This window comes from Idiomarina sp. 28-8, assembly GCF_000320945.2.
Lineage (GTDB): Bacteria > Pseudomonadota > Gammaproteobacteria > Enterobacterales > Alteromonadaceae > Idiomarina > Idiomarina loihiensis.
Genome location: NZ_DF266792.1, coordinates 1 through 57,671 on the forward strand (window position 1 = coordinate 1; position 57,671 = coordinate 57,671).

Sequence of the window (57,671 nt, forward strand, 5' to 3'; positions counted from 1 at the left end):
GCTGGTGTTCGGGTTGTCATGCCAATGGCATTGCCCGGTAGCTACGTTCGGAATCGATAACCGCTGAAAGCATCTAAGCGGGAAGCGAGCCTCAAGATAAGCTGTCACTAGCACTTAGAGTGCTCTGAAGGGTTGTTGGAGACTACAACGTTGATAGGCGGGGTGTGGAAGCGTAGTAATGCGTTGAGCTAACCCGTACTAATTGCCCGTGAGACTTAACCATACAACACCCAAGGTGTTTGGGACGTTACGCACAAGCGAGCGACTTTACCGAATAAGTAGCCTGATGTTCACATCAGGTGAGATAGTGAATTCAACAGAGTGGCTTTTACTTAAAAAAGCAGTCAGTTTTTACATGTTGTGACAGTTTATGTCTGGCGGCCATAGCGGTGTGGCACCACCTGAATCCATTCCGAACTCAGAAGTGAAACACACCAGCGCCGATGGTAGTGTGGGGTCTCCCCATGCGAGAGTAGGACACCGCCAGACTTTTATTCTAAGAAGCCCTCAGCTCACGCTGGGGGATTTTTTTATGCCTGTTCGGTAGCCTGACGTTCACGTCAGGTGAGATGCATGAGGCTATACTCCTTAACTCCTTTTAAAGCTGAAGCCGCAGCGCATTTACCCCGGTACCCAGCTCACCAACCGGCCTTTCGACGAATATCCCCCGGGATTAATCCCCAACCGCCCCACCTGATGCCGGAGCATCAGGCTACTATAACGTTTGCTTATACCTAATTGCTTTCCAGACTGAACCAAACTGTCAATTTACTGCTATATTCACTGTAATAATTATAAGGGAGAGCAGTATGAAACGTTTCAATGCTATTACGCTTGCTTTGGCGAGCTCATTTTTCATTACGCCAGTTGCGTCAGCGCAACAAGATTCTGCGCAAGACGTGGAAGAAGTGATTCAGGTTGTAGGTTCCAGACTTTCAATGAGAACGGCGACCGATGGCGCGGCGCCAGTAGATATTATTAGCGCTGAAGATTTAGCTGCCACAGGCATGACTGATACAGCAAAAGCTTTACAGTATGCAGTGCCGAGCTTTAATTTTCCTTCTTCATCCATTACCGACGGTAGCGACGCGGTTAGACCTGCCTCTTTAAGAGGTTTATCTCCGGACCACACACTGGTTCTTGTTAATGGTAAGCGTCGTCATAGCTCAGCTCTGGTTCACCTTAATGGAACAACTGGTAGGGGCAGCTCAAACGTAGATTTGAACGCAATACCTATGGCGGCGATTAAGCGTATTGAGGTTCTTAGAGACGGCGCTGCTGCACTTTACGGCTCTGACGCAATAGCTGGTGTTATTAATATCGTTCTAAAGGATAACGCACAGGGCGGTAGTGCCAGTTTACAGCTTGGACAAACACATAAAGGCGACGGTGAACAGTGGCGCGCATCCGCTAGTACTGGTTTTGCCGTTGGTGAAGACGGAGCTTTGACCGTTTCTGGAGAGCTTCACCATAAAAACCGCACCAATAGAGCGGGACCAGATACTCGTCAGCAATATCCATCACTTCCTGATGGTAGCGATGATCCAAGAGAAGAAACCTTTGATAGGCAAAGTTTTCATATTGGCGCAGCTGAATACGAAAATGCTTCTTTATTTGCCAACTTTGACATGACTTTAGGCGATGGACGTCTGTATGCTTTTGGCGGCATGAGTGATCGTAAATCCGAATCTGGTGCGTTTTATAGAAGGGCAATTCAAAATGGAGCGTATGGTGATGCCCCTGGACAAACTTTACCAGAAATCTATCCTGAAGGTTTTTTACCGATTTTAGCCCCTGACGTAAAAGATTACTCGGCCTACGCGGGTTATGAGTGGTATTTGGGGGAGTGGACTCTAGATTTTAGTGGTGGCTATGGACGTAGCGAATTCCAATACAACGTTGAGAATTCTTTAAATGCATCATTAGGCCCAGAGATGACTCCTACGTCATTTGATGCAGGAACTCTCAAAAATGAAGAGACTAGCATCACATTTGATGCGCAGCGCTTTGTTCCTTTTGTAAATAACTCAGACTTATCAATAGCATTCGGTGTTAGTTACAGAGATAACACTTACGAAATTGAAGCTGGCCAAGAGGAGTCTTACATAAAAGGCAATTATGAAGCAGGCTATGCTATAAATGGTTTTGCAGGAGGGAGCCAAGGCTTTACAGGTTTTAGACCCGACGCTGAAGTAGATCAAAGTCGTGATAATGTCGGAGTTTACCTAGAAACTGAAAACCAGTTGACGACTGACTTTATGTGGGGCGCTGCGGTGCGTTACGAAGACTACTCTGACTTTGGTAATAATACTAGCTGGAAAGTTTCTGGGCGTTATGACATAACCGATCGAATTGCCGTTCGGGGTGCGTTGAATACTGGTTTCCGAGCACCTAGCCCACAGCAGTTGTATTTTACCACTATCTCTACACTGACGAATGAGGTTAATGGTGAGACGATACTTCAGCAATCCGGGACCTTTAACTCGTTAAGCCCAATCACAGAGGCTCTTAGTATACCCGACTTGCAGTCAGAAGAATCAGAAAGTGTTAGTGCGGGCATAGTATGGAATGGTTATGATGGCTTAGCTATTACCTTGGATTACTTTCAAATCAATATTGATGATCGAATTATTTTATCTAATCAGGTTGTAGCGGAAGATTCTCCTCAGGTTGCGCAAGCATTAAGTACAGTGTCGGCTGAGAACGCCAGATTCTTCATTAATGCTGTTGATACAAAAACGGAAGGCTTAGATATTGTCGCCAGCAAAACATTTAACTTAAACGCCTTTGGCGAGTTAAAAGCGCAGCTAGCATATGGCTTCAACAATACTGAAATAGAGTCAATTAATCTGCCCCCACTATTTGACGGTATTGAGTCGGTATTGTTTGACTATGATGAAAAAGTACGTATGACTGATTCTACGCCTGATCACAGTGGATCTATTGGTTTTACTCATTCATTAGGTAACTGGAGAACAGATGTACGGTTCAACTATTTTGGAACTTACATTATTGGTGATTACGATTCTGGCGAAACCGCAGAAGAAGCTAACGAGTCGTATGGTCCGAATTGGATAACGGATATTTCGGTTAGATATGCATTCTCTGATCAGTTGAGCCTTGTTGTCGGTGGCCAAAACATCTTTAGCGAATACCCGGAAGAGCAACCTGTACAAAGTGCATTTGATACGATATTTAAGTATCCAAATACCAACTCACCTATCGGGTTCAATGGTGGCTATTTCTACTCGGAAGTTGAATATAAATTCTAATTTCCTCCGAGAGCTAATATTAGTAAAAACCGCCAATAATTGGCGGTTTTTTTATTTCAGGTTAAGGTTTTAAATTTTAACCAGTTGAAAAATATAAGGTAAATAGTTGGCACGGTAGTTGTAACTAGAAAAGTAAGTATAGTTAAATTGCTCACTATTGGAGTTCTTGTCATGTCGAATCGTAGCTTTGGCTGGTTATTAGTTTTATCTGTTATTGGTTTATTCTTTTTCGCTGAAGAGATATTTTCAGTTTTCGGAATGGCTCTTGGCTCGGTGATTGAGTTGTCAGTTACTTTATTGATCAGCTTATTCTTTGTTGGCTTAGTATTTTTTGTGGTGGTCACGGTATTCGGTAGCGTGCTTTTAGGCGCTGGGGCCGCATTTATCGCCCTAATATTAAGTGGAATCGGCTTTTTCTGGCCGCTGATTCTCTGCGTCTTGGTTCTTTACTTTATATTTCGCAAACCAAAGGTTTCTAGAACGGGTTAATCACGTGTAATATAAAGCCTAAGTTAAATCCAATAAGGCTTAGGCTATGTTTAAAACAATAATTGCTGTATTGAGTTTGTTACCGGTTATAGTCGCCGCCGAGACATTAAAAATTGACGATGCCTGGGCTCGTGCGACTATCCCGGGAACCGAAAATGGCGCGGCTTATGCCACACTTGAAAACCTGAAAGATACCCCTGTCGAAATTACCCGCATTAGCTCAGACGTTAGTAAAGTAGCCGAAGTACATCGACACACAATGTCTGGCGATGTAATGAAAATGGAAGAGGTTAAATCGCTGTCTATTGCTCCGGGTGAAACAATTAAGTTTCAACCAGGAGGGTATCACTTTATGTTGTTTGGCTTGAAATCTCCGCTTGAAGCCAAAGAAAGCTTTTCTCTGACCTTACATTTTCAGTCAGGCTCCAAACAAACCATTCAATTTCTAGTGAAGAAATAAAGAATCCGACATCTAATAGGAAGAGTTATGTATAAAAAAACATTAGTGTTAGCCGTTGCGTTAGCGGTTGCTCCTGCCAGCGCTTTAGCTGATACAGTTTTTGGTGTTTATGCCGGCGGACAATTCTGGGATGCCGATACTGAAGGCGAGTATGCTTTTGCTTCTAATTTAATAGAACCTAATTTCGAGAATGAAAACCAAAGCAGTTACTACATTGCATTGGAGCACCCGGTTCCATTTATCCCAAATATTAAAGTACGGGAAAATAGTTTGGAAGTTACCAGCGATTACGGAAAAAATGACTTTAGTCATAGAGATTACATTTTTTACTACGAAATTTTCGATAATGATTTAGTTTCATTTGATGTTGGCGTCAATGCTATGGATTTCGACGGCAGTTTGTGGGTGCTAGGCAGCGATACTATTGGCCGCCAGGACTTTTCCGTTGTTGTGCCTACAGCCTATGTAGCAGCGCGAGTTGGAATACCAGCTACCGACTGGACCTTCTTTGCTGATGCCAGTGCGCTTAGCGCGAAAGACAGTAAAGTTCAGGATGCGCAAATTGGCATCGAATATCGTTTAGTTGATAACTTAGCTGTCGATGTAAGCCTTAATGCAGGTTATCGCCATTCGGTGATAGAGCTTGATGATGTCGATGATATTTATTCAGATGTGACCTTTAAAGGCCCGTTTGTTGGAGTCGAAGTTCACTTCTAATCGATTAATTAGACCATTCAAAGCTTGCAGGTCGTTCAGCATATAAGCTAAATTGTTATATGTTTGTAACTTCTTATAAATGGATGGCCTCAACGCATGGTCAGTAGTCAAGATGAACCACTGTTTCTTCACGACGACGATGAAGTAACTCCGGCAGAGTACAGTAAAGGTTTCTGGAAAATTCTGATTGTCGATGATGATCAGGAAATTCATGCGGTCACTAAAATGGCGCTTGCTGATGTTATTATTAGTGGCCGTCAGCTGGAGTTCTTACATGCATATAGCGGCAGCGAGGCGTTGGATCGTCTGACTGACCATGATGACATTGCCATGGTACTCCTTGATGTTGTTATGGAGACCGATGATGCGGGCTTGAAAGTGGCCCGGACTATCCGCGAGCAGTTAGGTAACGATGAAATTCGAATCGTGCTAAGGACTGGGCAACCGGGTTATGCTCCCGAAGAAAGTGTCGTAAAAAACTATGATATTAATGATTATAAGACAAAAACGGAACTCACAAGAAGCCGCCTTTTAACTACCGTATTTTCTGCTATTCGCTCTTATCAGCAACTTTGCACTATTAATGAAAACCGCCGGGGGTTGCGTAAAATCATTCACTCCGCTTCTAACCTTATGGAAAAGCATTCTATCGTAAACTTTTCTGAAGGGGTGGTTACGCAAATTGCTTCCTTGCTTGGCTTAAACGCCGAAGGGATTGTCGGTGCCAGAGCGCCTCATAAAGATAATGATATTCTGGTACTCGGAGCTGCCGGACATTTCGCGAATAGTATTAATAAAAGCCTATCCACTCTTAACTCTGACGAAATAGAGAAAAATGTCAGAAAATGCCTGAATGAACAACGTCATATTCATACCGACACCGCGACGGTCTTCTTTATTGATGGCCAGGCGCATCAGGCGGCGGCCTACATAGAAACAAAAAACGCTGTCGCTGAGTATGACCAGGAGTTGCTGGAAGTCTTTTTAGCCAATATTGCGGTCGGCTTCGAGAATGCGAATTTATTCGAAGAACTGCGGACTGCAGCGTATCTTGATCCTTTAACTGGCATCCCGAATCGGGCAGAGTTTACACGGTGTATTCAAGTTCTGTCTGAAAAACCGGACAAAGACAAAATGATTGCTGTCATCGACATAGACCACTTCTCTGATGTTAACGATGGATTGGGTCAGGATGTCGGAAATTTATTGTTGCGTGCTGTGGCGCTTCGTCTGACAGACCAACTTGGCGATAAAGTCTTTGTTTCGCGGATTTCTGCCGACGTATTCGGCGTTTACGGTCCTGCGAATATTGTCACGCCTAATGCTTTCAGTGAGCTTTTTGCCTTACCTTTTAGAGCCGGGGAACATTACATACCATTGCGGGTAACTTGTGGCTTTGCCTCAGCCACAAACCCTGAGAGTGTTAATGGCAAAGGATTGCTGAAGCAAGTTTATATCGCTCTAAAAAATGCTAAAAATAACTCTTTTGACCGTTATAACTATTATGAGCCGTCGATGGAACAAGACACTCAACGACGGCTTCATCTGGTTCGTAGGTTGCGCGCTGATTTTGCCAATAGAAAACTGCAAGTTTGGTATCAGCCGCAAGTTGAGCTGAAAACAAAAAAAGTTGTAGGTGTAGAAGCACTTCTGCGCTGGCCTCAAAGCGACGGTTCTTTTATTTCTCCTGCAGAGTTCATTCCTTTGGCTGAATACTCGGGGCTGATTGTAGAAATAGGCTCCTGGGTTATTGAAGAAGCTTGTCGTCAAATTAATGCCTTTGATGAAATTGGTCTGCACCATCAGCTTCGGGTCGCGGTAAATGTTTCAGTACCACAATTTAGAAAGCGGGACTTCCCCGAGCTAGTAGAAAAGCAAATAGAACAATGGGGAATTGACCCGAAGCGAATTGAGCTGGAAATCACCGAAAGTATTGTGATGGAAGATCCCGATTTAGTCGCCGATATTTTGAGGCGCTTAAAGCAGCAAGGAATTCAGGTGGCAATTGATGATTTCGGTGTCGGCTTTTCATCACTCAGTTACTTACAAAAATTGCCGTTAGATAGAATTAAAATAGACAAAACCTTCGTCAACAATTCAGACGAGAAAAGCGGTAAGATCATCATAGAAACTATTGTCGATATGGCTCGTCGTTTAGGTTTAAAAGTGTTGGCCGAAGGTATTGAAGAGCAGTCACAACTGGATTACTTTTTAGGGTTGGAATGCACTGAGGGGCAAGGTTTTTTCTTTGCTAAACCAATGCCCGCTGACCAGTTAATTCGCTTGTTACAAAAGCAAATGAGTTACTCTTAGTTATAGACTTCTACGCTGTCGGCTTCCATCTGATAGCCTACAACTGCAAGGTCACCTTCTTTGCGTTCTACCTTAATGGTGCCTTCTATCCAAACGGCATCATAAGTGTTTTCGTAGGGTACGCCTTCGGCGTATTCAACGTGAATAATTTGGTTGGGTGGTGGTGGCGGCACATGAATGCAGGCGCCAAAATAAGGTACCAGTAAAAATTCGGTGACGTTATCGGCGTCCCCTTCCAGTTGCACAACATAGCCGGGAATACGCACTTTTTTTCCGTCCAGGGCTTCAACTACCGGTGCATCCAGATTGGTCTGACGGTCCTCTTCGGGGTTCGCGTCATAGTATGACTGGGGTTTTACCGGAGGTGGGGTAAACCCTTCAGGGATGAGATCCTTCCAGCCAATTTTTTCAGCAGCCGCGAATGCGGGAAGGGTTAGCATTAAAAGTGCAACCGCAAATAACTTCTTCATATTTTCACCGTAAGTCCGTCTGCAAGAGATTGGCGATACGCACGCCATGCGGGAATTAAACTTAACATAAAGCCGGCACTAATCACGAGTACTATGCGCCACCACTCACTAATGCTGGGCCATGAGCTGGTGAAGATTAACCCAGTCTGTGACTGAATAACGCCGGCCAACGACCATTGCAGGCCATATAACAGGAGCAAGCCAGAGAACGCACCGACCACGGTCAGTAGCAGTGCTTCACTGAGTAACAAGCCGAATATTGTTCCGGGACCTGCGCCTACGGCTCTTAAGACCGCCATTTCGCGACGTCGTTCTCGTAAACTGGCAAGCATAATGGTCAGCATACCCAGTAGACCAATCAGCACCACCATAGCTGAGATGGCGGTTAACGCCTGCTCGAACACTCTTAAGGTTTTCCATAATTCCTGCAGTGTCATCCCCGGCAGCAGGGCAGTTAAGGGCTCTTTTTTATAGGTGTTGATTTGACGTTGTAAGCGCAAAGCCAGAGGCTTGGCCTTTAAGCCAAGTAATGCGGCACTGATGCTTTCAGCCGGGGCTTCGCCATGATGCTCGTGCTCGTCGGCATGAGCACCGTTATGTTCGTGTTCATGGCTGTGGTCATGTTCTTCGTCGTGCCCGGCTCCACCGCTGTGAATCATCTCCAGGCTGTGCAAGGTTACCAGCACCGCTTGATCAACCGGGGTTCCTGTCCGTTGCAAGACTCCAGTAACCGTCAATGGGTGCTCATCGTGTTCGCTAAAGCTAATGCCGCCACTGCCATGGGCAATAATAATATCGTCACCAATGGCTTTTGACAGCTTCTCGGCTGCATCAGCTCCTAATACAACGTCTTCATCTGAGGCAAAAGGTTGGCCTTGCGAAAACGCTAAAGGCTGCTTATCAGCATATTTAAAGTGCTCAAAATACGCATTGGTTGTCGCTACAACTGGTAACCCCTGAACGCTGTCACCCAGCGAAATTGGCACGGCCCAACTGACTTCAGGGCGGCTGCTAATATCGGCAAAGCTTTTCCAGCTCATGTTGTTGGTCATGCTGCCAATATGAAAGACAGAAGACAGCAACAACTGAGTCTGTCCGGTTCTGGCACCAATAATTAAGTCAGTACCAGAAACCGTATTGGCAAAATGACTTTGTACCTGGTCACGGACACGCTCTACTGCCAGTAATAGGGTGACACTGACAGCAATCGCTATAACCGTTAAAAGCACACTCGCGCGTCGGTTCAGTAAGCTTTTCAGGGCAAGGGGGATCATGATTTAGCCCCCCGCCTGATTAAGTTCGTTAAGCTCGACGTGTTTATCAAAATAAGAAGACAAAGCGGCGTCATGAGTCACAAAAATAACCGTGGTGTTATTTTGACTACTGAGCTCAAGTAATAATTGAATAAAGGTATCCCGGTGCTCAGCATCCAGTGCCGAGGTTGGTTCATCCGCTATCAGCAGTTTAGGGGCTCCCAGTAAAGCTCTGGCCGCTGCTACGCGTTGCTGTTGACCAACGCTGAGGGTATGAGCCTGTTGCTGAATTTGTTCTGAGGATAAACCTAAGCGTTTGAGCATTTCCAGTGCGGTCGCTTCTGCTGAGGTTCCCTGCTCTGCTAAACGTTGTCTGCGCTTTTTCGAGAACTGACAGGCGAGTAAAGCGTTGTCTAAGGCGGACAAATAGGGCAGCAGATTAAATTGCTGAAATATATAGCCAATATTGTCGGCGCGATAACGGTCTCGTTGTCTGCCTGAAAGACTGGAGAATGCAGTATCAAACAGGTCTAACCGACCCTGTTCCGGTGTATTAATGCCGGCCAACAGCGATAGCAGTGTTGATTTACCACTACCGCTGGGGCCTCGAAGTAGCACCGTTTCACCTTGTTGTACCTGCCAGGCAGGAATATCCAGGGTTGGTTTTTGTCCCGCCCAGGAAAAACTCAGTTTTTCTATATTGACGGCATTCATGACGGCACTACTCCGGATACAGAATTAAGACTTTTTCGCACGCTCAAAAGAAGACACAATTTCTTCTTTTGCTGCAGCGGCATCACCCCAACCGTCAACTTTAACCCACTTACCTTTTTCCAGCTCTTTGTAACGCTCGAAGAAGTGAGTGATTTGTGCTTTTAACAATTCAGGCAGGTCATCAACGTCATTGATGTGATCGTATTCTTTGGTCAGTTTACTAACCGGAACCGCTATAACTTTCGCATCTTCACCTGACTCGTCAGTCATTTTTAATACGCCAACCGGGCGGCATTTAATAACAGAGCCAGCTTGCAGCGGATACGGAGTCGGGACGAGTACGTCAACCGGGTCACCATCTAAAGACAGTGTCTGGTTAACAAAACCGTAGTTGGCCGGATAAAACATAGCGGTCGCCATAAAACGGTCAACCCACAATGTACCGGTGTCTTTATCAACTTCGTATTTAATCGGATCGGCGTTTGCCGGAATCTCGATGATGACGTTAACTTCTTCTGGCATGTTCGCGCCAGCCGTTACGTTTCCTAAGCTCATAGTACTTCCTGCTGTAGTAATAAAATAATAAAAGGTACTGCGCGATTATAGCGGCTCGGGCTACTCACGCAATAGCCGCGCACTATCGACATCAGTCTAATAAGGTTTTGGATGTTGCTTATGGTAATCCATACACACATCTACCTCATTGGCAGATCCCATAACCACTGAGACGCGCTGGTGAATATGCTCGGGTACAATTTCCATTAAACGGCTGTAACCGTCGGTGGCTTTCCCGCCGGCTTTTTCCACCAGCATAGCCATAGGCGCAGCTTCGTATAAAAGACGCAGCTTAAAGGGTTTTTTCGGCTTACGAGCATCCCAGGGGTAAGTAAATAAACCACCACGCGAAATAACCCGGTGCACATCAGAGACCATCGCGGCATTCCAGCGCATATTAAAGTTCTTGCCGCGCGGACCTTCTTCGCCTTCCAGCAAGTCGCTAATGTAAGCGCGGATTGGGTCAGCCCAGTGACGACGGTTCGACATATTAATGGCAAACTCTTTGGTATCTTTCGGGATTTCCGCTTTCTCGTGGGTCAATAAGAATTCACCAACGGTCTGATCCAGAGTGTAAATTCGCACCGCTTTACCGGTTGTCATAACCAGCATAGTTGCAGGACCATACAAGACATAACCGGCAGCAACCTGAGCTTTACCAGGTTGCAGGAACATGTTCTCGCTGGTCTCTTCGCCTTCAGGCTTACGCAGAATAGAGAAAATAGTACCCACACCACCGTTTATGTCGATGTTAGAGCTACCGTCCAGTGGGTCAAATGCTACCAGGTAATGGCCTGAATTCGGGCTCTCAACAATGGAATCTTCTTCTTCAGAAGCAACAGCATGGACGTTAGGTGACTCAAGCAACAGAGTTTTTAACAGCTGATTGGCGACAACATCGAGCTTCTTTTGCGTTTCGCCCTGAATGTTTTCGTCCAGAGTTGAGCCTAATACACCGGCTAATGCGCCCTGATGCAGACGGAAAGAAATTTCCTTGGCTGCAATTTGAATGGTGTTAATAACAGAGATAAGCGATTCACTGGTTTGATCCGCTCTCAGTGTTGGTAATAAACGTTTCATGAAAGTTCCTGCAGCTCTGGTTATTGGGTGCTAACAAATGTTTGTTCAGAGAGCGCAAATGATACCTTATTTTTTGGTAAAAATCCTGCTTGTCAGTGAGTACGGTGGTACACTTTCGGTATTTTTAAAGCGAACGGATTTAGAGAGCACATGCACATTCATATTGTTGGGATTTGCGGAACTTTTATGGGAGGCGTGGCCGCCATTGCACAGCAACTGGGCCATCGGGTGACCGGGTCTGATGCTAAGGTCTATCCGCCCATGAGCACGCAATTGGAAAACCTCGGTATTGAATTGATGCAGGGCTACTCGCATAACAATTTAAAGCCACGCCCCGACATAGTGATTATCGGTAACGCGTTAAGCCGTGGTAACGACGAAGTTGAAGCTGTTTTACGCGAGCGCATTCCTTATGTGTCTGGTGCGCAATGGCTGCACGACAACGTATTAACCCAGCGTTGGGTTCTGGCGGTTGCCGGAACTCACGGCAAAACCACCACCGCGAGTATGCTGGCCTGGATCTTAGAAGACAACGGATTCGACCCCGGTTTTATGATTGGCGGTGTACCGGGGAACTTTCCGGTCAGTGCACGTTTAACCGATTCGAACTTCTTTGTGATTGAAGCCGATGAGTACGATACGGCGTTTTTTGATAAACGATCCAAGTTTGTTCATTATGCACCAGATACGTTAATTCTGAATAATCTGGAATTTGATCATGCAGACATCTTCCCTGATTTAGCAGCTATCCAACGGCAGTTTGCGCATTTGCTGCGGGTTGTTCCCGACACCGGTCAGGTGATTCTACCCGCGGGCGATAAAGCACTGGATGAAGTTCTGGAGCAAGGCTGCTGGAGCCCAGTGGTGCGTATGGGTGAGCAGGGCGACTGGCAGGCTAAATTGCTTAAAGCTGACGGTACGGAGTTCGAAGTGCATTATCAGGGCAAATGTATTGCGCAGGTTCGCTGGAACGTATTGGGTACTCATAACGTTAATAATGCCATGATGGCCATTATCGCCGCCGCTCATGTTGGCATAAAAGCTGAGCAGAGTGCGCAGGCGTTAAACCGTTTTAGAAGTCCCAAACGACGTATGGAGTTACTGGGCGAGCACCGCGGCGTAAAAGTCTTTGATGATTTTGCTCACCACCCCAGCGCGATTAAGACAACCGTATCCGGTTTGCGGCAGCATCAGCCTGACAGTCGCATTATTGCGGTACTTGAACCGCGCTCAAATACCATGAAAATGGGCGTCCACAGCGACACCTTGGTTCAGTCATTGGAAGACGCAGACAATGTATTCGTATTGCAGCCCGAAGGGCTAAAATGGCAATTGGCCGAAAAAATGCCCAAGGCGCATGTGTTTGAGTCGACCGACGACTTGCTGGCAGGGTTGCTAGCCGAAGTCAGAGCCGGAGACGCCGTACTTATTATGAGTAATGGCAGCTTTGATGGTTTGCACCAGCGCTTTCTTAAAGCCTTGCAATAACTGGATGACACAGGAACCGTTCAATGAAAACCGACAATAGAATTACTGTTGCGATAACCGGTGCCTCGGGTGCCCCTTACGCGCTGCGTTTGTTACAATGTTTGCTTGATCAGGATCAACAGGTGCTGTTGCTAATTTCCAGTGCTGCCCGGGTCGTATTGGCAACGGAGCAGGGCATGCAAATTCCGGCAGCTCCTGACAAAGCAGCGGCAATGCTGTGTGAACACTTTTCGGTTGGTGCTGAGCAACTCAAAGTTTACGGCAAAGAAGAATGGTTTTCGCCGGTGGCTTCGGGTTCAGCGGCGCCCGCGAAAATGGTGGTGTGCCCTTGTTCAACCAGTACCTTGTCGTCAATTGCGCATGGCAGTAGTAATACGTTGATCGAGCGCGCCGCCGATGTCGTATTGAAGGAGCGCGGACAATTAATTTTAGTTCCGAGGGAGTCTCCGCTTTCGACAATCCACTTACAGAACATGCTGCAACTAAGTCAGCAGGGCGTAACGATAATGCCGGCAGCGCCGGGCTTCTATCATCAACCAGAAAGTATTGATGATTTAATCGATTTTATGGTGGCCAGAATGCTGGATCATCTTGGCCTTGAGCAGCGTTTAGTCAGTCGCTGGGGCTATGGAAAGGAGTCATAAAGAGGTCTATGAAAGCTTTAGAAATTACAGGCTTACGCAAAACATACCGTGGTGGTTTTGAAGCCTTAAAAGGTATTGATTTAGAGGTTGAAGAAGGTGATTTCTATGCACTGCTTGGCCCTAATGGAGCCGGGAAGTCGACCACCATCGGAATTATTTCATCGCTGGTAAATAAAACTTCAGGTCAGGTGAAGGTATTTGGTTACGACTTAGACACGCAGCTCACCGATTTAAAACGCCAGATTGGTTTGGTGCCGCAGGAATTTAACTTCAATCAGTTTGAAACGGTTCAGCAAATTGTCGTGAATCAGGCGGGTTACTATGGTGTTCCTCGCTCGCTGGCTAAGGAACGTTCTGAAAAATACCTGAAACAGTTGGGGTTATGGGATAAGCGCAATGAACCGGCACGCTCTTTGTCTGGAGGCATGAAACGCCGCTTGATGATAGCCCGCGCATTACTTCATGAACCTAAATTACTGATTCTGGATGAGCCAACGGCAGGCGTTGATATCGAATTGCGCCGCTCTATGTGGGACTACCTGACCAAGATTAACCAGCAGGGTATTACCATTATTCTGACCACCCACTATCTGGAAGAGGCCGAAACGCTGTGCCGTAACATCGGTATTATTGATAGTGGCCGGATTATTGAAAACACGTCAATGAAGCGCTTGCTGGCGCAGCTAAGCCGGGAAACCTTTGTCTTAGATTTAGAGCCGGGCCATAACGGCGCAGAAATAGAGAACTTTAATCACCGTTGGACAGATGAGCAGACACTGGAAGTGGAAGTTGATAAAAATGCCGGGCTGAACGCCGTGTTCGAGCAGCTTTCTGCCCAAAAAGTAAAAGTATTGTCAATGCGTAATAAAGCCAACCGTTTAGAGGAATTGTTTGTGTCTATGGTCGAGCAAGGGCGTCAGCAGGAGGAAGCCAAATGAGCCATTCTGCAGCTAATTTTATTGCGTTAAAAACCATCTGGATAAAAGAGTGCACCCGCTTTCTTCGTATTTGGATACAAACTCTGGTGCCGCCGGCTATTACCATGACGCTGTACTTCGTCATTTTCGGTAGCATTGTGGGCGAACGAATTGGTGAAATGAGTGGCGTCGGCTACATGGAGTTCATTGTTCCGGGCCTTATTATGATGTCCGTTATTACTAACTCCTATTCTAATGTCGCGTCGTCTTTTTTTAGTGCTAAGTTTCAGCGCAATATCGAAGAGATGCTGGTGTCCCCTGTTCCTACCGCAGTTATTATTGCCGGTTATGTCGGTGGCGGTATGGCCAGAGCCTTGATCGTCGCGGTTATTGTCACTTGTGTGTCTTTCTTCTTTGTAGAAGACATCCAAATTGCTCATATTGGTTATGTCATATTAACCGTCATTTTAACCTCCACACTCTTCTGTCTGGGCGGGTTAATTAATGCCGTTTACGGCAAAACCTTTGACGATATTTCTATCGTACCGACATTCGTACTGACGCCGCTAACCTACTTAGGCGGTGTGTTTTACTCGGTCAGTCTGTTGCCGGAATTCTGGCAGAAAGTATCTATGGCAAACCCGGTGTTGTACATGGTTAATGGCTTCCGTTATGGTTTCTTAGGCCAGTCAGACGTGGGTATAGGTCTTGCCATAGCGGTTCTGGTGGGCTTCAATGTGCTGTTCTTTGCGGCGGCTTATTATATTCTCGATAAAGGCATAGGAATCCGTTCCTGATGCAGCAGGCAAGACCGGTTACAACCAACCAGAATGGACCGCATGAAGACACTGAAGCAGCAGTCCGTCGCCATTTAGAAAGTGAGTTTCTGAAACCTATTCAGGAGCACAACCAGCAGGCGTTTGACGAAATCAACGCGCAAGTTGAAAGCTGGGGTGGGCCGATTATTCTGGATTCCTGCTGCGGCGTGGGCGAAAGTACTGCAAAACTGGCAGAAATTCATTCCGATGCTATGGTTATCGGCGTTGATAAATCGGCGCATCGGGTGGACCGTCACAGCCATTATCAGACCAGCGAGAATGGTCAGCGGTACTGGGTGGTAAGAGCCGACCTGAATGATTTCTGGCGGTTGGCGAACAGAGCCGGATGGCGGCCCCGGCAGCACTGCATTTTTTACCCAAACCCCTGGCCTAAATCGGCTCATTTAGCCCGCCGCTGGCATGGTAGTCCGGTATGGAAAGATGTGGTTGCGCTTGGCGGTGAATTGCATATGCGTTCTAATTGGAGCCTATACTTGTTAGAGGTGGCGCAGGCACTTAAGGTGAGCGGATATTATGCCGATATCTCACTGTTGTCCGATGACGCTGAGCCAATAACGCCTTTTGAACGCAAATATAAGAACAGCGGTCAGGCTTTATGGCAACTGCACGCGAATTTATCTAAGGAGTCTTGATTGAGCCCTAAAACAGACATAGCGGAAGTAAATCAGGAATCGCTGTATCGCATATTTACGATACCCGAGGCTCCTGATTCAACGCTGGGTAAAATCGAAAAGCATCTCTCAGAAAACCTGATGGGTTTTCTGGGGGAACATATTGTTGCCCGCGAAAAGCCGCTGCAGGAAATTGAGCGTGACTTCGATAAGTCGCAGATACCGGAAGAACCCGCTTTTGTTTCCGACCATACTGAATTTCTGTTGGATAAGCTGGTCGCTCATTCGGTGCATACGGCGTCGCCGCGTTTTATCGGCCATATGACATCAGCCTTGCCGTATTTCCTGCTGCCTTTAGCTAAGCTTATGGTGGGGCTGAATCAGAATCTGGTTAAAATTGAGACCTCTAAAGCCTTTACGCCGCTGGAGCGTAACGTTATTGGCATGATGCATCATCTGGTGTATCAGCAGGACGCCCCGTTTTATAATCGCTGGATGCATAGCGCTCAGCACTCGCTGGGAGCTTTCTGCTCGGGCGGAACCATAGCCAACATGACGGCTCTGTGGGTAGCGCGCAACCGGTTGTTACAGGCAGATGGTGATTTCGCGGGCATTTCAGCCGATGGACTGGCCGCAGGTCTTCAGCATTATGGCTACTCAAAGTTAACTGTAGTGGTGTCCGAGCGTGGGCACTATTCATTAAGTAAAGCTGCGGATGTACTTGGTATTGGTCGCCGAAATTTAGTGTCGGTGGCAACAGACAGTGATAACCGTATTCGTATTGATGAATTACGAAAAACCTGCGAAAAAATTGCAAAAGAGGGCGGTAAGGTGCTTGCGCTGGTTGGTGTCGCTGGTACAACAGAAACCGGCCACATTGATCCGCTCGACGAAATGGCGACTGTTGCAGAAGAAGTGGATGCTCACTTTCATGTAGACGCCGCGTGGGGTGGTGCGACGTTATTGTCTGAACAGCATCGTCCGTTACTGGCCGGTATCGAGAGAGCCGACAGTGTCACTATTGATGCGCATAAGCAAATGTATGTCCCTATGGGCGCTGGGCTGGTGTTATTTAAGAATCCGGCATTGGTTAAGTCCATAGAGTACCATGCCGAGTATATTATTCGTCAGGGCTCGAAAGATTTAGGTTCGCATACCATGGAAGGCTCACGCGCGGGCATGGCTATGATGGTGTTTTCGGCCATGCATGTTATCGGTCGCCGTGGTTACGAGCTGCTGATTAATAACAGTATTGATAAAGCACGTTATTTCTCTAAGCTGATTTCTGAGCAGGATGACTTTGAAGTCATTACTGAGCCTGAACTTTGTATTCTGACCTATCGTTTTGTACCAATCAAAGTAAAAACGGTGTTGGATAAAGCGACGCCAGAGCAGCTGGCGCGCTTGACGCCGCACTTAAACGCACTGACGCGATATATTCAGAAGCGTCAGCGGGAGACGGGACAGTCATTTGTATCCCGGACTAAGTTAACACCGGCTCAATATCATCATGAACCAACGGTGGTTTTCCGCGTGGTGCTGGCAAACCCATTAACAACCAATGAGATGCTGCAGGAAGTTTTATGCGAACAGCGTAAAATTGCGGCAAAAGCCACCAGTTTGCGTGGCGCTCTGCATACTGAAATGCGCGAACTGGGTATGCTTATTTAGCCGCTGCGTTGGTAACTCGTAAGTTATCAATTAAGCGTGTTTTGCCCATAAAAGCGGCTGCCAGAATGACCCATTCGTGGTCTTCAGGCGTCGCTTCCTGCAAATCTGCTGCGTTACGAATACTGAAATAATCCGGCACAAACCCCGCCTGGGTCAGCTTTTCTTTTGCTGCAGCTTCCAGCTCACCAAAGTCAGTGTTTACACTCAGTTTAGCTTTGGTTTCTTCCAGAGTTTTATAAAGCTCCGCCGCTTGATGCTTTTGCTCTGTGGATAAGTAACCGTTACGCGAGCTCATGGCAAGACCACTGGTTTCACGCTGTGTGGCTGTTCCCAGAACCTCTACTGGCAGGCTTAGGTCTTGTACCATTAAGCGAATAACCTGAAGCTGTTGATAATCTTTTTCGCCAAATACAGCCAGCTGTGGCTGCACCATATTAAATAGTTTACAAACAATAGTTGCGACGCCGGTGAAATGCCCCGGGCGACTGGCTCCGCAAAGAATGTCACTGATGCCGGGCACTTCAATACGAGTCTGTTTGTCGAGACCGCGCGGGTAGACATCATTTACCTGAGGCGTAAATACCGCAGAAACACCTAAAGCGTCCAGCGCCTGGCAGTCGGCCTCCAGCGTGCGTGGGTAACTGTCGAGATCCTCGTTTGCACCGAATTGCATCGGGTTGACAAAAATACTGACAACCACGTTGTCGCATCGTTCTAACGCTGTTTTAACCAGCTGCAGGTGACCATCGTGCAGGTTGCCCATAGTCGGTACTAAAGCTACTTCAGACTGCTGTTGACGCCATCTGCGAAGCTCAGCAAGTGATTTTAAAATTCTCATTTGTAGCTATGCTCTGCTGTCGGGAACTCGCCTGAGCGCACCTGTTCCGAATATAAACGGAATGCATCAGCAAGCGAGCCGCCCTGAGCCAAAAAGTCTTTGGCAAATTTAGGCAGATAGTCACTGTTCATGCCGAGCATATCGTGCATAACCAAAATTTGTCCGTCGGTGTCTGCACCTGCGCCAATACCAATAGTAGGAATAGATAGCTGCTCGGTAATACGTTTACCCAGAGACGCGGGTACGCATTCCAGAACAAGTAATTGCGCGCCGGCCTGTTCGAGAGCCAAAGCCTGGTTCAGTGTGTCGTCGGCCTGTTGCTGCTCTTTGCCTTGTACTTTATAACCACCAAGAACATTAACCGATTGCGGCAGTAAACCAAGGTGAGCGCAAACCGGAATGCCCCGGGTTTTCAAGCCTTCAATGGTTTCAACCAGCCAGTGACCACCTTCCAGTTTGACCATGTTGGCACCTGCCTGCATTAAAGCTGCCGCCACATCATAGGCTTGTTCGGGCGTACTGTAAGTCATAAATGGCATGTCTGCTATAACAAAGGCATTGCTGGCACCACGACGCACACACTGAGTGTGGTAAATCATATCATCGACAGTTACCGGCACAGTTGAGTCGCGTCCCTGCACAACATTACCCAGTGAATCGCCCACCAGAATAAAGTCGACGCCTTGCTCGGTCATGAGTTTAGCAAAACTTGAATCATAGGCGGTGAGGGAACTGATTTTGGTTCCTTCCCGTTTCATTTTTTGTAAAGTTGCAATGCTGGTTTTGGTTGTTGCCATGACGCACCTTCAGCAGTTTTAGATGGTTATATCAGACCGACAGATTAGCACGTCCAGACCCTCTTCGGTAAGAGTCTCTGTTTGTTGTTTTACGGTATTGCCATTAGGCAAAAGTTTGTCGGCGGCTATTTCGGCCAGAGGATAAAGTACAAAGCTGCGTTCGTATAACCCCGGGTGAGGAACCCTGAGAGAGTCCGATTGATGTTGTTGCTCATCAAACAGCAGCAGGTCAAGGTCCAGTGTGCGCTCGCCCCAATGCCTGACTCGTTTACGACCAAAAGCATCTTCTATATCGTGTAAGGCTTGCAGAAGCTCGGCCGCCGGTAAGCTGGTGCTTACGGAACAAACGGCATTAACGTAGTCGGGCTGGTCTTGCGGGCCCATAGGTTTGCTACCGTAAAGAGAGGAATAAGCTAATAATTGCCAGCGTGAATCATTATTCAGCGCCTTTAAAGCCGATAGAATATTGTCCACCGGCTTACCCAGGTTACTACCCAGCGCAATAAAGGCTTTATGTTGCGTCATTACCTTTATTTTCCTGAGGCTTACGGCGTGGACCACGACGACGGCGCGGTTTGCGTCGGCCTGATCCCGCCTCCGGCTTTGAGGACTTTAATTGCGCCGGGTTGTCCTGCGCTTTACTCCAGTGCTCTGCCAGTCCGGCTAATTTTTTATCGCTATTTTCCGCATAAGAGCGTAACAATAAAAAGTCGTAAGCGGCGCGGAACCGCTTATGTTCAAGCACTTTTTGAGCCCGCACACCTTTAGTGATATTCAAACGACGCTGTAACTGCCAGATATCTCTGGCTGGCAGACTGAACCGCTTGGGCAACGAAACACGTTGCGACTGTCTGTGAATAACATCAGCGGCGGCAACGTTTAATGCGTCCATAGGTGGCAGACCACCTTCGTTCTCAAGTTGTTCGCGTCGAGCCTGTAATGGCCACCACAACAACACGGCAATTAAATAGGCCGGAGTAACACGCTGCTCTTCTGCAATGCGTCTGTCGGTGTCTTTAAAGGCTTTCAGCATCATTTGGTAGGCCGGGCTTTGTTCGTCAGCGACGTAATCTTTCAGCATTGGGAATAACTGCTGAAACAGTCCGAAGTTGGTCATCATCAGGAAGTTAGCTTCAGCTTTGCCCGACATAAACATTTTCAGAAATTCGTCAAATAAACGCGCCGGTGGAATGTTTATCAGTAACGGCGCTAGTTCTTTTAATGGGCCGCTGACCGAGTTATCCATCTGCATATTCAGTTTTGTGGCAAAGCGAACGGCGCGAAGCATGCGCACCGGATCTTCACGGTAGCGTACTTCCGGGTCACCAATCATCCGCAAAATGCCAGCGTTAATGTCATCAACGCCGTTGGCAAAATCGTAAATGGCGAAGTCAGCGATATTGTAATACAGCGCATTGGCGGTAAAGTCGCGACGCTCGGCGTCTTCTTCTATGCTGCCATAGACATTATCGCGAACCAGCTGACCGTGCTCGTCCTGGTCTGCCGTGCGGTTTTTCTTATTTTCTTCCTGCGGGCTGTCACCGTGGTGGCCGCGGAAAGTCGCAACTTCAATAACTTCTTTTCCAAACACCACATGGGCCAGGCGGAAGCGACGACCAATTAGGCGACAGTTACGAAATAGGGACTTAATTTGCTCTGGTGTGGCATTAGTGGTGACATCAAAATCTTTTGGTTCAAGCCCCAGAAGAATATCGCGGATGCAGCCGCCAACCAGATAGGCTTCAAAACCACTGTTGTGCAGGCGGTAAAGAACCTTTATTGCATTTTTACTGATATCGTTGCGGGATACTGGATGTTTGTCCCGTGAGATAACTTGTAATTTGGGTAACCGGCTGGATTCAGGCTCTGCCGCTTTACTGGAAAAGGCGCGCTTTGCCAGTGCTTTTATTCGCTTAATAATGGTGGTTCTCCCTTACCATTGTTTTTATTTAGAATCAGTTGTTGTCTGCATATTGTACCGTTAACGACCTGCTATATGCCACTTTTTGCACCAACTTTGCAACGCCTGTTGCAATATTTCACTGACAGGGCTGTGTCGCAGCTCTGGTTCTGGTTTAATACCCAGATAATCCAGCGCTGTGAAAAGGTTATTACTTGCCTGGCTGGACTCAATTGACGGTGCATGGTTTTGCTTACTCAATTTGAGTCCATCGTCATTCATTATCAGAGGTAAGTGCGTCATTCTCGGCTGCTTTCCGGTGAAATACTGCCATAAAGTCAGCTGCCAGAAGCTTGGAGTTATCAAGTCGCTGCCACGCACAATATCGGTAATACCCTGTTCAATATCATCAACGACCACAGCCAGCTGGTAAGCATACAATCCGTCGCGACGCTTCAGTACGAAGTCTTCACTGACTGAGGCTGAGTGATCTTCTAATAAGCCGTGTGCGCGGTCATTAAATGTATCAACCGGGTTATTATTAATGAAGCGCAGGGCGTAAGGGGTTGAACGAGGCTGGCGGTTACGACAGTAGCCATCGTAGTGATCGCTGCGGGCACGAATAGCCCGGCGACTGCAGTCGCATTGATAAAGACGTTGAGCGTTTTCCAGCTGATTGAGCTGATGCTGGTAAACCGAATCGCGCTGGCTTTGGTATAAAACGGAACCGTCCCATTCTAAACCATGGGCTTCCAACTGCGTTAAAATAGTATCGGCCGCTCCGGGCACGGCTCGCGGTTTATCGACATCTTCAATGCGAACCAGCCACTCACCTCTATGCGCTTTAGCATCTAAGTAGCTACCAACGGCAGCTACTAATGATCCCAGGTGCAAAGGCCCTGAAGGCGTTGGAGCGAAACGGCCACGATACATGAGCCTTTAGGCTCCGGTCATTTGCTTCTCTTTCATCTCGGCCAGCGTTTTACAGTCGACGCACTGGTCAGCTGTTGGGCGAGCTTCTAAACGGCGGATACCAATTTCAATTCCGCACGATTCGCAAAAGCCAAAATCATCTTCTTCTATCTTTTGTAAGGTTTTTTCAATCTTCTTAATCAACTTACGCTCACGGTCACGTGTACGCAGTTCGATACTGAATTCTTCTTCCTGCGCAGCGCGGTCTACCGGATCAGGGAAGTTCGCTGCTTCGTCTTTCATATGATGCACTGTGCGATCAACTTCCTGACGTAATTGACGACGCCATTCTTCCAGAATACGACGAAAATGCGAACGTTGCGCATCGTTCATGTACTCTTCGCCCTGTTTTTCCTGATACGGCTCCAGGCCGGCCATCGCCAGGATGCCATGGGTTTTCTTATCCTTGCCTTGAGGCATCATGGATCTCCTACATTCTCTATAAAAGAGTGCTTAAAAAGCAGTACATTAAAAAAAGGACGCTACGTATACCAGAAAGGTTTACGGTTGGCAACGTCATTCGGATTAAATTTCTGCGGTGAAATTGTGAAGGCATTGAGTTTTAAAGGCTTACGGGAACTGGTCTCTCCAGTTTTATTTCTTTCGCCGACGCGCGGCACTTTACTGCATAAAACTCGACTCCGACTGACGCTGCTTTTCTACACAGCTCAGCATACTGGCTGTCAATATGTGCGGCGGGAGAAACTCGTTCGATACCGTCGTGCATTACCATGTAAAGCTGCACTGCGCGATGACCATCGGTCACAACCTGCATCAGTTCATTAAGGTGTTTGTGAGCGCGTTGGCTGACTGCGTCGGGAAAGTAACCTTGACTTGCGTCCGCTAAAGTGACGCTTTTTACTTCAATAAAGCATTCACGGTTATGCTGGTCTACGCCCCACCAGTCGATGCGGCTTTTTTCCTTACCGTAGCGTTGCTCTGGTTTTAGCTCTTGCCACTGACTTAATTCAGGTACAAGGTTGGTTTGTAGTAACTCTCCGGCCATGCGGTTAGCGTGCTGTGTATTGACTACAATCATTTCACCGTTGTTATTCTGAGCGAGCTCCCAGGTCAGTGAGTATTTACGTTTGGGGTTATCGGAAACACTGCACCAGGCTGTAAAGCCGGGTTCTGCACACCCGGTCATGGCTCCGGTATTAGGGCAGTGGGTTGTCGTCGTTTCGTTGTCACCAAAATCAATGTCGGCGAGAAAGCGCTTGTATCTTTTTTGCAAAACTCCCTGGCGCAGGGGCTTGTTAAATTGCATCAGAGACCTCATAACTCTAGTATAAACAGACAGCAAATTATCGGGAGAGGTACAGAATGTCCAGCGCACTCGCAATCTATTTAACTCAGGAAGCCCCCGCAAGTTATTGGAATCCAAAATCAAACTTAGTCTTTGGTGACAACAAAGCACAAATCATCTTAGTTGAAGATGAAGCTGAAAACTTGCGGCGTATTCAGAAAGCAGGCCGGACTCTGGACAACACCGGAGCAGTAACCATTGAAGCTGCTGGCAGTGACTGGAACCTGGAGCGTCAGTGGGCGCTGTCACAAGGTTTTACTTCAACCTTGTCGACCAATCAGGTTATCTGGAATAAAACTGACGAGCCTGCAGTCAAAGAACTTGATGCCATGCGTGAAGCGACTCGTTTCAGCCGTGAACTGACCAATTTGTCAGCGGAAGAAATTTACCCTGAAAGTTTGGCGCAACGTGTAACCGAACACTTTAAGGCTCTGGCGCCAGACGCCATCAGTGCGGAATTTATAAAAGGTGAAGCGCTGAAAGATGCTGGCTGGATGGGAATTTACACCGTAGGTCGTGCCAGTCAGCACGCACCAGGCTTATTGGTATTAGATTACAACCCAACCGGCGATGACAATGCGCCAGTAGAAACTGCGTTAATAGGTAAGGGTATTACCTACGACAGTGGTGGTTACAGTATTAAGCCGAGCGAAGGCATGCTCGCTATGAAGTGCGACATGGGTGGTGCAGCTACCGTATCCGGTGCATTGTCGCTGGCAATACGCCGGGGTCTGAACAAGCGCGTGAAGCTCATTCTTTGCTGTGCCGAAAACATGATTGATGGTCGCGCGTACAAATTAGGCGACATTATTCGCTATAAAAACGGCCTGACGGTTGAAGTTGTTAATACCGATGCCGAAGGTCGTCTGGTGCTGGCCGATGGCTTACAGGCAGCGGGTGAGTTTGGTGCGAAACAGATTATTGATGCGGCAACGCTGACCGGCGCCGCGCAAATGGCGGTTGGTAATGAATACAACGCGCTGTTTAGTGTGGATGAAGTGGCTGCCACTAAAGCATTGGCTAATGCGGATAAAGAAAATGAGCTATTGTGGCGCTTACCTTTAGCCCCATGGCATAGTGAAAACTGTCCGTCAGCTTTTGCTGATACGGCAAACAGCCGTCCGCAAAAAGGCGGTGGTGCCGGTGGTGCAAGCAACGCCGCAGGCTTTTTACTGCGCTTTGCGCCGAACAGCGGCAAAGGCTGGCTGCACTTCGATTTAGCTGGCGCTTACCAAAAATCGGCGACCTCTATGTGGGCGACAGGCGCTACCGCCGCCGGTGTGCGCACCATAGCCGCAACCGTACAAGGTGATTAATTTGGCATGACCTTGCCAATTGAGAGCGTGCTGCCAGAGCTGGCGAAAGCCTTTCCGGCAGCACGTGTCGTTATTGAGGCACCGCCCGGTGCCGGCAAATCAACACAACTTCCGTTATTTCTGTTGCAGCAGGGTATTGCCGATGACGGCCTTATTGTCATGCTGCAGCCCCGGCGTGTTGCTGCGCTGAATATTGCTCATTATTTGGCTAAGCAGTTGGGCGAGTCGGTAGGGGAGCAAGTTGGTTACACGGTGCGCGGCGACAGCAAGCGCAGTAAGAAAACTAAGTTACTTATCATTACGGAAGGTGTATTGGTTCGATGGCTGCAGGACGATCCTGAACTTAGCGGCATTGGCACGCTAATCTTCGATGAATTCCACGAGCGCAATTTGCACAGTGACTTAAGTCTGGCGCTGGTGATTGATGCCCTGCCATTGCGTCCGGATTTAAACCTGCTGATTATGTCGGCCACCTTGCCCGCAGAAAATCTGAAACTCTGGCTAGAGAATTACTGTGATCAGGTGCAGGTTTTGCGCAGCGAAGGCCGCAGTTATCCGGTTGAGTATCACTATCGCCCAGCATCTCATGTTACTCAATGGCTGGCTGAATTACCCAAAGTGGTTGTCGAAGCCTTTGCTGCTGCCGAAAAAGGTGTTCTGGTTTTCCTGCCGGGCGTTTATGAAATACAAAAGATTGCGACTGAACTGAGTCAGCGAATGCCGCCGGGCACACTCATCTTACCCCTGCATGGGCGTATCCCCTTGCAGCAACAGCGGCAAGTATTAAAAGCATCGGACGAAAAACGCATTATTCTGGCAACTAATATTGCCGAAACCAGCTTAACTCTGGACGGTATTGATGTGGTTGTCGACAGTGGTCGCGAGCGCCGGGCTCAGTACCTGCCTCAATACGGATTAAGCCAGTTAACGACGCAACGTATTGCTAAAGCTTCAGCAACACAGCGTGCCGGGCGTGCGGGTCGTCAGCAGGCGGGGCAATGTTTTCGTTTGTGGGCGCGCTCCGACGAGCATGGCTTTGCCGATTATGCGCCTCCGGACGTTGCCACTCAGGATTTATCAGCACTGGTACTGGATGTGTTGCGCTGGGGCAGTGAGGTGAGCCAACTGGCCTGGTTTTCTCAGCCTGACCCGGGGCATTGTGCCGCGGCGACCGATTTTTTAGCCAGTACCGGCTTAATAAGGCAGGGGCAGTTAACCGCAAAAGCCCGTCAGCTGGAGTCCGGCGGTTTTGATCCCAGAATTTTACTGGTGGCGGATGCAGCCAAAATGCTGAAGAACGAGCAGCAAGCCGCTATGGCTCGTGTTCTGGCGACACTGGAAGAGCCGCAAACTAGCATAAAATCAGTCGATCTTTCTGAACGTACCCAGCAGCATTATCAACAACGAAACCAGGCGCCTTTGTGGCAACAACGCTGGCGCTATTGGTTAAACCATTTTGGGCTGAAAGAAGCTGCAGAAACCGCAGAAGCCAGTGCTGAAGGACTTGCCGTCGCCTTACTGCAGGGTTACCCCGACCGAGTTGCAAAGTACGATGTCAGCCGAGGTGACTTTCAACTGGCTTGTGGTGGTCGGGTCAGTGGCGACAGCAGTCGCCTTAAGCAGCCAGCCTGGGCAATTATTTTTGATGTCACCTTTCATGAGCAAGACACGATAGGCCGCAGTCGCTGCCTGTTACCTGTGGACGGTGCCCAGGCGTTACTGAAAGAAGCAGGCATTCCTTTGCAGACCTTGCAAACAGCTGAATGGGTAGGTGAGCAGCAACAACTGCGACAAATAACTCGTACTCAACTGGGCTCCCTGGTACTCAGCCAGACTACTAATAGTGGACAGGTTTCCAATGAACAAAAAGCCGAAGCCTTCTGCCTGTGGTTGCGCGATAAAGGACTGGATAAACTCAACTGGAGTCAACGCGCGAAACAGCTACAACGGCGGGTCTACTGGTTGCAACAAGCCGGAGAGCTGAGCGCCTACGACATGAGCGATGCAGGATTACTTAATAGCCTGGAGCGCTGGGCGGCGCCGTATTGGACGAATTTCCGGTCACTAAAACAATTGCAGCAGTGGGATCCATACGAGGCCTTGTGTTATTTTTTCGACTACTCAGAACTGCAACGTCTTAATTCGGCTTGTCCTGAATGGTGGCAAACTCCGACAGAACGTAAAGTGTTTATAAATTATCTGGACGACACCCCCCGGGTTGAGGTCAAATTACAGGAAATGTTTGGTGTCTCTGAGTCGCCTAAAATTATCGATAACCGACAAGTTGTGACCGTTGATCTTCTGTCGCCGGCAGGGCGTTTGTTACAGCGAACCAATGATCTCGCGAGTTTCTGGCAAAATGCTTACGCCGACGTGCGCAAAGAAATGCGCGGTCGCTATCCTAAGCATCCGTGGCCCGAAGACCCTCTGAATGCAACCGCAACGTTTAAAACCAAAAGGCAGCAGTAGTGATAAAAAGTCGATGGTTTCAATACCTATTCTGGACAAGCTTTAAGATAGGGCTGGTACTTATCGCCGTTATTGGGCTTTATGCCATTTATCTGGATGCCAGTTTATCCCGTCATTTTAGTAACAAGCGCTATCAGGCCCCTGCTTTGGTTTACGCGGATGAGGTAACGCTGAGAAACAATCATCCTATGCGGCTGCAACGGCTAGTCGGCATTCTGGAGCGAGTCGGTTATCAGCGTAATAGTAATACCGAGCAGTCGGGTTACTATTCGGTGGGTAAAAATAATGTCATGGTGCATCGTCGACCTTTCGACTTTTCCGATGGTCCGCAAATGGCGCAAAGAGTGCAAATCAACTTTCACGGCGACCGTATTAAGTCTATTAAGAGCTGGCCCAGTGGCAGAGAGCTGGAAAGCTTTCGCCTGGAACCTGAGCTAATAGGCCGCATTAGTACCTTAAGTAAAGAAGACCGTTTGTTAGTTGGGCTGGAAGTCGTGCCTAACTTACTCATTGAAACCCTATTAAAAGTTGAAGACAGAAATTTTTATCATCATCAGGGGGTATCGCCCTGGTCAATTTTAAGGGCGTTGGCTGCCAACCTGAAGGCGGGCAGGACGGTTCAGGGCGGTTCTACGCTGACTCAGCAGCTGGTCAAAAACCTCTACCTGAGCCGAGACCAGACGTTATGGCGTAAGTTTCACGAAGCCATGATGTCGCTGGTTATCGATTACCGGTTTGATAAAAACACCATATTAGAGACCTACCTGAACGAAGTGTACTTTGGCCAGGACGGAAGCAACGCTATTCACGGTATAGGACTTGCCAGTCAGTTTTATTTTGGTAAGCAGGTACAGGAGCTGAACCCAAGCGAAATTGCTTTAATGGTGGGGATGATAAAGGGGCCTTCTTATTATGATCCAAGACGCTACCCCGAGCGTGCCCGTAGCCGCAGGGACACCGTGCTTAAAGTCATGTTTGAACAGGATTTACTCGGTAAAGATAACTACGTTGCTGCGGTTGAACAGGCGCTTGACGTTAAAGAAAGCCGCCGTCTGGTTGAGCATCCTTACCCCCATTATATGGACTTAGTACGTCGGGAAATGAAGCGTATTATTCTGCCGGAAGACTGGCAGGAAACTGGGCTGAAAATCTTCACGCATTTGCAGGTGGATGCACAAAATGCAGTACAACGCTCGTTAGCACAACAGCTTATGGCTGACGGCGAAGATGAAAAGTTAGAAGGGGCAATGGTCGTTGCTGATTACCGCAACGGCACTATTAGCGCGCTCGCTGGTGGCCGCTTAAGTCAGGCTATAGGTTATAACCGGGCGTTGTTGGCACTGCGGCCAATAGGCTCATTAATGAAGCCTATTATATACGCAGCCGCGATGCAGGATTCAGACATTGGTCTGCATACTCCGGTTGCAGATGAACCCATTACTTTATCGGATAAAAAGGGAAAAGAATGGAAGCCGCAAAACTACGATAAAGAGTTTGATGGTAGTTTGCTGTTGTACGATGCGTTGGTTCAGTCGCGCAACTTACCGGCAGTTCGGGTGGGCATGGAAGTGGGTATAGACCAGTTAGTGAGTTACTTACGCGAATTAGGTGTGACAACGCCGTTACAAGCCTATCCATCGTTGACTTTAGGATCAGCATCGTTGTCTCCCGTAGCGGTGACACGAATGTACAGTGCGCTTATGAATGATGGCCGTTATCAGCCTTTAGCTGCGGTGTCGTCTATCACCACCCATCAGGGCGAGGTGCTGTATCGGCGTCAGAAGCCTGAAGCAGATGTGGTCTTCGATAAAAATGTGTCTTATCTGACTCGCTATGGTTTACGGGGAGTGGTGGCTGAGGGTACCGCAAGTCGTCTGCAACGTGCTTTAGCCGGTCAGGTAGTTGGTGGCAAGACAGGTACGACGAATGATTATCGCGACAGCTGGTTTGTTGCAGTAGATGGTGAGCACGTGGTTACGGTCTGGTTAGGTCGTGATGATAACCAGCCGGTTGGCTTAACCGGAAGTAGCGGCGCTCTCAAAGTTGTGGCGGATTTTTATGATTACTTACCGCCGTTGAGCATGGCTTTAGATGTACCGGAGCCTCTGCAGATGCAAAATTTTCACCCGACAACGGGACAGCGAATTCCTGAAGACTGCAACAATGGTCGGAAATTACCGGCTGAGGAAATCAGGCTCCCCGAGGATATTACCTGTGAAGGCACTATCCGCGAGAAAAGCTGGTGGGAACGTTTATTTGGTGGCTAAAAGCGCCCGGGCCAAGGCCAGGCGCTACAGCCGTAGAGTTACGCTAACTTAGCAAAAGCTTTTTCAGCGGCATTCAGAGTGTTTTGAATGTCTTCTTCGCTGTGCGCTGCCGACATAAAGCCGCCTTCAAAAGCCGATGGCGCAAGATACACGCCTTGCTCTAACATGGCGTGATAAAACGTCTTAAAGTGCTCCATATTACACTGTGTGGCCTGAGCGTAAGTGGTTACTTCGGGCTCTTCAGTAAAAAAGAAACCAAACATAGAACCGGCGCGATTTGTTGTCATTGGCACGCCAGCCCGGTCAGCACGCTCCTGTAAACCGTCAAGCAGTGTGTCAACGCGTTGGTAAAGCTGGTCGTAAAGCCCTGGGGTGGATAACTGCTGTAACGCTGCCAAGCCTGCTGCCATGGCGACTGGGTTACCCGATAAGGTTCCTGCCTGATACACAGGGCCAACCGGTGCAATGTAGTCCATCACTTCCTTTTTACCGCCAAACGCGCCAACCGGCATGCCACCGCCAATCACTTTACCTAAAGTCGTGAGGTCTGGTTTAATCTTATAGCGATCCTGAGCGCCGCCCGGAGCTACACGGAAACCGGTCATAACTTCGTCAAAAATCAGAACTGAACCGTGGTCGTCGCAAATGCTGCGTAAGCCTTCCAGAAAACCTTCAACCGGTGGAATGCAGTTCATGTTACCGGCTACCGGCTCAACAATAATGCAGGCAATCTCGTCGCCCATTTCAGCGAAAATTTGTTTCACCGATTCAATATCGTTGTAAGTTGCGGTTAAGGTATGTTTCGCAAAGTCTTCCGGAATGCCGGGAGAGTTAGGAACGCCCAGAGTCAAAGCACCTGAACCAGCTTTAACCAGCAAGGAGTCGGCATGACCGTGGTAGTTACCTTCAAACTTCAGAATTTTATCCCGACCAGTATAGCCGCGTGCCAGACGAATGGCAGTCATAGTGGCTTCAGTACCGGAATTCACCATACGCACTTTTTCAATAGAAGGGACTATTTTGCGAATAGTCTCCGCCATGGTGATTTCAACTTCCGTCGGTGTGCCGAAGCTCAGGCCTCGCTTGGCGGCCTGCAGGGTGGCTTCTAACACTGCCGGGTGGTTATGCCCCAAAATCATTGGGCCCCATGAGCCGACGTAATCGATATAACGTTTGCCGTCTGCATCAATCATATAAGCGCCTTCAGCACTCTCAAAGAAGATGGGGCTGCCACCAACGCCGTTAAAAGCCCGAACCGGCGAGTTAACGCCGCCAGGGATACTGATTTGTGCTTGAGTGTATAATTCTTCTGAGCGACTCATGTCGTAACTACCTCTTTACTGTTGGCTTTTTTCGCTGTACCAGATGACATCACATTGGTGTTTATCAACCTGATCAACGACCCCTAGTGTTAATGCAAACAGAGCCATACGAATGAGAACTCCGTTGTCAGCCTGACGGAAAATAGCCAGGTTGGGGTTTTGGTTTAAGTCGTTATCCAATTCATTAGCTTCGGCGCGCGAATCCCGCGGCAAAGGATGCATGATGACCGTATTGGGTTTGTAGTGTTTAGTGTAAATGTCCTGATTTAAACGAAACTTACCGCGATACTGATCAGCGTCTTCCGGGCTGGCAAAACGTTCTTGCTGAATTCGAGTCTGATAGACAATATCAGCGTCGACAATACCGTCGACTTTTTCTGTAACCGTTACACGGTGACCTGCGTTTTCCAGCGTATCTAATACGGAGCCCGGCATAGAAAGTTCACGTGGCGAAATTAAAGTGAACTTAATGTTCTTGTACATAGAGAGTAAAGTGGACAGTGAATGTACTGTACGTCCGTACTTCAAGTCGCCAATCATGCAAATGTGCATGTTATCAATGCTCTGCTGATGGTACGCCAGTTCTTTCTGGATAGTGTAAAGGTCCAGCAATGCCTGAGTCGGATGCTCGTTTGCGCCGTCACCGCCGTTAATGACCGGTACCCGACTGCCTTCAGCAAACTCTTTTACTGAGCCCGACTTGGGGTGGCGCATGGCAATAACGTCGCTGTAGCTGCTTAATACGCGAGCGGTGTCGTAAAGCGATTCGCCCTTTGCAATGGCCGAGCTTTCCATGCCGGTGGTTTCGCGGACTTCGCCCCCTAACAGGTTGAACGCCGTGCCGAAGCTTACCCGGGTACGAGTCGAAGGTTCGAAGAAAAGATTACCAAGGATAGCGCCGTCAAGAACTCGAGTGCGTGTTTTACGCCTGGCGTAAGGTTGCATCTTGTCCGCAACGGAGAATATGTAGTCAATGCTGTCGCGATTGAACTGATTTACAGAAAGAATGTTGGAGCCGGTGAAATTCATCTTTGGGTGCGCCTCTGCCGCAGAATGTCACTGGGCGCACACTATAGCAAATCATGCGGCACAAGAGAATCTAATAAGGCTTAACTACCGCTAAAATGATAATAGCGAAAAGTGCCAGTACCGGGAGCTCGTTAAACACTCGGTAAAACCGGTGGCTGCGGCGGTTGGTGCCGGTTTTAAAGTCTTTCAATAGTTTGAAACAGTAACCGTGATACACAAAAAGTAGTAACACCAGTACCAGTTTAGTGTGCATCCAGCCACTGGCAGCAAACCACGCTGAGCCGTAGGCAAAAATAAGCACCACACCGAAAACGAGGGTAAGAATGGCAAAGGGGGTGACGAAATACAGTAAACGCCTTTCCATTATACAGAGTTGCTCGTCCACGGCAGGCTTGGCGTTCATTGCGTGATAAACAAACAAACGTGGTAAGTAGAAGATGCCGGCAAACCAGGCCACCATAAAAGCAATATGCAGGGCTTTAACCCAAAGTATCCATGTCATGCGAGTTCTCTCTGTAGGGCTTTACGAACAAGTTCCCAGGTAACAATGCCACAGGGCTGGCCATCATCGGTCTCATAAATGTACACAGCCCCCCGACGCTTGGGTCCAATTTCATCATACACTTCGGCCAGAGTCGATGTGACCCGAACTCCTTTGATAGGAGTGTAACTCAGGCTGGGACTGTCCCCGGCGTTTATATCATAAGTTACCAGACGATAAAGTGCCTGATTATCTTCATCGACTGACATGACAATAACGGTTTTCGCCTGCGCAGATTCAAGTGAGTCAACCAGTTCGTTCTGAGTGGGCTCAAGCAGCAATTTGAAATCTGTTTCCATGACGTTTTCAACACCGGTTTTCTGTAATGCGACATGCACCGGAGCCAGCTGGTAAGGCAAACCCTGCAACTCTAGCTGGGAGATGAAAATGGATTTGGATTTCAGTAACTGACTGGAAATGAGATAAGCAGGTACAATCACTAGCATAGCGGGGATAATAATTTCCACACTGCGAGACAACTCGACAATAGCGAGCAGAGCTGCCATTGGTGCGTGAATACAGGCCGCTAAAATGCCTGCCATTCCCAACAGAATGAAGCTGTCGAAGGACAGTGGCTGTTGAATATCCAAACCGTTAACTGCACCGACAAATACCGCTGCAATAATGGCTCCAATACCGAACACGGCACCAATTAAACCGCCGGGTATACCCATGCCCAAAGCAATAGCTGAGGCAAAAAGCTTTGCTATGAGCAAGGTGGTCAGCAGCGACATTTCACCCTGATGATTCAATACCTGCTCAATGGCTGTAAGCCCCGGACCTAAGCTGCTGGGAATTATGACGGCCAGCATTGCCGTTATAAGGCCGGCAAAGAGCAAACGGGTAAGCAATGACATGTCTTGTACGGTTTCCATGACATCCAGCATGAGCTTTTTGAACAAAACCCCGACAAAACCCAGTACAACGCCCAGTAGCATCACCCAGGGTAACTGTGTGGTGGGGATATCCTGGGCTGAGAGCACGGCCAGCTCAGAAGCGACACCAAAAATTTCTTCGGTAATGAGCGAACCAGCCACCGCCGACAGCATAACCGGTATAAAAACGTGAACTTTGTATTCCCGCAGTACCACTTCCATTACCAGAACCATAGCGGCCAACGGCGTGTTAAAAGAGGCCGCGATAGCTGCGGCGATACCACAGGCGGCAAGGGTTCGTACAGCGTTTTTGGGTGCGTCGAAATGAAAACCAAGCCAGGTAGCTGCCGCCGCGCCTAAATGAACGGCTGGCCCTTCGCGGCCAACACTGAAACCGGCAACCAGCGCAATTATTCCGCCAAAGAACTGGTTCACCGTACTGCGCCAGGGAAGCATGCCGTAGTGCTGCTTCATACGATGAATAACGTAGGGAATACCCATGCGTACGTGTTTAGAGCCCGACAGCCGAAACAAAACATAAACAATGGCGGCGGCAATAATAGGTAGTAAAAAGCGGTAAGTAGTTGGTAAAGGCTGTTGCCAGTAGCTGTTATTCCCGACAAGATAAGCGCCTTGCTCTATTGCAAAACGAAACCCGGCAATCATAAGAGCGGCGAGAATACCGCCGGCTAGTCCCATTAAACAAATGGCGATAGTGGTCGATGGCATCGCCAGCTGTTTGCGCAATTGTTGTCGGAGTACCGAGTTAGAGGCCATTTAAAATAAGATCCTTACCTTAAACCGTGGGATGGCGCTTGCATATTTATCAATAACATATCAGCATAAACGCTTGATGGAAATGAGCTGGAAGTTATGAAGCCCTATTTTAACCTGAAATACTGGCAACAACGCTGGGGATCCTTCCCGGTATTTGTGTTGTTGATCTGTGTTGCTGTTTTGGTTGTTTACCTGGCCTACTTAGCTGGAGTGTGGCACGCAAAGGCATTAAAAGAAGAAGTTTCGAAGCAGTCGCAGCAACTTGAAGAGCTTTATCAGCGACTTGAGCAGATGGAGTATCAACGCCATGTGCTGCAAGTTGAGTTAGATATTGAGCGTTCGGCTAACCAAAGTTTGCAGGACGAGTTGGGTGCGTTACAAAATGATAACTATGGTTTGCGTCGTGACTTAGCATTTTATCAGAAGATTATGGCGCCGGAGCTACAGGAAAGCGGCGTTACTATAGACTCCTTAACCGTTACTCAGAATCGTTCGGAAAACCATTTCCATTTCTCTCTGGCGGTTTTACAAATTGAGCAGCGTCGCAACTTTGTTCAGGGAAATGTTACTGTTGAGCTGGTTGGCCGTATCGATGGCAAGAAAAAGCGTTATGACTTACTGAAACTTGCTAATATAGCGCAAGACGATCGCAGTTTTTCTATGCGCTATTTTTCCTTGTACGAGGGCGACTTCTTTATGCCGGAAGGACTGGCTCCTGAGCGGGTAGAGGTGAAAGTCAGAATTACCAAAGGTGGTAACGGCACGCTGGATCGAACGTTTTTCTGGAAAGAAATTAGCCGGGGAGATGCTAACCCCGGTGTGCGTAGTGACGGCGATACTTGACCAAAATACTCAGGTAAGAGAAAATAGCAATAGAGTTCAACCAAGGTAGAGAAATCATGAGCAGTGCAGCAGAGCAGGCAATGCCGATTGAGTTCACTGAACAAGCGGCAAGCAAAGTGGGTAAGCTGATTGCTGAAGAAGAAAACCCAAATTTGAAGTTGCGTGTTTACGTAACCGGAGGCGGTTGTTCGGGCTTCCAATATGGTTTTACCTTTGATGAAAAGAAAAACCCGGGTGATATGGAAATAGAAAAAAACGGCGTCACCCTGCTGGTTGATCCAATGAGTTTACAATATTTAATGGGTGGCGTGGTCAGCTACGAAGAAGGGCTGCAGGGCTCTCGCTTTTTTGTCGACAACCCGAATGCCACAACAACCTGTGGCTGTGGCTCCAGCTTTTCCGTTTAGGCTTTAGCTTCCCCCCGGGAACAGCTGAAATTTTTCGCCTTTTCCGCTAGAATAACCTCACAATTTTTTGTGAGGTTTTTTTATGAGCGCGTACGCAGAACACATCAAGACAGTATGTAGCCGCTTTGATAAAGCGTTAGAGGACAACAATTTTGAATCGGTACTGGTTTACTCGGGCCAGCCACGAGTCGATTTTCTCGATGATAACGCGCCGCCGTACCGGGTTAATCCGCTATTTAAATACTGGGTTCCGGTCACAGAAAGCCCCAAAAGTGCTATTTTTTATCGCAAGGGCAGCCAACGTCCTACGGTTTACTTATTTCAGGCCCGGGACTTCTGGCATGCTCCGGTTAACGTGCCGGAGGAAGAATGGCAGCAGCACGTTGATTTAAAAATTATCGACGACTTAAGCATGCTGACTGAAGACTTAGGCAGCGATTTAGAGCAGTCCGCTTTTATTGGTGAAGACTTTGCTCAGCCAGTCAGTGACTGGAAAGTAAAAGCACGTAACCCACAGGCATTGATTGATCATCTGCATTTCCACCGCTCAATAAAAACACAATGGGAAGTGGACAACTTGCGCGAAGCCAACCGCTTAGCGGCAAAAGCCCATGTTGCAGCAAAAGAAGCCTTTTTTGCCGGTAAAAGTGAGCTTGAAATACACCATGCTTATCTGAGTGCTATCGACTTTCGTGAGTCACAGGTGCCTTACAACAGCATTGTTGCATTGAACAGCCATTCCGCCATTTTGCATTACGACGTATACGACACCGTTCCGCCTAAGCAAATCCGTTCGTTCTTAATTGATGCTGGCGCACGCTACCGTGGTTATTGCTCTGATATAACCCGCTCATACGCTTATGAAGAGGGTTTCTACGCGGACTTGGTAGAAGCTATGGATAAAGCTCAGCAAGAGCTGTTGAGCGAGATTAAGCCCGGTGTGAGCTATTACGACCTGCATGTGTCGATGCATCTGAAAGTCGCGCAAATTTTAAGTGACTTTGAGTTTATTAAAGGTGATGCGCAAAGCATTTACGACAAAGGTTACACCAGTGCCTTTATGCCGCACGGGTTAGGTCACTTTATCGGTTTGCAGGTACATGATGTTGGCGGTTTCCTGAAGGACGACAAAGGCAACAGCTACGAGCGCAGTGAGCGTCATCCGTTCTTACGCTTACTACGGGATATTGAAGTTGGTCACGTCTTCACTATTGAGCCGGGCTTATATGTGGTCGATCAGCTACTGGAAGAGCACAAAGACAGTGCAGATATTAACTGGGAGAAAGTTGATGAGCTGCGTCCATACGGCGGAGTGCGTATTGAAGACAGTATTGTGGTTGGAACTGATGGGAACGAAAACCTGACCCGGGACGCCTTCAAGGAGCTGGGTGCTGAATAAGGCTTCTATTGATGTAGGACTTTAGCGCCTAAAACCACCGGGTGACTGGCTCCTGTAACTTCAGGCTGGTTACCCGGTTTTTTATGCTCATAACACCAGCCTAACCAGGCAAACGCGATTGCCTCAACCCATTGTGGGTCAACGCCTAAACTCGCTGTAGTATCGCATTGAATCGGCGCTAAGAGCTCAGTTAAGCGCTTCATTAATAATGGGTTTCGGGCGCCTCCACCACAAAAATAAGCCGTATCGGGCTGTTGTGGCAAGGTTGTCAGTGCATCTTTGATGCTAATAGCGGTAAGTTCGGTCAAAGTGCGCTGTACATCAGCCGGGGATATATTCTGCCCGGCCAATTGTTGTTGCAGCCATTTTAAATTGAACTCCTCGCGCCCCGTACTTTTGGGTGCTGGCTTAGCAAAAAACGGATGCTGCAATAAACGCTTTAGCAGGTCAGGCTGAAGTTTGCCTGCATTCGCAAACTGGGCGTTTTCATCGAAGCTTTTACTTGAGTCATTATGCTGAATCCATTGGTCCAGTAGAGTGTTAGCAGGCCCCGTATCAAAGCCCAGTACTTGGCTTTTATGGCCAAGCCAGGTGACATTAGCTATACCACCTAAATTAATGACTGCAATGCATTGATTCTTGCGGGCAAAAACTTGCTTATGAAAAGCCGGAACCAATGGCGCACCCTGGCCACCTGCAGCAATGTCTTTGCGACGAAAATCGTAAATAACATCAATGCCGGTCCCCAAAGCCAACCGTGTAGGGTCGCCAATTTGACAGGTGTAGGCTGGTATTGAATTGGGCTTGTGGCGAACGGTTTGTCCGTGACTGGCTATGGCGGTAATGTCTTTTGCTGCGATACTGACTTTTTCAAGAAGCCGCTCTACGACTTTGGCACTGAGCTCGGAAAAAGCAATGTCTAAACCGGCCAGTTCATCGGCCTGCCAGTTGTCTGTGTGGCTTAAAGCCAATAAGCGAGTACGCAATTCCGGGGGGAAAGACAAAGAGTGATGAGCTTCAAGTCTGGGCGTGCCTTGCGCATCTATCTGGACCAATGCCGCGTCAACCGCATCCATACTGGTGCCCGACATCAGTCCAATATAACGCTGAAACATTACTGCATCGCCAGGTAAACGCGTCTGTTGTCGTTTAGTATGGCCATTACCTGATCCGCGTGTTGACGGAAAGCCGGTAATTCTGATTCACCTAGCGACTTGGCTTCCGGCAATTCCACCGTACGAGGGTTACGATGTACGCCGTCAACAAGGAATTCGTAGTGTAAGTGTGGACCCGTTACCCGGCCTGTCGCGCCAACGCGACCAATTACCTGACCCTGTTTAACACGGTCGCCTGTTTTCACGTGCTTACGGCTAAGGTGTAAATACTTAGTCACGTAGCGTTCGCCGTGTTGCACAAAAATATAATTACCATTCAACGAGGTATAACCAGCCGCGATAACTTTACCATCACCAGAAGACATTACTGGCGTGCCAGTAGAGGCTGCGTAATCTATACCATTGTGCGGGCGCACTCTTCCGGTAACCGGATGTAAGCGGCGAGGGTTGAAGCTCGAGCTTATGTAGGTAAAGTTAACGGGTGAACGCAGGAAGGTTTTGCGCATGGCGCGGCCGTTCGGCGTATAATATTGTCCATTATCGTGAAGAATGGCCTGGAAGTTCTCATCGCGGTTTACAAACTCTGCCGCTAAAATTTTGCCGTAGCCAACAAACTCGCCATCTACATAGTGCGTTTCATAAAGTACGCTAAATTCGTCGTTTTTACGCAAGTCTAAGGCAAAGTCGATATCCCAGCCAAAAATATTGGCAATGCGCATAATTTGGTTGTCAGTCAAGCCCGAGTCGATACCGGCATTCCAGAAGCTGGAGTCAATAACGGCATGAGTGAATTCTGTACGAACTTCAACTTTTTTAGTTTCGATTTCAGCAACAAAGCTGTCGTTTTGACGAGTGATAATAAGCGTTTCTGTATCGTTTATCTGGTGCGCTAGCTGCACCAGGTTATCGTCACTGTCAGTCGCAAAGCGAAGCAAATCGCCAGGGTGAACTTTACGAAGATATTTGGCTTCATCGCCGGACTCGGTAACGCGATACAGTTGCTGGGCACTAAAGCCTACTTTGCTAAATATTTTAGCTAAGCTGTCACCCGATTTAATCTGATAGGTTTGCCATGTCAGCTCTGAGTTTTCGGTACTTTCATCTGAGCTGGGTTGCTCAAAAGCTAAATCGAGCTGGTAACGTTTACCTGGCATCAACTGCTCGGCTGAAGTACTGTTCTTAGATGCCGTGGCAGGTTCCGACGGAATGATCAGTAATAGCAAGAGGGCAACGCTGATCGCACTGATCAGAATTTTATGAGAATGCGGAAGTTGCAGAAACATCCGCTGAATTTTGGTGACAGATTTTAATGTCATATTATAGCGCACTTCACTTTCTTTATTGTGATTATCCAGTAAACATGTGTCAGCAAACACGGGGATTACCGCACCTGTTTACGACCACAGAATAACCTTATGGTTTCGAGGATAATACGAAAAAATGAAGAATACCAGATCATTGAGCTTAAAACAGTGGTAATAATGGCGTAAAATGGCTGGTTTATGAGTTTTTACAGTTGGAGATGAGGATGAAAACCGAAGTGGCGGAAGCTATTGCCGAGATTACTCGCGGTGCCGAAGAAGTTTTACTCGAGCAGGAACTGGCTGAGAAGTTGGCCAGTGGTAAGCCACTGACAGTGAAAGCTGGCTTTGACCCAACGGCACCTGATTTACACTTGGGACACACTGTTTTAATCAACAAGCTGAGAGTATTTCAGGACTTTGGTCATAAAGTGGTTTTCCTTATAGGTGATTTCACCGGCATGATAGGTGACCCTACAGGTAAGAATGTGACCAGAAAGCCGCTGACCACGGAACAGGTTATTGCTAACGCTGAAACTTATAAAGAACAGGTTTTTAAAATTCTCGATCCGGCTAAAACCGAAATCCGTTTTAACTCCGAATGGATGTCGAAAATGGGGGCGGCCGATATGATTAAACTGGCTGCGCGCCAGACTGTAGCCCGTATGTTAGAACGTGATGATTTTAAAAAACGCTACCAGAACAATCAGTCGATAGCTATTCACGAGTTTTTATACCCATTGGTTCAGGGCTGGGATTCGGTTGAATTAAAAGCTGACGTTGAGCTTGGCGGAACCGACCAGCGCTTCAACCTGCTCATGGGGCGCGAACTGCAAAAAGAAGAAGGGCAGCGTCCACAAACTGTCATTATGACGCCGTTACTGGAAGGGCTGGACGGTGTGCAGAAAATGTCAAAATCGCTGAATAACTATATTGGCATTACGGAACCGGCAAATGACATGTTTGGTAAAATTATGTCGGTGTCAGATGAGCTCATGTGGCGTTACTTCCAGTTACTCAGCTTTCGTTCCATTACTGAAATTGACGAGCTGAAAGCGGCTGTAGCCGACGGCAAAAACCCACGTGATGTGAAAGTTTTGCTGGCAAAAGAAATCATCGCTCGCTTTCACTCGGAAGACGACGCTGAGAAAGCCGAACAGGATTTTATTCAGCGTTTCCAGAAAAATGCTTTACCGGACGATATTCCGGAAAAGACGGTGCAAGTCGGAGCTGAGGGAATGGCAATAGGTAATGTGCTAAAAGAAGCCGGCTTGGTTGAGTCCACCTCGGAAGCGTTACGAATGATAAAACAAAATGCCGTTAAAGTGGATGGCGAGAAATTCAGCGATTCGCGTTATCTGTGCACAGAAAAAGACTCTGGAGTTTATCAGGTAGGTAAACGTCGCTTCGCTAAAATTAACTTAACGGCGTAACAGCGTTAATTATTAAGGCAATAAAACCGTAAAATATAAAAAGGCGCCTTTAAAAGGCGCCTTTTCCGTTTCTGCAGTTCAGAGGTTTTTACTTTAGACTCTGAAACTCTTAATTGAGTCCTGGAGCTCATCGGCCAGTTTAGCGACTTCGTTAGACGCTTGAGCTGTTTGTTTGGAACCAGAAGCCGTTTGTTCGGCAATGGAAACAATAGACTCAAGACGCTCGCTGATATCCTGCGCAGTACTGCTTTGCTCTTTCGCTGCATTAGCAATATGGTTACTGCTGTCAGACGCCTGATGCACTGACTCAGTAATAGATTGAAGTGCCTGAGCTGCTTCATCGGACTGCTGCACACTGAGTTCAGCTTGCTCGCGGCCTTTATTCATAACGGTAACCGCTCGCTGAGAGTCATTCTGCAGATTCTCAATCATATCCTGAATTTCTTCGGTGGACTCTTGAGTACGGCTGGCCAGAGTGCGAACCTCATCAGCAACAACCGCAAATCCGCGACCTTGCTCACCGGCACGTGCCGCTTCAATGGCCGCGTTCAGTGCAAGCAAGTTGGTCTGGTCGGCGATACCGCGAATAACATCCAGAATGCCACCAATGTTTTTACTGTTTTCTGACAACTGATCGATAACTTCCGAAGCGCCTTTAATTTCACTAGCCAGGCCTTCGATAGTCGCACGGTTTTTGTCTGAAATTTGACGAACACGTTTGGCTTCATCATCAGAGTGCTGAATTTCGCGTAAGGCCTGTTCTGCACCGTCGGCCATTTCGCTGGCCGTACTGTTCATTTCCTGAGTGGCCGTGGCTACTTGCTCAATCTGACGGCGTTGTTCGTCAATGGCGTTAGTTGTCTCGTCAGAAACATTGGAAGATTGCTCCGCGGCCGTAGCCAGCTGAGTGGCGCGGTTCGCAATACCTTCAATAAGTTTACGTAAATTACCGGTCAGTTTATTGGTGTTTGAGGCGAGCTCACCAAATTCGTCCTGAGCGTTATAGTCAACACGTTCGGTTAAGTTACCATCCGCCATAATGTTCAGCATGTGGTTAACGCGTGACAATGGACGGCTGATGCTACGTACGGTGTACCATGAAATAAGCACAGCCAGAGCAATAGAAATAATGGTGATAATGCTATTGAGCCAACTACTGGTAGAGATAGAATCTGTTACTGAGACCCGTGTGCCATCGGCTATTCCGCGAACCGCAGTTTGCAAACGGTCGGCTTTTCCCATCAATTTATTTAACTGAACTTCTGATTTATTAAGTGAATCTTCTGAGTCAACGCGCAGCTGCTGGCGACGAATGACATTGTCAGGATAAGAACCTGCACCCTGCAGGCTGTCGAGCGCATCGCGAACGGTTGCAATTGCGTCGTCAACCATTGTCCCGGCAGCCCCTGTTGGTTCGTCGTCTAATACCTGAAGGCGCGGGCGGATGCTGTCGATATTAATATCAATTTCGCTGCGGATGATTTCGGCACTGTCTAACTTATTTGCTTTGTTCAAGTCATACATTAAGGTGATAAGGCTGGACAGCGAAGACTCGATGTTGTTGGCTTCACGAGAGATGACCTCGTTATTAGAGGCATCCATGGTGTCCAGCAGCATAATAGCCGCATCATCGATATTGAATGCAATTTCATCTAACTGAGAAGCGGTAACGTTTTGTAATTCCAGATATTCGCTGTGCTGACTAAACAGGCGGTCTATCAAGTTAATGTACTGGCGTGAGTCTTTTTCAAGCTCGTTAATCTCGTCACTCTGACCGTTACCTTGAATAAGCTTTTTAAGCTCCTCAAGAGAGGAAAAAAGCAACTTGTTAGATTCGTTGAACTCTTTTTTGTGAGCTTCGACCTGCTCTAAACTTTCGTCATAGAAGGTTTCTAGCTGAACAGTTCCTAGCTCAAGAATATCGACTTTAATAGCCGAAACTTGATTCAGTGCCGGTACCGCCTCATCGTTGAGTTTATCAACCGACGAGCCGATGCTGTTGATATTAAACAACGAACTTAAGCTAATGATGAGTAACAGCAAAGTAATGATGGCAAAACCACCGATAACTCGCATGGCAACAGTAATTTTCATGAAACTTTCCTCAGCACTGCATAATTATTATTGTCACTTTCCGGTCAAAGCCGGTTCATGAAAGAAGGTTTTATTCTCAACGCTATATAACGTCATATACTGACCCCAGACACAGCCAGTATCCAGCGCTATCACATCCTGACGCCGGGTTTCGCCCATTAGCGCAGCCCAATGCCCGAATAATACTCGATTCTCGGATTCTGACCAAAAGTTAAACCATGGCTTATACGAATCCTGCGATGAACGTTCATATGGATTATCTTTTTGGGAAAAATCCAGTTCACCTTCCGGATTACAGTAACGCATTCGGGTAAACGCGTTCACTATAAAACGGTATCGGTCAAAACCTTGCAGACTTGAGTCCCATTTTTCCGGCGAGTTGCCAAATAACTGCTGCATAAAGTTTTTAAACTCATTGCCAGTAAGAACTTTTGTCACTTCCTGTGCGTATTGACTGGCTTGTTTGAGTGTCCACCATGGGTAAATACCAGCGTGAGTTATTACCGTATTGTGCTCTTCTAGCTGATGCATCAAAGGTTGGTGACGCAACCACTCTAACCAGTCATAGCGATCACTGTCTTCTAATAACGCATTGAGTTTGTCTTTTGGGTTAGGCTGCCGATAACCCAGCAACACTGCCATTAAGTTTAAATCGTGATTACCTAATACGCTGTGTACCGAGTTACTGTTTTCATAGAAAAAACGCAACGCATCGCGCGAACTGGGGCCGCGCGCGACAATATCACCTACACACCATAAAGAGTCGTTTGCAGGGTTAAAACTGACTTGGGTAAGCAGAGCTTCAAGTTCGCGGAAGCAACCCTGGATATCACCGACAACGTAATTGCTCATAATTAATGAATAATATTAGGGATGGCCAGCCGGAACGAAGGAATAGGTGCTTTAAACTGCGAGCCCTGTTCATCTATCATTAGGTAATGCCCTTCCATAGTGCCTATAGGCGTAGCCAGAACGGTACCGCTGGTATAACTGAATGATTCACCGGCAGCCAGTTTAGGCTGTTGTCCTACAACGCCATCTCCAGCCACTCGGGTTATTTTACTGTCAGCGTCGGTAATTCGCCATTCGCGGGCAAGCAACTGCACTAACTGGCTGGACTCATTGGTTATGGTTATGGTGTAAGAAAACACATATTGTCCGGCATCAGGGTTTGACTGCGCCGCTAAATATTGCGTTTTTACATCAATTTCAATTTTACTGACTGTCATTCTTTTCCGCTTGTTTTGTGAGCGAGTGTTCAGTGAGCCAGTCGGATATCCTGCAGTAATCGTCTACAGAGAGCGTCTCCGGCCTTGCGCCCGGGTCAATACCAAGGGCTTCCAGCTGCTCCGCAGGAACCAACTGTTTAAGGTTGTTTCTTATTGTTTTACGGCGTTGGTTAAACGCTGTCAAACATAAGCTATGCAGTTGCGCTTTATCTTTAACTGGGTGAGGGCTTTCGGCATAGGGTTCTAACCGAACCACCGATGATTCTACTTTCGGTGGCGGCGTAAACGCTGATGGCGGGACAGCAACCACCGGAGTGACTTTACAGGCTTGCTGTACACCGACGCTGATTCTGCCATAACTTTTTGAGCCGGGCTCTGCTGCTAAGCGATCAACCACTTCTTTTTGCAGCATAAAGTGCATATCTTTTACATCATCGGCAAACTTCAGCAGATGAAAGATAAGCGGCGTGGAGATGTTATAGGGCAGGTTACCGAACACTCGTGCCGGACTCTCTTTGGCAAACTGACTAAAATCTATGCTTAGCGCATCGGCTTGAATCACTTCCAGTTTTGAACTTAAAAAAGGGTGATGCTGAAGCCTTTCAACTAAGTCACGGTCAATTTCGATAACTTTTAAATGGCCACTGCGATCTACTGTCGGCTCAGTTAGTGCTGCTAACCCCGGGCCAATTTCTATTAGGTTTTCACCGGGCAAAGGGTTAATGGCATCAACAATCTGCTCAATAATATAGTCGTCATTCAGGAAGTTCTGGCCAAACCGTTTACGTGCCCGGTGGCCCAAGTGGGTTTTACTTCCGCCCTGGTGTTTATTCCCACCTTGTTTTTTACTCATAATACGCTGCTCTTGCCATATCTATAGCGGTCTGCATTGCCAGGCGGCAACTACCGTCGCTAATCTTGCCAGACCCGGCCAGCTCAAGTGCTGTACCGTGATCAACAGAAGTCCGGATATAAGGTAACCCGAGTGTAATGTTTACGGCCTGCCCGAAACCTTTATATTTTAGCACCGGAAGACCCTGATCGTGATACATAGCAACTACCGCACTGGCATCTTCAAGGTACTTTGGCTGAAAAATGGTATCTGCGGGATACGGGCCGTGCAAGTTCATGCCTTGCTTTTTAAGTTGTTCCAGAACCGGAATAATAATGTCTATTTCTTCCCTGCCTAAATGTCCCGACTCTCCCGCATGAGGGTTTAATCCGCAAACCAATATTTTGGGCGACGACTCGCCGAATTTCTTAGTCAGGTCGTTATGCAGTATGGTAATAATGTTGGTCAGACGCTCCGCGGTAACGGCTTTTGCCACATAGGCCAGCGGAATGTGAGTCGTGACCAGCGCCACACGCAGGCCTTCTGTAGCCAACATCATAACGACATCATTGCAGTTCGCTTCATGAGCTAAAAATTCAGTGTGTCCTGAAAACGCCACGCCGGCTTGATTAATCACACCTTTGTGTACAGGGCCGGTAACAATGGCATCGAACTCGCCTGAGAGATTACCGTCAGAGGCTCTTTTTAAGCAATCAACCACATAATGACCGTTGGCTGTACATAACTCGCCAGGAGTCACGTCTTCGCACACTGGAATATGTTCTACCCAAAGATGTCCGGGTTCATGTTGCGGCAGTTCTTCACCTTTTCTATACCTGTGCAAGGTAATAGGAAGGTTCAATTGCTCGGCGCGTTGTTTTAGTAAATTTTTATCTGCACAGACAACGACAGCAGCCGACCAGGGCTGCTGCGCTATTTTTATAATTAAGTCCGGGCCAATACCTGCCGGCTCACCCGGTGTAAATACAAGAGTTGGTATACTCACTCAGCAACTCTTCTGATAAACGCCTGGTCGCGAACTTCTTGCTGCCAGTTATCAAGCTCTTCGCGGAATTTACGGCTAAACAGCATTTGGTATGCGCGTTCTTGCTTGTTTTCTTCAGTGGCATCCAGAGTTCTGCGACCGGTAACTTCTACAATGTGCCAGCCAAACTGTGTGCTGAACGGTTCACTTATTGTGTCTTGTTCAATGCTTTCTACTTTTTGCTTGAATTCTGGTGCGTATTTATTGGGACGAGCCCAGCCCAAATCGCCGCCACGAGAGGCCGAACCAGGGTCAGCTGAATGTTCACGTGCAAGTTCAGCAAAAGTCTTTTCGCCATTGGCAATTTGCTCACGGTATTGATTGAGCATCTCTTTCGCTTTGTTGTCTGACAAAATAACGGAAGGCTTGATTAAAATATGACGTGCTTTAACTTCTTGTACTTCGACTGTTTGCTCTCCGCGCTTGTCCTGTACTTTCAAAATATGAAAGCCGATACCACTGCGGATTGGGCCGACAACGTCACCTACAGACTTCCCATCTACCGCTTCCGCAAACAAGGTCGGCATGCCATTAACTGTCATCCAGCCCAGGTCACCGCCATCCAATGCCGCAGAACCGGAGGAGGAACGTACCGCCAAGTCAGCAAAGTCACTACCTTTGTCCAGTAAATTCAAAACTGTGTTGGCACGCTCTTTGGCTTTTTCAAGTTCGGCTTGTGATGAGTTTGAGTCAGCGGAAATCAGAATTTGAGCCAAACGATACTCTGTCTGAACTTCCTGGTTGCTCTCTATGAGTTTCACCAGGTTATTAATTTCTTGCGGTGTGATAGAAACGCGTTGCTGTACAGCTGCTCGTTGAACTTGCTGGATAACCAATTCGTTACGAATATTTTCGCGGTAGGCTGCCCAGCTCATACCACTACTGACCATGTTTTCCCGAAGCTCAGCTGTTGTAAGGTCTTGGTTATTTGCTATTTCGTTGATGGCTTGCTCTAACTGGTTGTCGTCAATCTCGATACCCATGCGGTTAGCCATTTGCAACTGAATTTCCTGCAGAATCAGGCGTTCTATAGCCTGAGTTTCCAGAACTTCGTCTGAAGGCGCGTTACTCGAGTTGAAGTTCTGACCGTTCTTAACTTGTTGGATAAGTTGGTCAATCTGGCTTTGCAGCACTACGCCGTCATCGACTACGACGACAACGCGATCCAGTATTTGCTGAGCCTGAACGGTGTTATTCAGCAAAAAAGACGATGCAATCAGCACAGCTGCTGAACAAAACGATGCAATTTTTTTCATTATACCTACCACTAGTTACTGAGATAAAAAGGACGGCGGTAACCGTACGTACTTTTCTCAAGCATGTTAATTAGACCACTGCTATCAGAAGCTAAACCGCTGATAATAAATTGTATACTAATGCCATTGTCAAATTGAGTTTCGCCGTTTATCTGAGTCGCACTAAAAGCCGGCTCAAGATCACGGTTTATGCGTCTGTACGCGCTAACCCGTAAGGCCCAGCAGCAACTGCTGTATTGAATGCCCACCATAGCATCATTTAAACGATCATGTGTGAGATCGTAAAAGACATTTGATGCGACTTGCCAGCGCGAACTTGCTGACCAAACTGCCTGCGTTCCAACTTGTTCAATATCGTTGTTCAGAATGTTGGTTGCGGTGCGATGACTGACCTGTATCAAGTTTGATTCATCTTTACGGAACTCTACCGCGGTCTGACTCTTACGGGTGGTGTTAAGTTCCGTATCGTATTGAATTGAGCTGCGTATTGACCAGTTCTCATCAACAGCCCAGTTAATGTCGGCAACCCACTCACTGTTACTGGAGGTTGTGGTTTCTTCATCGCTGGCAAACAGTTGCGTACGACTGTCATTAATATTGTAAATTTGCCCAATACTGGCTCGCAGCACTTCGCGTTCATTCTGAGTGAATAAGCTGCTGCTGACACCGTACGTTATCTGGTTAGCCTCGGCGATGCGATCCAACCCCGAAAAACGGCGGCTACGGAACAGCCCGTGGTAATCGTCCTGCAATAAAGAGGTATCATAAATGCCGATGTTCTGTTGGTTTTCATAGGGCACATACAAATACTGAATTTGCGGCGACAGGGTTTGACGGTACTGGCTGTCACCCAGTTCAATGGCTCGCTCGAGATGCAAACGAGCCCTTACACGAGCGCGGGGAAGCGCACGTGAAACTTCCTCAGCAATCTTGTTGTCCGGGCTTTCCTGCCAATAGCGCGTATAAAGATAAGAAAGCTCGGCTTCTGTATCAAAAGCAGGCTTCTCAAAACGGTACTGAATGCTCGGCTCTATATGTGCCCGGGTCGCGTATTCGCGGGTCTGATCCTGATTCTGAAAATAGGTTAGTTCGTTGTATAAGCTGGCGCTAAAGCCGGTGAAGTCGCCAGTGTTGTAATCGATACTAAGCTGCGGCAGTGTGCGATAGGGGCTGCGGTAGTCGCCAATAAGCTCGTAGTCTTCGGTACGTAATTGTGCGGTCCAGTTTTCGTTGTCGTAATCAAGCTGGGCTACGCGATATAAGTGAGTGTCAGCCCGGCCTGCAAAATCACTACCAAAGTCATTCAGGTAGTTGTCGTCACTAATTTCGGTCGCATCCAGGTAAAAACTCAAGTCCTGGTTTATTTGCGCCGAATGCTGAACGTGCCAAAGGTAGCGTTTTTTATTTGCGATGCGAGTGTCGTCATTGCCTAAATATTCTAAATTGAATTGTCCGGCATTTTGCTCAAATAAATAGCGATACTCGCCTTTCATCATGGTGCCGCGCTCGGACATATAAACCGGAGCTATTGTCGCATCCATATTGGGAGCAATATTAAAGTAGTAGGGAACTTCTACTTCAAAACCACTGTTTGATGATGAGTCGAACGTGGGGTAGAGCAAACCGGTTTTACGCGCGTCACTCAATGGAAAATTAAAATACGGTAAGTAAAGCACCGGTACGTCGAATAACTCAAATCGGGCGTGCCAGGCTTCACCGAAGTCGCTGGTTTCATTTATCTGAATACGTTCTGCGCGTAATTGCCAGGCCGGAGTCTCGCCCGGGCAGGTGGTGAAGCTTGAGTCCTGTAATAAAACTTCCTGCCGGGACAATGAAAGCAACTCTGCGTGGCCACGCGCGTTATGATTTCGCAGTCGGTAATCACTGTTGTAGAGTTTGGCCTCGTCATCGTTTAAGTCTAGCGATAACGAATCACCCGTAACGCTTAAATAGCCGTCATTAAAAGTAATGCCGTCTGAGGCGATAATCTCACCCCGCTGCTGATCGATAGTGGCTTTTGAAGTTGAAAGCCACTGTCCGTTACGCTGAATGATGACGTTACCGGTAAAATACGCTTTTTCATTGGCCAGAATTTCGGCGCTACGCGATTCAACACCAATAGTTCCTGCATCGGTTTCCTGCAACTGGACGGCGGTAATCGTACTCTCAGTAGACTGAGGCACGGTGCAAGTCATGTGTTGTGGTGCGTCTTGATTTTGTAAAGCCGCTAGCGCGCTGCCGGGAAAGGGCAGTAGCATTAGCGAAGTAATAAACCGTTGCAGCAATTTAATCTTCCGTCGTTGTTGTTAAATGCATTTATTCTGTTTTGCAGCGCGAGGGTATAATAAAGCAATTTTGTTTGTTTCGCTATTTGGTACACTGCTAGTTTTAAGGCTTTGCGACAAATTTGGTGGAGGATATTTTGGAAGACAAACGAGAAGTGGCTCTGCAGGCTTGGTGTGAAGCCCAGACAGGTGTTTCACAACCAACTTTAGAAGTTGTATCCGGTGATGCCAGTTTCCGTCGCTATTTTCGGGCAACTAATGGCCAGGAAAGCCTGATAGCGGTCGACTGTCCTCCCGAAAAAGAACCAATGAAGCCTTTTTTGGCCGTTGCACAAGCCTATTCTGAAGCCGGCGTTACTGTGCCAGAGATTATTGCGGCGGATTTAGAACAGGGCTTTATGCTGCAATCCGATTTTGGTCAGATACTGTTGCTGAGTAAACTGCATCCACGAAATGCGCGGCAATACTACCAGCAGGCACTTACCGCGCTGCCTAACATTATGTCGGTACGCCGGACTGAGCAGGGTGAGCTGCCCGCTTTCGATACCGCTTTGTTGGAACGTGAACTGTCTTTATTTAAGGACTGGTTATTAAAACATCACCTGAACTTAGACTGGCATACCGGGGACGATGAAGTTTGGAGTCAGTTTAGCCAACAAATGATTGATAACGCATTGCAGCAACCGCAGGTGGGAGTGCATCGGGACTTTCATTCACGTAACTTAATGCTGCTGGACGATGACCGTATTGGTATTATCGATTTTCAGGATGCGGTGCTGGGTCCGGTGACCTATGACGCGGTGTCGTTACTACGCGACTGCTATATTGAGTGGCCAGAGGAATTGGTCAACGAATTGAGTGAAGGGTTAAGGCAACATCTGGTTGAGTCTGACTGCTTAGCGGCGCAGGTTGAACCACAACAATGGCAACACTGGTTTGACTGGATGGGGCTGCAGCGGCACACCAAAGCGGCAGGTATTTTTGCCCGGTTGGCGCATCGCGATCATAAGCCCGGCTATTTACAGGATGTGCCCAGAACCCTCGGGTATTTGCAGCGAGTAAGTGCTAACTATCCGCAGCTTTCAAATTACAACCGCTGGTTGCGTGAGCGCATTATCCCAGCCTGGAAGGACAGCCTATGAGAGCGATGATTTTAGCTGCCGGACGGGGCAGTAGAATGCGCCCGTTAACGGATAATCAGCCAAAGCCTTTGTTGCCGGTAGCGGGAAAACCCTTGTTGGGTTATCACCTGGAAAAGCTGGCAAACGCAGGTGTTAATGAAGTGGTTATTAATCATGCCTGGCATGGTGAGCAAATTGAAGATTTTGTCGGGGACGGCAGCCAGTGGGGTCTGCAGGTTTCATTCTCTGCGGAACCTGAGGGTGGACTTGAGACTGCAGGGGGTATTATTAAAGCCTTGCCACTGCTCGGAGATGACCCGTTTTGGGTTATTAATGGTGATATCTGGACAGACTGGGATTACCGGGATTTACCAACGGATCTGGAAAAAGGGCTGCTGGGACATTTAATTATGGTGGATAATCCGATTCATCATTCAAATGGTGACTTTGCTATTGAAAATGGATTGTTGGTTAATGGGGAAAATGAGAATGATGCCCGTAAAACTTTTTCCGGTGTTGGTCTGTATCGCAAAGAACTGTTGGCGCCATACCCTGAGGGGAAACGGGCATTAAAGCCTTTTTTCGACAGGGCAATTAATAAGAAGCAACTGGCAGCAAGCCATCAGGATGGATTTTGGACAGACGTAGGTACACCGGAACGCCTGCATCAAGTTAACCAGCGGCTGGAGAAATAACATGGTTTGGGGAAAGGTAGTCGGCGCACTGGCTGGCTTTGCGTTTATGAAATGGCCGGGTGCTATTCTGGGGGCGCTCATTGGTCACTGGTTTGATCGGGGCATGGCTCAGGACTTTTCCCAAAAAGGCGCCTGGGGGCGTTTTTTGTATGGGGCAGAGCAAGCCGCCGGGGACGCTAATTTTATTTACACACTGTTCGCAGTAATGGGCCACGTTGCTAAGGCAAAAGGTAAAGTCACCACTAGCGATATTTCTCAGGCTCAGGAGCTAATGCGTCGTTTGAATTTAAATCAGGACGCGACCCGCGAAGCACAGGAAGCCTTTCGCGAAGGTAAAGAACCGACGTTTCCTCTGCAACAAGTGATGAAGGATTTTAGTGCCTCCTTTTACGGTAACCGCGATGTTCTGCAGCTTTTTATGGAGCAGCTGATTGGTCTTGCGTTAAATGACGGTGTGTTGGAAAAGTCAGAGCATGAAGTTTTGGTTAACGTGGCTAAGCACCTTGGGTTTACTCGTTTTCAGCTGGACCAGTGGTTGATGATGGAAAAAGCGGCTTTTCGTTTTCATCAGCATCGTCGGCAGCAGCATCAGCAACAGCGAAAAACCACCAGCCAGGATGAAATAAATAACGCTTATGAAGTGCTTGGCGTAACAGCTCAAAACAGTAACGCCGAAATTAAGAAAGCGTATCGTAAATTAATGGCTCGGCATCATCCGGACAAGCTGGCTTCTAAGGGGTTACCGGAAGAGGTAATGAAGCAGGCTCAGCAACGTGCTCAGGACATTCAGGCGGCTTATGAGAAGATCAAAGAAAAGCGCGGCGTCCGTTAAAAAAGGGTGTTAAAACTGGAAAGGTTAAAAGCCGTGAAATTCCAGCCAGCCTTTTATAGTAGAGATTAATTCACGCTGCCCGGTGTTACCGGAATTAACCAGCTGACGCTGGCGGTACGCTGGGTGCTGGTATTTATTCGCTAGTTTTTTACGCAAGGCCCAGTGTTCACTCACCCAACGGTTAGCTTCCGCACTGCGAATATCGAGAACCGGCAGTTGCGACTGGCTAATGCGTTCAGCAAGAGTGCGGTTATACTGAAACTGAGGCACATAAGCGTTAACCAATACAATAGCATCGGGCATTATTGAAGGCTCACTTTCCAGCAAACGCAGGGCTATGTCTGCGGTAATTCCTTCTACTACCCATACAGAAAAGCCCGGGCGGTCCAGGGTTTCGTTCAGCAGCAGAGTCATGCGTTGCTGCAAAGCATTCACTGGTGCCGTAAAGACCTCTTCGTCTGCAGCCTCAGGGAAATGCGTTGTCGTAGCAGGTGTCTGCAAATTGTCTGTACGTATGTCGTTGTCGGGCGGGGTTAAAGCCCAGGTGGTCCAGCCAAAATCCGGTGCGTTTTCATAAACCGGGCGAATATAAAAAGACTGCAGTGGATGGTAGTACCAATCTGGTAAAAGCACCATTTGCCCGCGCTCAAAGGCCTGCAAGTACTCTTTCTTTAACGCCAAATAGCGTTCGCCGTCATTTCCGGTTAACCAATGGAGCTGGTCTTGCGGCAAATAACGTTCTAGGTCGTCCTGGCTTACTGCGGGGTTGATGAAAACAACCGCCAGCAGAATTAATAGATAGCGCTTCATGCAGCCTGTATCGGCTGAAGCGGCGCTAGCTTGAGTGCAAATTGCTAAAACTGAACGGGGCTGAAAAACTCTATAGGTTGTTCGGTTTGCGGATGGGTTACGCCAAGGTATTCCGCATGCAGTAATAAACGCTCAGCAGCAGCGAAAGCATCGCTGTGTGCATAGAATTTATCTCCAAGTATCGGGCAGCCAAGGGCCTGCATATGAACTCTGAGCTGATGTGAGCGTCCGGTATGAGGTGTCAGTTCAAGGCGGCTACAACCGTTATCAAAATCCGTTACACGATAAAAGGTCGTGCTGGGTTTGCCGGTGAAAAAATCCATGTGCTGGCGCGGGCGATTCGGCCAGTCGCAGGACAACGGCAACTCTATTTCCCCTTGCGGAGAAGGTGGTTTGCCCCAAACTCGGGCAATATACCTTTTACTGGTTGTGCGATTCTGAAACTGCCGGTTCAGGTGACTTTGCGCGGCTTTAGTTTTTGCCAGTAAAAGAACTCCGGAAGTTGCCATATCCAGCCGGTGGACCACTCTTATTTCTGGGTGTACGCGCTGTACGCGGGTATAAACCGAGTCTTTATGTTCTGGTCGCTTGCCCGGAACACTGAGCAGCCCGCTTTGCTTATCAACCACCAACAACTGGCTGTCCTCATAGATAACCTGAAGAAATGGCGTTGTCGGCGGCTGATAATGGAGCAGCGTCATTAATGGTTATTCACCAGGATACGCACTGCCTGAAGCGATAACTGCGGGCTCTCCAGCGCCGCCGTAATTTGCTCTTCGCGCCAATTTATCGCCTCTATTTCACTGCTGCGCACCGACGGGTTTTTCTGTCGTAATTCCAGCAAGCGCGTGCGTTCGTGTTGCAGTGCAGCCAGCGCATTTTGCTTTACTTCATCCAGCTGCTTTTGCTGCCACTCACGAGCCTGTTGCTGGCCGGACTGAATAATCTTTTGCGCCGGGTCACGTAACTGACGCAATATCTGTCGCGCGGTCTTTTTATCAATAAAGCTGGATTGTTGGTCCAGCAGCTCGCGTGACACTTTAGCGGACAGCTCCTGACCCTGACCATTAAACAACAGACGTAAACTCTGCAATGGGCAGAACTCCTGCAATGCCGCGGCTTTAGGCGCCGGTACTATGCTGGCAAAGTCCAGTTCCAGGAACCAGCTGCCAGCCGGAATAGCCGGGTTTTTCAGCTCTGCAACGCAGGTGCTGCCAAAGTCATCTGCAGTCAGCAGTTCAAGCGCAGCCTGCACCATGGGGTGATCCCAACTTAAAAAGTCAGTATCTTCAAAGTTCAGTGCGGTCACCCTGTCAAAGGTTATGGTGATGCCATCATCCGGCAGTCCCGGCAGGCTGCCGACACGCATATGCTCACCCGGGCGAATAAACCAGCGCTCTTCATCCAGCACTTCGTTAGTCACGCCAAAACGGTCAAAGAAGGCAATCATAAAGTCTGCCAGAGTGTCGGTATCGCTGTCGCTATGAATTTGTTCTATGATTTTTTCAGCAGTTTCAGGACGACAGGCGTTTAGTGCCTGCAACTTGTCCTGCCCTTCACGGTTCCGTTCCAGCCAGGTTTTGTGCAGTTCTTTCGTCTGCTCCAGCAATTCGTCACTGAGTGGCTTCTGCTCAGCAACAGCCTGCTCAATGTCCTTACCAAAAGCATCGTACAGTTTACGGCCTATCGCATTACATTGAGAGAAGGCGTTCATACCCTGCTCGTACCATGGCAGCAATATGGCTTCCGCCGAGCCTTTGCAGTAAGGCAGGTAAATATCAATATTTTGCTGCTGGCCAATGCGGTCTAAGCGGCCAATACGCTGTTCCAGCAGGTCAGGGTTCGTTGGCAAGTCGAACAGAATCAGTTGATGAACAAACTGAAAGTTACGACCTTCACTGCCAATTTCTGAGCACAGCAGAATAGGGCTGCCGTCTTCTTCGCTGGCAAAAAAGGCGGCGGAGCGGTCACGTTCGGTCAGCGTCATACCTTCATGGAAGGTTGCCGCCTGTACCCCCGCCAGTACGCGCAAGGCTTCCGACAAATCCAGTACTTGCTCTGCCGTTTTGCATATCAGCAGTGCTTTTTCCGAGCGGTTCTGTTTAATGTGATTCAATAACCAGTCAATGCGCGGATCTTCCATCCACCAGGGCATGTCTTCATCGGGTTCGCATTCATCCAGTTCTACCGGATGAAAATGGCGTTCAGGAAAACCGCCAATATCGGCCCTACGGTTACGGAACATAACGCGGCCAGTACCATGTTTATCCAGCAGGTCATCGAGTTCTGCCGGGTCAGTAACAGACTCGGCTTGTTCTGCTAATTCTTTATACTGTGTTTGCTCTTGCTGGAAACTGGCAAAGTCGGAGAACCTGTCCGGGTCCAGTAGCTGCAGTCGCTGGAAATGACCTTCGGCACCTTCTTGCTCCGGGGTTGCCGTTAACAGCAACAAGCCGGGAACCGCTTCGCAAAGGCTTTTAACCGCACTAAATTCCGGTGCCTCGGGCTGTAAATGGTGTGCTTCATCAATTATCAGCAGATCGAATTCCGCCTCAAGCAACGCCTGACTCCAGCGCGACTCGTGCATAAAGCGGCTACTGATAATAATGTGCTGTTCAGTTAAAAACGGATTTTCACTGTCGGCTTCCGCCTGCTCGCAACGCTCATCATCAAACAGAGTAAAGTTCAGCGCAAAGCGGCGGCGTAACTCAACCAGCCACTGATGCATTAAAGATTCCGGTACCACAATTAAGACCCGCTGCGAGCGGCCGGTATTCAGGCGGCGCTTGATGATCATGCCGGCTTCAATGGTTTTACCTAAGCCCACTTCATCGGCTAAAAGCACTCGCGGGTGGTAACGGTCGGCAACAGTTTTGGCAATATACAACTGGTGCGGCAGCAAATGGGTACGAACACCTAATAAACCGGCAACCTCACTGGCCTGATGATGCGCCAGGTGTTCACTGGCTTCGCAGCGCAGCTGATACATATCCAGGCGGTCGGCCTGGCCGGCCAGTAAACGGGTTAATGCCGGATTACTGTCCACCTGATGTGATAACTGGGTTTCCGGAACCACAACCGGCTCCTGGTTGTCATCGCGTAAACCATGGTAGGTCACAATACCCTGTGACTCTGTCAGCTCCTGAATTGTGAAGCTCCAGCCATCGGCGTGTTTGCCCTGTTGCTGTACTTGCAGTTGATAACGGGCCAGAGGGGCTTCCTGAGCTGAATACAGTCGCACTTCACCGGTTGCGGGGAACATCACGGTTAAGTGACGCCCTTCGGCCTGGGTGATCATGCCTAGCCCTAATTCGGTTTCAGTTTCACTAAGGTAACGCTGTCCAACTCTAAACTCGCTCACTACACACTCCCGCGCGCCATTTACCAAGGTCGCAATGGTACTTAATTCGCTCGCCAATTCCGAGGAAAAATTTATTTCTGTAACCGTTGTGTCATGAATTTTAGGCTAAGCTGTAAGAAAAGAATAATCACATGCAAAGGTACGCGCTAATGACAACAAACGCTGGCAAGTTCTTTATCCTGGATACCAACATTCTTCTGCACGACCCTCTCGCTTTTCTCAACTTCGATGAACACAACGTGGTTATCCCCATGGTGGTTCTGGAAGAGCTCGACAATATAAAAGATCGCAATAGAGATGTGAGCCGCGAAGCACGGGTCGCCATTCGCTCGCTCGAGGAGGTTTTGAAAGAGGCCACACCGGAAGAAATTGTTGCTGGTGTTCCGTTAAACAGGGTGCAAGGCGAGCATACGGCGAACGGAACCCTGGCCATTTTCCCCGACTATCAGCTGGAGCAGACCGAGTCAGTGTTGTCGCTGGCAGAGAACGACCACCGCATTATTCAGGCGGCACTGGAAATTCAACGGGAGCGCTCGCCGGCTGGCGTGGTGCTGGTTACCAAAGACATCAATATGCGCCTGAAAGCCAAAGGCGCAGGTATGAAGTACGTTGATGATTATCGCACCGACCAGCTTATTGACGACATTCGCTTGCTGACCAAAGGGTTTTATAAGTTTGAAGGTGACTTCTGGTCGCAGGTGGGTGAAGTCCAAACGCAGCAGGAAGGCCGCGATGCTTACCACACGGTGAGTCGCGAACTGCTGCCTCAGGTTTTTGCTAATGAATACATTATTGACTCAACTAATAAATTTGCGGCACGGGTGGAAGAATACGACAGCGAAACTGTAACGCTGATGGATTTAAGCGTAGAACGGATGATGTCTTATGGAGCCTGGGGGGTTCACCCGAAGAATATTTATCAGGCTATGGCATTGCACGCTTTACTGGATACCAGTATGGATATGGTGACTCTCACCGGCCCGGCCGGTAGTGGTAAGACGTTTCTCGCCCTTTCAGCAGCATTGCAAATGGTGGTGGAGCAGGGCATTTATGAGAAAATTATCGTCACCCGCAATACGCCTGAAATTGCCGAATCTATTGGTTATTTGCCCGGCACCGAAGAAGAAAAAATGGCACCCTGGCTGTCGGCCATAACAGACTCTCTGGAAGCTCTGCATAAGCAGGATGAGAGCATGGAATCGAGCCTGAATTACATAATGAAAAAGGCCAACATTCAGTTTAAATCGCTGAACTTTATGCGCGGGCGTAGCATACAAAATGCCATTGTTATTCTGGATGAAGCTCAGAATTTAACCGCGTCTCAGCTAAAAACGCTTATTACCCGCTGTGGCGAGAACACCAAATTAGTGGTGTCGGGTAACCTGGCGCAAATTGATAGTTACTATTTAACCGCGGTAACCTCGGGGCTGACTTACATCGTTGAGCGGTTTAAAGACTATCCGGGTAGTGCAACCATCAACTTAAACGGTGTGGTGCGAAGTCCACTTGCTAAATTTGCGGAAGAGCACCTGTAGTCAGTTGAGTGGTACCACGGTGTACTGCTGAGTTTCTACCTGAAATTTAGTCTTTTCGCTAACCTGGCCCATCGGCATTGCTGCGGGGCCAGTTACATCAACCAGCACGTAATTACTCCCTTGGTGTTTAACTGCCGTATCCCCGGGTTGCCTGCTAATAGCAATGCCAAAAACTG

The 57,671-nt window shown here is 48.1% G+C and carries 51 protein-coding genes and 2 rRNA genes (1 of these 53 running past the window's edge); 24 read left to right on the plus strand and 29 right to left on the minus strand.

What is annotated here, in order from left to right; all coding sequences use genetic code 11:
• The 7 genes from RJ32_RS10250 to RJ32_RS10280 form a co-directional block, all read left to right on the plus strand.
• A 23S ribosomal RNA gene (locus RJ32_RS10250) occupies nucleotides 1-223 on the plus strand; the annotation flags it as partial.
• A 150-nt stretch (nucleotides 224-373) separates the two neighbouring features.
• Nucleotides 374-489 (plus strand): 5S ribosomal RNA (gene rrf, locus RJ32_RS10255).
• A 320-nt stretch (nucleotides 490-809) separates the two neighbouring features.
• Nucleotides 810-3,272, plus strand: coding sequence for a TonB-dependent siderophore receptor (locus tag RJ32_RS10260; RefSeq protein WP_034821973.1), 2,463 nt, complete (start codon nucleotides 810-812; stop codon nucleotides 3,270-3,272).
• A 171-nt stretch (nucleotides 3,273-3,443) separates the two neighbouring features.
• Entirely contained in the window at nucleotides 3,444-3,761 is a 318-nt protein-coding gene (locus tag RJ32_RS10265; RefSeq protein WP_011235497.1) for a hypothetical protein, read from the plus strand.
• 46 nt (nucleotides 3,762-3,807) lie between these two features.
• On the plus strand, nucleotides 3,808-4,221 hold the full coding sequence (locus tag RJ32_RS10270) for a copper chaperone PCu(A)C (protein WP_034821980.1): 414 nt from the start codon (nucleotides 3,808-3,810) through the stop codon (nucleotides 4,219-4,221).
• Nucleotides 4,222-4,248: 27 nt separating this feature from the next.
• Nucleotides 4,249-4,938 carry a TIGR04219 family outer membrane beta-barrel protein gene (locus RJ32_RS10275; RefSeq protein WP_034821983.1) on the plus strand — a complete coding sequence of 230 codons (690 nt, stop codon included), beginning with the start codon at nucleotides 4,249-4,251 and terminating at the stop codon, nucleotides 4,936-4,938.
• Between the two features lie 96 nt (nucleotides 4,939-5,034).
• A complete protein-coding gene (locus RJ32_RS10280; RefSeq protein ID WP_034821986.1) occupies nucleotides 5,035-7,251 on the plus strand; it encodes an EAL domain-containing protein in 2,217 nt (738 codons plus the stop codon).
• Here the strand turns inward: RJ32_RS10280 and RJ32_RS10285 are convergent.
• The 5 genes from RJ32_RS10285 to RJ32_RS10305 all read right to left on the minus strand — a co-directional run bounded on the left by RJ32_RS10285 (nucleotide 7,248) and on the right by RJ32_RS10305 (nucleotide 11,323).
• A complete protein-coding gene (locus RJ32_RS10285) occupies nucleotides 7,248-7,721 on the minus strand; it encodes a DUF3299 domain-containing protein (protein WP_034821990.1) in 474 nt (157 codons plus the stop codon). The two genes, RJ32_RS10280 and RJ32_RS10285, sit on opposite strands and share 4 nt — an antisense overlap.
• The gene (locus RJ32_RS10290; RefSeq protein WP_034821993.1) at nucleotides 7,718-8,995 is read right to left on the minus strand and encodes an ABC transporter permease; all 1,278 of its coding nucleotides are present in this window, start codon (nucleotides 8,993-8,995) and stop codon (nucleotides 7,718-7,720) included. Before RJ32_RS10290 ends, RJ32_RS10285 begins: the two co-directional genes overlap by 4 nt.
• Nucleotides 8,996-8,998: 3 nt before the next feature.
• Nucleotides 8,999-9,688, minus strand: a complete 690-nt coding sequence (locus tag RJ32_RS10295) for an ABC transporter ATP-binding protein (protein WP_034821996.1) — start codon at nucleotides 9,686-9,688, stop codon at nucleotides 8,999-9,001.
• Between the two features lie 24 nt (nucleotides 9,689-9,712).
• A complete protein-coding gene (gene ppa, locus RJ32_RS10300; protein WP_011235490.1) occupies nucleotides 9,713-10,243 on the minus strand; it encodes an inorganic diphosphatase in 531 nt (176 codons plus the stop codon).
• Nucleotides 10,244-10,339: 96 nt separating this feature from the next.
• Nucleotides 10,340-11,323 (minus strand): class 1 fructose-bisphosphatase, encoded by a 984-nt coding sequence (locus RJ32_RS10305; protein ID WP_034821999.1) that lies wholly within the window; start codon nucleotides 11,321-11,323, stop codon nucleotides 10,340-10,342.
• A gap of 150 nt (nucleotides 11,324-11,473) precedes the next feature.
• Here RJ32_RS10305 and mpl point away from each other — a divergent pair, with 150 nt between their 5' ends.
• Genes mpl through panP form a run of 6 tightly spaced genes read left to right on the plus strand, consistent with a single transcriptional unit; the run spans nucleotide 11,474 to nucleotide 17,493 of the window.
• Nucleotides 11,474-12,811: a UDP-N-acetylmuramate:L-alanyl-gamma-D-glutamyl-meso-diaminopimelate ligase gene (mpl, locus tag RJ32_RS10310; RefSeq protein ID WP_082815463.1), complete on the plus strand. Its 1,338-nt coding sequence runs from the start codon at nucleotides 11,474-11,476 to the stop codon at nucleotides 12,809-12,811.
• 23 nt (nucleotides 12,812-12,834) lie between these two features.
• Entirely contained in the window at nucleotides 12,835-13,455 is a 621-nt protein-coding gene (locus RJ32_RS10315; protein ID WP_034822004.1) for a flavin prenyltransferase UbiX, read from the plus strand.
• Nucleotides 13,456-13,463: 8 nt separating this feature from the next.
• On the plus strand, nucleotides 13,464-14,393 hold the full coding sequence (locus RJ32_RS10320; RefSeq protein WP_011235486.1) for an ABC transporter ATP-binding protein: 930 nt from the start codon (nucleotides 13,464-13,466) through the stop codon (nucleotides 14,391-14,393).
• Entirely contained in the window at nucleotides 14,390-15,169 is a 780-nt protein-coding gene (locus RJ32_RS10325) for an ABC transporter permease (RefSeq protein ID WP_034822007.1), read from the plus strand. The genes RJ32_RS10320 and RJ32_RS10325 overlap by 4 nt, the downstream gene beginning before the upstream one ends.
• The gene (locus RJ32_RS10330; protein WP_011235484.1) at nucleotides 15,169-15,843 is read left to right on the plus strand and encodes a tRNA (guanosine(46)-N(7))-methyltransferase TrmB; all 675 of its coding nucleotides are present in this window, start codon (nucleotides 15,169-15,171) and stop codon (nucleotides 15,841-15,843) included. The genes RJ32_RS10325 and RJ32_RS10330 overlap by 1 nt, the downstream gene beginning before the upstream one ends.
• The gene (gene panP / locus RJ32_RS10335; protein WP_011235483.1) at nucleotides 15,844-17,493 is read left to right on the plus strand and encodes a pyridoxal-dependent aspartate 1-decarboxylase PanP; all 1,650 of its coding nucleotides are present in this window, start codon (nucleotides 15,844-15,846) and stop codon (nucleotides 17,491-17,493) included.
• Here panP and panC read toward each other — a convergent pair.
• From panC to sfsA, 7 genes are all read right to left on the minus strand, one after another.
• Complete coding sequence (gene panC / locus RJ32_RS10340) at nucleotides 17,486-18,331, minus strand: pantoate--beta-alanine ligase (RefSeq protein ID WP_011235482.1); 846 nt, start codon at nucleotides 18,329-18,331, stop codon at nucleotides 17,486-17,488. The two genes, panP and panC, sit on opposite strands and share 8 nt — an antisense overlap.
• Nucleotides 18,328-19,128 carry a 3-methyl-2-oxobutanoate hydroxymethyltransferase gene (gene panB, locus RJ32_RS10345; protein ID WP_011235481.1) on the minus strand — a complete coding sequence of 267 codons (801 nt, stop codon included), beginning with the start codon at nucleotides 19,126-19,128 and terminating at the stop codon, nucleotides 18,328-18,330. Before panB ends, panC begins: the two co-directional genes overlap by 4 nt.
• An 18-nt stretch (nucleotides 19,129-19,146) precedes the next feature.
• Nucleotides 19,147-19,653 (minus strand): 2-amino-4-hydroxy-6-hydroxymethyldihydropteridine diphosphokinase, encoded by a 507-nt coding sequence (gene folK / locus RJ32_RS10350; protein ID WP_034822010.1) that lies wholly within the window; start codon nucleotides 19,651-19,653, stop codon nucleotides 19,147-19,149.
• Nucleotides 19,640-20,959 (minus strand): polynucleotide adenylyltransferase PcnB, encoded by a 1,320-nt coding sequence (gene pcnB / locus RJ32_RS10355; RefSeq protein WP_034822013.1) that lies wholly within the window; start codon nucleotides 20,957-20,959, stop codon nucleotides 19,640-19,642. The genes folK and pcnB overlap by 14 nt, the downstream gene beginning before the upstream one ends.
• 150 nt (nucleotides 20,960-21,109) lie before the next feature.
• Nucleotides 21,110-21,961, minus strand: a complete 852-nt coding sequence (gene gluQRS, locus RJ32_RS10360) for a tRNA glutamyl-Q(34) synthetase GluQRS (RefSeq protein ID WP_034822015.1) — start codon at nucleotides 21,959-21,961, stop codon at nucleotides 21,110-21,112.
• Nucleotides 21,962-21,967: 6 nt separating this feature from the next.
• Entirely contained in the window at nucleotides 21,968-22,420 is a 453-nt protein-coding gene (gene dksA / locus RJ32_RS10365) for an RNA polymerase-binding protein DksA (RefSeq protein WP_011235477.1), read from the minus strand.
• Between the two features lie 142 nt (nucleotides 22,421-22,562).
• Nucleotides 22,563-23,267 carry a DNA/RNA nuclease SfsA gene (gene sfsA / locus RJ32_RS10370; RefSeq protein ID WP_034822018.1) on the minus strand — a complete coding sequence of 235 codons (705 nt, stop codon included), beginning with the start codon at nucleotides 23,265-23,267 and terminating at the stop codon, nucleotides 22,563-22,565.
• Nucleotides 23,268-23,323: 56 nt separating this feature from the next.
• Between sfsA and pepB the strand changes: the two genes are divergently transcribed.
• The 3 genes from pepB to mrcB are packed head-to-tail and all read left to right on the plus strand — an operon-like array spanning nucleotide 23,324 to nucleotide 29,358.
• Nucleotides 23,324-24,622, plus strand: coding sequence for an aminopeptidase PepB (gene pepB / locus RJ32_RS10375; RefSeq protein WP_034822021.1), 1,299 nt, complete (start codon nucleotides 23,324-23,326; stop codon nucleotides 24,620-24,622).
• 6 nt (nucleotides 24,623-24,628) lie between these two features.
• The gene (hrpB, locus tag RJ32_RS10380; RefSeq protein WP_034822024.1) at nucleotides 24,629-27,091 is read left to right on the plus strand and encodes an ATP-dependent helicase HrpB; all 2,463 of its coding nucleotides are present in this window, start codon (nucleotides 24,629-24,631) and stop codon (nucleotides 27,089-27,091) included.
• Nucleotides 27,091-29,358, plus strand: coding sequence for a penicillin-binding protein 1B (gene mrcB / locus RJ32_RS10385; protein ID WP_034822027.1), 2,268 nt, complete (start codon nucleotides 27,091-27,093; stop codon nucleotides 29,356-29,358). The genes hrpB and mrcB overlap by 1 nt, the downstream gene beginning before the upstream one ends.
• A 38-nt stretch (nucleotides 29,359-29,396) precedes the next feature.
• On the opposite strand, the gene hemL is transcribed toward mrcB, so the two are convergent.
• From hemL to RJ32_RS10405, 4 genes are all read right to left on the minus strand, one after another.
• A complete protein-coding gene (gene hemL / locus RJ32_RS10390) occupies nucleotides 29,397-30,680 on the minus strand; it encodes a glutamate-1-semialdehyde 2,1-aminomutase (RefSeq protein ID WP_034822030.1) in 1,284 nt (427 codons plus the stop codon).
• Nucleotides 30,681-30,695: 15 nt separating this feature from the next.
• A complete protein-coding gene (locus RJ32_RS10395) occupies nucleotides 30,696-31,709 on the minus strand; it encodes an aspartate carbamoyltransferase (protein ID WP_011235471.1) in 1,014 nt (337 codons plus the stop codon).
• Between the two features lie 70 nt (nucleotides 31,710-31,779).
• Nucleotides 31,780-32,211 (minus strand): protoporphyrinogen oxidase HemJ, encoded by a 432-nt coding sequence (hemJ, locus tag RJ32_RS10400; RefSeq protein ID WP_011235470.1) that lies wholly within the window; start codon nucleotides 32,209-32,211, stop codon nucleotides 31,780-31,782.
• Nucleotides 32,208-33,902 (minus strand): chloride channel protein, encoded by a 1,695-nt coding sequence (locus RJ32_RS10405; protein ID WP_034822033.1) that lies wholly within the window; start codon nucleotides 33,900-33,902, stop codon nucleotides 32,208-32,210. Before RJ32_RS10405 ends, hemJ begins: the two co-directional genes overlap by 4 nt.
• Before the next feature lie 96 nt (nucleotides 33,903-33,998).
• Here RJ32_RS10405 and RJ32_RS10410 point away from each other — a divergent pair, with 96 nt between their 5' ends.
• From RJ32_RS10410 to pepQ, 3 genes are all read left to right on the plus strand, one after another.
• Nucleotides 33,999-34,745 (plus strand): DUF6776 family protein, encoded by a 747-nt coding sequence (locus RJ32_RS10410; RefSeq protein WP_034822037.1) that lies wholly within the window; start codon nucleotides 33,999-34,001, stop codon nucleotides 34,743-34,745.
• Nucleotides 34,746-34,801: 56 nt separating this feature from the next.
• Entirely contained in the window at nucleotides 34,802-35,152 is a 351-nt protein-coding gene (gene erpA, locus RJ32_RS10415; protein ID WP_011235467.1) for an iron-sulfur cluster insertion protein ErpA, read from the plus strand.
• 82 nt (nucleotides 35,153-35,234) lie between these two features.
• Nucleotides 35,235-36,551, plus strand: a complete 1,317-nt coding sequence (pepQ, locus tag RJ32_RS10420; protein ID WP_034822042.1) for a Xaa-Pro dipeptidase — start codon at nucleotides 35,235-35,237, stop codon at nucleotides 36,549-36,551.
• Nucleotides 36,552-36,556: 5 nt separating this feature from the next.
• Here the strand turns inward: pepQ and RJ32_RS10425 are convergent, their stop codons facing one another.
• Both RJ32_RS10425 and RJ32_RS10430 read right to left on the minus strand, forming a co-directional pair.
• Nucleotides 36,557-37,666, minus strand: a complete 1,110-nt coding sequence (locus RJ32_RS10425; protein WP_034822044.1) for an anhydro-N-acetylmuramic acid kinase — start codon at nucleotides 37,664-37,666, stop codon at nucleotides 36,557-36,559.
• On the minus strand, nucleotides 37,666-38,949 hold the full coding sequence (locus tag RJ32_RS10430; RefSeq protein ID WP_370543306.1) for an OapA family protein: 1,284 nt from the start codon (nucleotides 38,947-38,949) through the stop codon (nucleotides 37,666-37,668). The genes RJ32_RS10425 and RJ32_RS10430 overlap by 1 nt, the downstream gene beginning before the upstream one ends.
• Before the next feature lie 245 nt (nucleotides 38,950-39,194).
• Between RJ32_RS10430 and tyrS the strand changes: the two genes are divergently transcribed.
• Nucleotides 39,195-40,400: a tyrosine--tRNA ligase gene (gene tyrS, locus RJ32_RS10435; protein WP_011235463.1), complete on the plus strand. Its 1,206-nt coding sequence runs from the start codon at nucleotides 39,195-39,197 to the stop codon at nucleotides 40,398-40,400.
• A gap of 93 nt (nucleotides 40,401-40,493) precedes the next feature.
• Here tyrS and RJ32_RS10440 read toward each other — a convergent pair whose 3' ends face one another.
• From RJ32_RS10440 to RJ32_RS10470, 7 genes are read right to left on the minus strand one after another with little or no spacing between them, the layout of a single operon-like run.
• Nucleotides 40,494-42,494, minus strand: coding sequence for a methyl-accepting chemotaxis protein (locus RJ32_RS10440; protein WP_034822050.1), 2,001 nt, complete (start codon nucleotides 42,492-42,494; stop codon nucleotides 40,494-40,496).
• A gap of 33 nt (nucleotides 42,495-42,527) precedes the next feature.
• Nucleotides 42,528-43,346 carry a symmetrical bis(5'-nucleosyl)-tetraphosphatase gene (locus tag RJ32_RS10445; protein WP_011235461.1) on the minus strand — a complete coding sequence of 273 codons (819 nt, stop codon included), beginning with the start codon at nucleotides 43,344-43,346 and terminating at the stop codon, nucleotides 42,528-42,530.
• Nucleotides 43,347-43,348: 2 nt separating this feature from the next.
• Entirely contained in the window at nucleotides 43,349-43,723 is a 375-nt protein-coding gene (gene apaG / locus RJ32_RS10450; RefSeq protein ID WP_034822053.1) for a Co2+/Mg2+ efflux protein ApaG, read from the minus strand.
• The gene (gene rsmA / locus RJ32_RS10455) at nucleotides 43,710-44,576 is read right to left on the minus strand and encodes a 16S rRNA (adenine(1518)-N(6)/adenine(1519)-N(6))-dimethyltransferase RsmA (RefSeq protein WP_034822056.1); all 867 of its coding nucleotides are present in this window, start codon (nucleotides 44,574-44,576) and stop codon (nucleotides 43,710-43,712) included. Before rsmA ends, apaG begins: the two co-directional genes overlap by 14 nt.
• Nucleotides 44,569-45,561 carry a 4-hydroxythreonine-4-phosphate dehydrogenase PdxA gene (gene pdxA / locus RJ32_RS10460; protein WP_034822059.1) on the minus strand — a complete coding sequence of 331 codons (993 nt, stop codon included), beginning with the start codon at nucleotides 45,559-45,561 and terminating at the stop codon, nucleotides 44,569-44,571. Before pdxA ends, rsmA begins: the two co-directional genes overlap by 8 nt.
• The gene (gene surA, locus RJ32_RS10465) at nucleotides 45,558-46,856 is read right to left on the minus strand and encodes a peptidylprolyl isomerase SurA (RefSeq protein ID WP_034822064.1); all 1,299 of its coding nucleotides are present in this window, start codon (nucleotides 46,854-46,856) and stop codon (nucleotides 45,558-45,560) included. Before surA ends, pdxA begins: the two co-directional genes overlap by 4 nt.
• A gap of 11 nt (nucleotides 46,857-46,867) precedes the next feature.
• Nucleotides 46,868-49,141 (minus strand): LPS-assembly protein LptD, encoded by a 2,274-nt coding sequence (locus RJ32_RS10470; protein WP_034822068.1) that lies wholly within the window; start codon nucleotides 49,139-49,141, stop codon nucleotides 46,868-46,870.
• 137 nt (nucleotides 49,142-49,278) lie between these two features.
• On the opposite strand from RJ32_RS10470, the gene RJ32_RS10475 reads away from it, so the two are divergent.
• Genes RJ32_RS10475 through djlA form a run of 3 tightly spaced genes read left to right on the plus strand, consistent with a single transcriptional unit; the run spans nucleotide 49,279 to nucleotide 51,789 of the window.
• A complete protein-coding gene (locus tag RJ32_RS10475; RefSeq protein ID WP_034822179.1) occupies nucleotides 49,279-50,283 on the plus strand; it encodes an aminoglycoside phosphotransferase family protein in 1,005 nt (334 codons plus the stop codon).
• Nucleotides 50,280-50,957, plus strand: a complete 678-nt coding sequence (gene murU / locus RJ32_RS10480; protein WP_034822071.1) for an N-acetylmuramate alpha-1-phosphate uridylyltransferase MurU — start codon at nucleotides 50,280-50,282, stop codon at nucleotides 50,955-50,957. The genes RJ32_RS10475 and murU overlap by 4 nt, the downstream gene beginning before the upstream one ends.
• A 1-nt stretch (nucleotide 50,958) precedes the next feature.
• Complete coding sequence (djlA, locus tag RJ32_RS10485) at nucleotides 50,959-51,789, plus strand: co-chaperone DjlA (protein WP_034822074.1); 831 nt, start codon at nucleotides 50,959-50,961, stop codon at nucleotides 51,787-51,789.
• Nucleotides 51,790-51,813: 24 nt separating this feature from the next.
• On the opposite strand, the gene RJ32_RS10490 is transcribed toward djlA, so the two are convergent.
• Genes RJ32_RS10490 through rapA form a run of 3 tightly spaced genes read right to left on the minus strand, consistent with a single transcriptional unit; the run spans nucleotide 51,814 to nucleotide 55,960 of the window.
• Complete coding sequence (locus RJ32_RS10490; protein ID WP_034822076.1) at nucleotides 51,814-52,599, minus strand: DUF3530 family protein; 786 nt, start codon at nucleotides 52,597-52,599, stop codon at nucleotides 51,814-51,816.
• Between the two features lie 44 nt (nucleotides 52,600-52,643).
• Complete coding sequence (locus RJ32_RS10495; RefSeq protein ID WP_034822079.1) at nucleotides 52,644-53,300, minus strand: pseudouridine synthase; 657 nt, start codon at nucleotides 53,298-53,300, stop codon at nucleotides 52,644-52,646.
• Nucleotides 53,300-55,960 carry an RNA polymerase-associated protein RapA gene (gene rapA, locus RJ32_RS10500; protein ID WP_034822082.1) on the minus strand — a complete coding sequence of 887 codons (2,661 nt, stop codon included), beginning with the start codon at nucleotides 55,958-55,960 and terminating at the stop codon, nucleotides 53,300-53,302. The genes RJ32_RS10495 and rapA overlap by 1 nt, the downstream gene beginning before the upstream one ends.
• A 149-nt stretch (nucleotides 55,961-56,109) precedes the next feature.
• Here rapA and RJ32_RS10505 point away from each other — a divergent pair, with 149 nt between their 5' ends.
• Nucleotides 56,110-57,495 carry a PhoH family protein gene (locus tag RJ32_RS10505; protein WP_034822086.1) on the plus strand — a complete coding sequence of 462 codons (1,386 nt, stop codon included), beginning with the start codon at nucleotides 56,110-56,112 and terminating at the stop codon, nucleotides 57,493-57,495.
• On the opposite strand, the gene RJ32_RS10510 is transcribed toward RJ32_RS10505, so the two are convergent.
• On the minus strand, nucleotides 57,496-57,671 hold the 3' portion of the coding sequence (locus tag RJ32_RS10510) for a hypothetical protein (protein ID WP_034822090.1). It continues 784 nt past the right edge of the window; only the last 176 of its 960 coding nucleotides appear in the window; its start codon lies off the right edge, out of view — the gene reads right to left on this strand; its stop codon occupies nucleotides 57,496-57,498.

Coding starts and splice junctions, on each gene's coding strand:
- hemL (WP_034822030.1), bottom strand. CDS start 30,680: ATGAGTCGCTCAGAAGAATTATACACTCAAGCACAAATCAGTATCCCT.
- RJ32_RS10260 (WP_034821973.1), top strand. CDS start 810: ATGAAACGTTTCAATGCTATTACGCTTGCTTTGGCGAGCTCATTTTTC.
- tyrS (WP_011235463.1), top strand. CDS start 39,195: ATGAAAACCGAAGTGGCGGAAGCTATTGCCGAGATTACTCGCGGTGCC.
- RJ32_RS10305 (WP_034821999.1), bottom strand. CDS start 11,323: ATGAAACGTTTATTACCAACACTGAGAGCGGATCAAACCAGTGAATCG.
- surA (WP_034822064.1), bottom strand. CDS start 46,856: ATGAAAAAAATTGCATCGTTTTGTTCAGCAGCTGTGCTGATTGCATCG.
- RJ32_RS10445 (WP_011235461.1), bottom strand. CDS start 43,346: ATGAGCAATTACGTTGTCGGTGATATCCAGGGTTGCTTCCGCGAACTT.
- RJ32_RS10285 (WP_034821990.1), bottom strand. CDS start 7,721: ATGAAGAAGTTATTTGCGGTTGCACTTTTAATGCTAACCCTTCCCGCA.
- mpl (WP_082815463.1), top strand. CDS start 11,474: ATGCACATTCATATTGTTGGGATTTGCGGAACTTTTATGGGAGGCGTG.
- erpA (WP_011235467.1), top strand. CDS start 34,802: ATGAGCAGTGCAGCAGAGCAGGCAATGCCGATTGAGTTCACTGAACAA.
- RJ32_RS10495 (WP_034822079.1), bottom strand. CDS start 53,300: ATGACGCTGCTCCATTATCAGCCGCCGACAACGCCATTTCTTCAGGTT.
- gluQRS (WP_034822015.1), bottom strand. CDS start 21,961: ATGTATCGTGGCCGTTTCGCTCCAACGCCTTCAGGGCCTTTGCACCTG.
- panC (WP_011235482.1), bottom strand. CDS start 18,331: ATGAGAATTTTAAAATCACTTGCTGAGCTTCGCAGATGGCGTCAACAG.
- folK (WP_034822010.1), bottom strand. CDS start 19,653: ATGACGCAACATAAAGCCTTTATTGCGCTGGGTAGTAACCTGGGTAAG.
- RJ32_RS10505 (WP_034822086.1), top strand. CDS start 56,110: ATGACAACAAACGCTGGCAAGTTCTTTATCCTGGATACCAACATTCTT.
- RJ32_RS10290 (WP_034821993.1), bottom strand. CDS start 8,995: ATGATCCCCCTTGCCCTGAAAAGCTTACTGAACCGACGCGCGAGTGTG.
- hemJ (WP_011235470.1), bottom strand. CDS start 32,211: ATGACATGGATACTTTGGGTTAAAGCCCTGCATATTGCTTTTATGGTG.
- RJ32_RS10395 (WP_011235471.1), bottom strand. CDS start 31,709: ATGAATTTCACCGGCTCCAACATTCTTTCTGTAAATCAGTTCAATCGC.
- ppa (WP_011235490.1), bottom strand. CDS start 10,243: ATGAGCTTAGGAAACGTAACGGCTGGCGCGAACATGCCAGAAGAAGTT.
- RJ32_RS10440 (WP_034822050.1), bottom strand. CDS start 42,494: ATGAAAATTACTGTTGCCATGCGAGTTATCGGTGGTTTTGCCATCATT.
- dksA (WP_011235477.1), bottom strand. CDS start 22,420: ATGCCTCAAGGCAAGGATAAGAAAACCCATGGCATCCTGGCGATGGCC.
- hrpB (WP_034822024.1), top strand. CDS start 24,629: ATGACCTTGCCAATTGAGAGCGTGCTGCCAGAGCTGGCGAAAGCCTTT.
- panB (WP_011235481.1), bottom strand. CDS start 19,128: ATGGCAACAACCAAAACCAGCATTGCAACTTTACAAAAAATGAAACGG.
- RJ32_RS10295 (WP_034821996.1), bottom strand. CDS start 9,688: ATGAATGCCGTCAATATAGAAAAACTGAGTTTTTCCTGGGCGGGACAA.
- RJ32_RS10405 (WP_034822033.1), bottom strand. CDS start 33,902: ATGGCCTCTAACTCGGTACTCCGACAACAATTGCGCAAACAGCTGGCG.
- RJ32_RS10280 (WP_034821986.1), top strand. CDS start 5,035: ATGGTCAGTAGTCAAGATGAACCACTGTTTCTTCACGACGACGATGAA.
- djlA (WP_034822074.1), top strand. CDS start 50,959: ATGGTTTGGGGAAAGGTAGTCGGCGCACTGGCTGGCTTTGCGTTTATG.
- murU (WP_034822071.1), top strand. CDS start 50,280: ATGAGAGCGATGATTTTAGCTGCCGGACGGGGCAGTAGAATGCGCCCG.
- RJ32_RS10320 (WP_011235486.1), top strand. CDS start 13,464: ATGAAAGCTTTAGAAATTACAGGCTTACGCAAAACATACCGTGGTGGT.
- RJ32_RS10330 (WP_011235484.1), top strand. CDS start 15,169: ATGCAGCAGGCAAGACCGGTTACAACCAACCAGAATGGACCGCATGAA.
- RJ32_RS10430 (WP_370543306.1), bottom strand. CDS start 38,949: ATGTTTCTGCAACTTCCGCATTCTCATAAAATTCTGATCAGTGCGATC.
- sfsA (WP_034822018.1), bottom strand. CDS start 23,267: ATGCAATTTAACAAGCCCCTGCGCCAGGGAGTTTTGCAAAAAAGATAC.
- RJ32_RS10315 (WP_034822004.1), top strand. CDS start 12,835: ATGAAAACCGACAATAGAATTACTGTTGCGATAACCGGTGCCTCGGGT.
- RJ32_RS10410 (WP_034822037.1), top strand. CDS start 33,999: ATGAAGCCCTATTTTAACCTGAAATACTGGCAACAACGCTGGGGATCC.
- RJ32_RS10425 (WP_034822044.1), bottom strand. CDS start 37,666: ATGTTTCAGCGTTATATTGGACTGATGTCGGGCACCAGTATGGATGCG.
- pepQ (WP_034822042.1), top strand. CDS start 35,235: ATGAGCGCGTACGCAGAACACATCAAGACAGTATGTAGCCGCTTTGAT.
- RJ32_RS10270 (WP_034821980.1), top strand. CDS start 3,808: ATGTTTAAAACAATAATTGCTGTATTGAGTTTGTTACCGGTTATAGTC.
- pepB (WP_034822021.1), top strand. CDS start 23,324: ATGTCCAGCGCACTCGCAATCTATTTAACTCAGGAAGCCCCCGCAAGT.
- apaG (WP_034822053.1), bottom strand. CDS start 43,723: ATGACAGTCAGTAAAATTGAAATTGATGTAAAAACGCAATATTTAGCG.
- rsmA (WP_034822056.1), bottom strand. CDS start 44,576: ATGAGTAAAAAACAAGGTGGGAATAAACACCAGGGCGGAAGTAAAACC.
- RJ32_RS10490 (WP_034822076.1), bottom strand. CDS start 52,599: ATGAAGCGCTATCTATTAATTCTGCTGGCGGTTGTTTTCATCAACCCC.
- RJ32_RS10265 (WP_011235497.1), top strand. CDS start 3,444: ATGTCGAATCGTAGCTTTGGCTGGTTATTAGTTTTATCTGTTATTGGT.
- RJ32_RS10275 (WP_034821983.1), top strand. CDS start 4,249: ATGTATAAAAAAACATTAGTGTTAGCCGTTGCGTTAGCGGTTGCTCCT.
- RJ32_RS10325 (WP_034822007.1), top strand. CDS start 14,390: ATGAGCCATTCTGCAGCTAATTTTATTGCGTTAAAAACCATCTGGATA.